Annotated in this window: 57 protein-coding genes and 1 pseudogene (2 of these 58 only partly in view); 15 read left to right on the plus strand and 43 right to left on the minus strand. The window is 59.1% G+C overall.

The window, feature by feature from the left end; all coding sequences use genetic code 11:
• Positions 1-298, minus strand: the beginning of a protein-coding gene (locus tag FMA36_RS03450) for a hypothetical protein (protein ID WP_159260850.1). 305 nt of this gene lie to the left of the window's left edge; 298 of the gene's 603 nt are visible here — the first part of the coding sequence; it begins with the start codon at positions 296-298; its stop codon lies beyond the left edge, outside the window.
• A 490-nt stretch (positions 299-788) separates the two neighbouring features.
• On the opposite strand from FMA36_RS03450, the gene FMA36_RS03455 reads away from it, so the two are divergent.
• Positions 789-2,147 (plus strand): hypothetical protein, encoded by a 1,359-nt coding sequence (locus FMA36_RS03455; RefSeq protein WP_159260852.1) that lies wholly within the window; start codon positions 789-791, stop codon positions 2,145-2,147.
• A gap of 52 nt (positions 2,148-2,199) precedes the next feature.
• Here the strand turns inward: FMA36_RS03455 and FMA36_RS03460 are convergent.
• From FMA36_RS03460 to FMA36_RS03470, 3 genes are all read right to left on the minus strand, one after another.
• Positions 2,200-3,148, minus strand: a protein-coding gene (locus FMA36_RS03460; protein WP_159260215.1) for an IS630 family transposase whose coding sequence is annotated in 2 segments (ribosomal slippage) — positions 2,200-2,784 and positions 2,786-3,148 — 948 coding nt in all. Because the reading frame shifts where the segments join, the coding sequence is not laid out codon by codon here.
• Positions 3,149-3,579: 431 nt separating this feature from the next.
• Positions 3,580-4,470, minus strand: coding sequence for a hypothetical protein (locus FMA36_RS03465; RefSeq protein ID WP_159260854.1), 891 nt, complete (start codon positions 4,468-4,470; stop codon positions 3,580-3,582).
• A complete protein-coding gene (locus tag FMA36_RS03470; protein ID WP_206065172.1) occupies positions 4,467-5,126 on the minus strand; it encodes a glycosyltransferase family protein in 660 nt (219 codons plus the stop codon). The genes FMA36_RS03465 and FMA36_RS03470 overlap by 4 nt, the downstream gene beginning before the upstream one ends.
• Here FMA36_RS03470 and FMA36_RS03475 point away from each other — a divergent pair.
• Positions 5,125-6,204, plus strand: a complete 1,080-nt coding sequence (locus FMA36_RS03475; RefSeq protein WP_010516652.1) for an IS5 family transposase — start codon at positions 5,125-5,127, stop codon at positions 6,202-6,204. The genes FMA36_RS03470 and FMA36_RS03475 overlap by 2 nt on opposite strands.
• A 91-nt stretch (positions 6,205-6,295) precedes the next feature.
• Here FMA36_RS03475 and FMA36_RS03480 read toward each other — a convergent pair whose 3' ends face one another.
• A complete protein-coding gene (locus FMA36_RS03480; protein ID WP_159260855.1) occupies positions 6,296-6,775 on the minus strand; it encodes a glycosyltransferase family 2 protein in 480 nt (159 codons plus the stop codon).
• A gap of 599 nt (positions 6,776-7,374) precedes the next feature.
• Here FMA36_RS03480 and FMA36_RS03485 point away from each other — a divergent pair.
• Positions 7,375-7,887 carry a hypothetical protein gene (locus FMA36_RS03485; protein ID WP_159260857.1) on the plus strand — a complete coding sequence of 171 codons (513 nt, stop codon included), beginning with the start codon at positions 7,375-7,377 and terminating at the stop codon, positions 7,885-7,887.
• Positions 7,888-7,954: 67 nt separating this feature from the next.
• On the opposite strand, the gene FMA36_RS03490 is transcribed toward FMA36_RS03485, so the two are convergent.
• The 21 genes and pseudogenes from FMA36_RS03490 to FMA36_RS03585 all read right to left on the minus strand — a co-directional run bounded on the left by FMA36_RS03490 (position 7,955) and on the right by FMA36_RS03585 (position 33,819).
• Complete coding sequence (locus FMA36_RS03490) at positions 7,955-8,227, minus strand: hypothetical protein (protein WP_159260859.1); 273 nt, start codon at positions 8,225-8,227, stop codon at positions 7,955-7,957.
• Between the two features lie 54 nt (positions 8,228-8,281).
• On the minus strand, positions 8,282-12,076 hold the full coding sequence (locus tag FMA36_RS03495) for a cellulose synthase subunit BcsC-related outer membrane protein (RefSeq protein WP_159260860.1): 3,795 nt from the start codon (positions 12,074-12,076) through the stop codon (positions 8,282-8,284).
• 2 nt (positions 12,077-12,078) lie between these two features.
• Positions 12,079-16,536: a UDP-forming cellulose synthase catalytic subunit gene (gene bcsA, locus FMA36_RS03500; protein ID WP_159260862.1), complete on the minus strand. Its 4,458-nt coding sequence runs from the start codon at positions 16,534-16,536 to the stop codon at positions 12,079-12,081.
• Between the two features lie 579 nt (positions 16,537-17,115).
• Entirely contained in the window at positions 17,116-17,259 is a 144-nt protein-coding gene (locus FMA36_RS19420; RefSeq protein WP_167517987.1) for a hypothetical protein, read from the minus strand.
• Positions 17,239-17,963: pseudogene (locus tag FMA36_RS19425) on the minus strand (IS5 family transposase); the annotation flags it as partial. The gene FMA36_RS19420 and the pseudogene FMA36_RS19425, both read right to left, overlap by 21 nt.
• A gap of 515 nt (positions 17,964-18,478) precedes the next feature.
• Positions 18,479-19,510, minus strand: a complete 1,032-nt coding sequence (locus tag FMA36_RS03510) for an RES family NAD+ phosphorylase (RefSeq protein ID WP_159260864.1) — start codon at positions 19,508-19,510, stop codon at positions 18,479-18,481.
• A gap of 7 nt (positions 19,511-19,517) precedes the next feature.
• Complete coding sequence (locus FMA36_RS03515; protein ID WP_159260866.1) at positions 19,518-20,453, minus strand: sce7725 family protein; 936 nt, start codon at positions 20,451-20,453, stop codon at positions 19,518-19,520.
• A gap of 7 nt (positions 20,454-20,460) precedes the next feature.
• Positions 20,461-21,210 (minus strand): sce7726 family protein, encoded by a 750-nt coding sequence (locus FMA36_RS03520; RefSeq protein WP_240906465.1) that lies wholly within the window; start codon positions 21,208-21,210, stop codon positions 20,461-20,463.
• Positions 21,211-21,519: 309 nt separating this feature from the next.
• Positions 21,520-21,741 (minus strand): DUF2274 domain-containing protein, encoded by a 222-nt coding sequence (locus tag FMA36_RS03525; RefSeq protein ID WP_159260868.1) that lies wholly within the window; start codon positions 21,739-21,741, stop codon positions 21,520-21,522.
• Complete coding sequence (locus tag FMA36_RS03530; protein WP_159260870.1) at positions 21,738-22,931, minus strand: TraB/TrbI/VirB10 family type IV secretion system protein; 1,194 nt, start codon at positions 22,929-22,931, stop codon at positions 21,738-21,740. Before FMA36_RS03530 ends, FMA36_RS03525 begins: the two co-directional genes overlap by 4 nt.
• On the minus strand, positions 22,928-23,929 hold the full coding sequence (trbG, locus tag FMA36_RS03535) for a P-type conjugative transfer protein TrbG (protein WP_159260872.1): 1,002 nt from the start codon (positions 23,927-23,929) through the stop codon (positions 22,928-22,930). Before trbG ends, FMA36_RS03530 begins: the two co-directional genes overlap by 4 nt.
• A complete protein-coding gene (gene trbF / locus FMA36_RS03540) occupies positions 23,926-24,609 on the minus strand; it encodes a conjugal transfer protein TrbF (RefSeq protein WP_159260874.1) in 684 nt (227 codons plus the stop codon). Before trbF ends, trbG begins: the two co-directional genes overlap by 4 nt.
• 5 nt (positions 24,610-24,614) lie before the next feature.
• Positions 24,615-26,018: a P-type conjugative transfer protein TrbL gene (gene trbL, locus FMA36_RS03545; RefSeq protein ID WP_159260876.1), complete on the minus strand. Its 1,404-nt coding sequence runs from the start codon at positions 26,016-26,018 to the stop codon at positions 24,615-24,617.
• Between the two features lie 5 nt (positions 26,019-26,023).
• Positions 26,024-26,761 (minus strand): P-type conjugative transfer protein TrbJ, encoded by a 738-nt coding sequence (trbJ, locus tag FMA36_RS03550; protein WP_159260878.1) that lies wholly within the window; start codon positions 26,759-26,761, stop codon positions 26,024-26,026.
• Positions 26,758-29,199: a conjugal transfer protein TrbE gene (trbE, locus tag FMA36_RS03555; RefSeq protein WP_159260880.1), complete on the minus strand. Its 2,442-nt coding sequence runs from the start codon at positions 29,197-29,199 to the stop codon at positions 26,758-26,760. Before trbE ends, trbJ begins: the two co-directional genes overlap by 4 nt.
• Before the next feature lie 13 nt (positions 29,200-29,212).
• Positions 29,213-29,491: a VirB3 family type IV secretion system protein gene (locus FMA36_RS03560; RefSeq protein ID WP_063905681.1), complete on the minus strand. Its 279-nt coding sequence runs from the start codon at positions 29,489-29,491 to the stop codon at positions 29,213-29,215.
• Complete coding sequence (locus FMA36_RS03565) at positions 29,491-29,823, minus strand: TrbC/VirB2 family type IV secretion system protein (protein ID WP_159260882.1); 333 nt, start codon at positions 29,821-29,823, stop codon at positions 29,491-29,493. Before FMA36_RS03565 ends, FMA36_RS03560 begins: the two co-directional genes overlap by 1 nt.
• Positions 29,820-30,797, minus strand: coding sequence for a P-type conjugative transfer ATPase TrbB (gene trbB, locus FMA36_RS03570; protein WP_159260884.1), 978 nt, complete (start codon positions 30,795-30,797; stop codon positions 29,820-29,822). Before trbB ends, FMA36_RS03565 begins: the two co-directional genes overlap by 4 nt.
• A gap of 172 nt (positions 30,798-30,969) precedes the next feature.
• Positions 30,970-31,413, minus strand: coding sequence for a ribbon-helix-helix protein, CopG family (locus FMA36_RS03575; RefSeq protein WP_475704528.1), 444 nt, complete (start codon positions 31,411-31,413; stop codon positions 30,970-30,972).
• 2 nt (positions 31,414-31,415) lie between these two features.
• On the minus strand, positions 31,416-33,404 hold the full coding sequence (locus tag FMA36_RS03580; protein WP_159260888.1) for a conjugal transfer protein TraG: 1,989 nt from the start codon (positions 33,402-33,404) through the stop codon (positions 31,416-31,418).
• 118 nt (positions 33,405-33,522) lie between these two features.
• Positions 33,523-33,819, minus strand: coding sequence for a DUF2285 domain-containing protein (locus FMA36_RS03585; RefSeq protein ID WP_159260890.1), 297 nt, complete (start codon positions 33,817-33,819; stop codon positions 33,523-33,525).
• Between the two features lie 105 nt (positions 33,820-33,924).
• Here FMA36_RS03585 and FMA36_RS03590 point away from each other — a divergent pair, with 105 nt between their 5' ends.
• Together FMA36_RS03590 and FMA36_RS03595 are read left to right on the plus strand one after the other, a co-directional pair.
• Positions 33,925-34,209 (plus strand): helix-turn-helix domain-containing protein, encoded by a 285-nt coding sequence (locus FMA36_RS03590; RefSeq protein ID WP_159260892.1) that lies wholly within the window; start codon positions 33,925-33,927, stop codon positions 34,207-34,209.
• Between the two features lie 49 nt (positions 34,210-34,258).
• Complete coding sequence (locus FMA36_RS03595) at positions 34,259-34,483, plus strand: helix-turn-helix domain-containing protein (protein ID WP_159260894.1); 225 nt, start codon at positions 34,259-34,261, stop codon at positions 34,481-34,483.
• Positions 34,484-34,506: 23 nt separating this feature from the next.
• On the opposite strand, the gene FMA36_RS03600 is transcribed toward FMA36_RS03595, so the two are convergent.
• Entirely contained in the window at positions 34,507-35,109 is a 603-nt protein-coding gene (locus FMA36_RS03600; RefSeq protein WP_159260897.1) for a cysteine hydrolase family protein, read from the minus strand.
• Positions 35,110-35,396: 287 nt separating this feature from the next.
• Complete coding sequence (locus FMA36_RS03605) at positions 35,397-36,155, minus strand: SDR family NAD(P)-dependent oxidoreductase (RefSeq protein ID WP_159260899.1); 759 nt, start codon at positions 36,153-36,155, stop codon at positions 35,397-35,399.
• A gap of 80 nt (positions 36,156-36,235) precedes the next feature.
• On the opposite strand from FMA36_RS03605, the gene FMA36_RS03610 reads away from it, so the two are divergent.
• The gene (locus FMA36_RS03610; RefSeq protein WP_206065176.1) at positions 36,236-36,805 is read left to right on the plus strand and encodes a TetR/AcrR family transcriptional regulator; all 570 of its coding nucleotides are present in this window, start codon (positions 36,236-36,238) and stop codon (positions 36,803-36,805) included.
• A 107-nt stretch (positions 36,806-36,912) separates the two neighbouring features.
• Here FMA36_RS03610 and FMA36_RS03615 read toward each other — a convergent pair whose 3' ends face one another.
• From FMA36_RS03615 to FMA36_RS03625, 3 genes are all read right to left on the minus strand, one after another.
• Positions 36,913-37,257: a VirB8/TrbF family protein gene (locus FMA36_RS03615; protein ID WP_475704529.1), complete on the minus strand. Its 345-nt coding sequence runs from the start codon at positions 37,255-37,257 to the stop codon at positions 36,913-36,915.
• Between the two features lie 167 nt (positions 37,258-37,424).
• The gene (locus tag FMA36_RS03620; protein ID WP_167518005.1) at positions 37,425-38,297 is read right to left on the minus strand and encodes a LysR family transcriptional regulator; all 873 of its coding nucleotides are present in this window, start codon (positions 38,295-38,297) and stop codon (positions 37,425-37,427) included.
• Positions 38,298-38,511: 214 nt separating this feature from the next.
• Positions 38,512-39,273 (minus strand): SDR family NAD(P)-dependent oxidoreductase, encoded by a 762-nt coding sequence (locus FMA36_RS03625; protein WP_159260901.1) that lies wholly within the window; start codon positions 39,271-39,273, stop codon positions 38,512-38,514.
• Positions 39,274-39,373: 100 nt separating this feature from the next.
• Between FMA36_RS03625 and FMA36_RS03630 the strand changes: the two genes are divergently transcribed.
• A complete protein-coding gene (locus FMA36_RS03630) occupies positions 39,374-40,264 on the plus strand; it encodes a LysR family transcriptional regulator (protein ID WP_159260903.1) in 891 nt (296 codons plus the stop codon).
• Here the strand turns inward: FMA36_RS03630 and FMA36_RS19835 are convergent.
• From FMA36_RS19835 to FMA36_RS03665, 7 genes are all read right to left on the minus strand, one after another.
• The gene (locus tag FMA36_RS19835; RefSeq protein ID WP_346766524.1) at positions 40,261-42,471 is read right to left on the minus strand and encodes a relaxase/mobilization nuclease domain-containing protein; all 2,211 of its coding nucleotides are present in this window, start codon (positions 42,469-42,471) and stop codon (positions 40,261-40,263) included. The genes FMA36_RS03630 and FMA36_RS19835 overlap by 4 nt on opposite strands.
• 79 nt (positions 42,472-42,550) lie before the next feature.
• Entirely contained in the window at positions 42,551-43,204 is a 654-nt protein-coding gene (locus FMA36_RS03640; protein WP_159260906.1) for a lytic transglycosylase domain-containing protein, read from the minus strand.
• 4 nt (positions 43,205-43,208) lie between these two features.
• A complete protein-coding gene (locus FMA36_RS03645; protein ID WP_159260908.1) occupies positions 43,209-43,544 on the minus strand; it encodes a DUF736 domain-containing protein in 336 nt (111 codons plus the stop codon).
• Complete coding sequence (locus FMA36_RS03650; protein WP_159260910.1) at positions 43,528-44,133, minus strand: S26 family signal peptidase; 606 nt, start codon at positions 44,131-44,133, stop codon at positions 43,528-43,530. Before FMA36_RS03650 ends, FMA36_RS03645 begins: the two co-directional genes overlap by 17 nt.
• Entirely contained in the window at positions 44,130-44,645 is a 516-nt protein-coding gene (locus FMA36_RS03655; protein WP_159260912.1) for a DUF2840 domain-containing protein, read from the minus strand. Before FMA36_RS03655 ends, FMA36_RS03650 begins: the two co-directional genes overlap by 4 nt.
• Positions 44,642-45,760, minus strand: a complete 1,119-nt coding sequence (locus tag FMA36_RS03660) for a replication initiator protein A (protein WP_159260914.1) — start codon at positions 45,758-45,760, stop codon at positions 44,642-44,644. The genes FMA36_RS03655 and FMA36_RS03660 overlap by 4 nt, the downstream gene beginning before the upstream one ends.
• Positions 45,761-46,030 carry a helix-turn-helix transcriptional regulator gene (locus tag FMA36_RS03665; protein WP_159260915.1) on the minus strand — a complete coding sequence of 90 codons (270 nt, stop codon included), beginning with the start codon at positions 46,028-46,030 and terminating at the stop codon, positions 45,761-45,763.
• A gap of 341 nt (positions 46,031-46,371) precedes the next feature.
• On the opposite strand from FMA36_RS03665, the gene FMA36_RS03670 reads away from it, so the two are divergent.
• The 3 genes from FMA36_RS03670 to FMA36_RS03680 are packed head-to-tail and all read left to right on the plus strand — an operon-like array spanning position 46,372 to position 49,369.
• Positions 46,372-47,625 (plus strand): hypothetical protein, encoded by a 1,254-nt coding sequence (locus FMA36_RS03670; protein ID WP_159260917.1) that lies wholly within the window; start codon positions 46,372-46,374, stop codon positions 47,623-47,625.
• Positions 47,622-48,800, plus strand: a complete 1,179-nt coding sequence (locus tag FMA36_RS03675; protein WP_159260919.1) for a hypothetical protein — start codon at positions 47,622-47,624, stop codon at positions 48,798-48,800. The genes FMA36_RS03670 and FMA36_RS03675 overlap by 4 nt, the downstream gene beginning before the upstream one ends.
• Before the next feature lie 41 nt (positions 48,801-48,841).
• Positions 48,842-49,369, plus strand: coding sequence for a hypothetical protein (locus tag FMA36_RS03680; protein ID WP_159260921.1), 528 nt, complete (start codon positions 48,842-48,844; stop codon positions 49,367-49,369).
• 46 nt (positions 49,370-49,415) lie between these two features.
• Here the strand turns inward: FMA36_RS03680 and FMA36_RS03685 are convergent, their stop codons facing one another.
• The 4 genes from FMA36_RS03685 to FMA36_RS03695 all read right to left on the minus strand — a co-directional run bounded on the left by FMA36_RS03685 (position 49,416) and on the right by FMA36_RS03695 (position 52,450).
• Entirely contained in the window at positions 49,416-49,949 is a 534-nt protein-coding gene (locus tag FMA36_RS03685; protein ID WP_159260923.1) for a DUF2285 domain-containing protein, read from the minus strand.
• Between the two features lies 1 nt (position 49,950).
• On the minus strand, positions 49,951-50,205 hold the full coding sequence (locus FMA36_RS19870) for a transcriptional regulator domain-containing protein (protein ID WP_167518006.1): 255 nt from the start codon (positions 50,203-50,205) through the stop codon (positions 49,951-49,953).
• 304 nt (positions 50,206-50,509) lie between these two features.
• Positions 50,510-51,190 carry a DNA methyltransferase gene (locus FMA36_RS03690; RefSeq protein ID WP_159260925.1) on the minus strand — a complete coding sequence of 227 codons (681 nt, stop codon included), beginning with the start codon at positions 51,188-51,190 and terminating at the stop codon, positions 50,510-50,512.
• A gap of 345 nt (positions 51,191-51,535) precedes the next feature.
• Positions 51,536-52,450, minus strand: a complete 915-nt coding sequence (locus FMA36_RS03695) for a LysR family transcriptional regulator (RefSeq protein ID WP_159260927.1) — start codon at positions 52,448-52,450, stop codon at positions 51,536-51,538.
• A gap of 101 nt (positions 52,451-52,551) precedes the next feature.
• Between FMA36_RS03695 and FMA36_RS03700 the strand changes: the two genes are divergently transcribed.
• Complete coding sequence (locus FMA36_RS03700) at positions 52,552-53,346, plus strand: NAD(P)H-dependent oxidoreductase (RefSeq protein WP_159260929.1); 795 nt, start codon at positions 52,552-52,554, stop codon at positions 53,344-53,346.
• 99 nt (positions 53,347-53,445) lie between these two features.
• On the opposite strand, the gene FMA36_RS03705 is transcribed toward FMA36_RS03700, so the two are convergent.
• Positions 53,446-54,171 carry a DUF2726 domain-containing protein gene (locus tag FMA36_RS03705; protein WP_159260930.1) on the minus strand — a complete coding sequence of 242 codons (726 nt, stop codon included), beginning with the start codon at positions 54,169-54,171 and terminating at the stop codon, positions 53,446-53,448.
• 107 nt (positions 54,172-54,278) lie between these two features.
• On the opposite strand from FMA36_RS03705, the gene FMA36_RS03710 reads away from it, so the two are divergent.
• The 4 genes from FMA36_RS03710 to FMA36_RS03725 all read left to right on the plus strand — a co-directional run.
• Positions 54,279-54,509, plus strand: coding sequence for a hypothetical protein (locus FMA36_RS03710; protein WP_206065178.1), 231 nt, complete (start codon positions 54,279-54,281; stop codon positions 54,507-54,509).
• Positions 54,510-54,610: 101 nt separating this feature from the next.
• Positions 54,611-54,934 carry a type II toxin-antitoxin system HigB family toxin gene (locus tag FMA36_RS03715; protein ID WP_075631518.1) on the plus strand — a complete coding sequence of 108 codons (324 nt, stop codon included), beginning with the start codon at positions 54,611-54,613 and terminating at the stop codon, positions 54,932-54,934.
• On the plus strand, positions 54,924-55,304 hold the full coding sequence (locus FMA36_RS03720; protein WP_159260934.1) for a helix-turn-helix domain-containing protein: 381 nt from the start codon (positions 54,924-54,926) through the stop codon (positions 55,302-55,304). The genes FMA36_RS03715 and FMA36_RS03720 overlap by 11 nt, the downstream gene beginning before the upstream one ends.
• A 27-nt stretch (positions 55,305-55,331) precedes the next feature.
• Positions 55,332-56,462: the 5' portion of a recombinase family protein gene (locus tag FMA36_RS03725; protein WP_159263573.1), read on the plus strand. It continues 567 nt past the right edge of the window; only the first 1,131 of its 1,698 coding nucleotides appear in the window; the start codon lies at positions 55,332-55,334; its stop codon lies beyond the right edge, outside the window.

The following is a 56,462-nucleotide window of genomic DNA, read 5'->3' on the forward strand; positions in this document are numbered from 1 at the left end:
CGCCACAGGCACCAGCCATGCCGGCCGGGCGGACGGTGCGCGACATGATCCGCACGGCGCCAACACCGGGCGGCAGCATGAAGACCGCATAGCGATTGGCATCGCGCATCTTGCGCAGGGTAATACCCTCATCGGTCATGAGGTGCAGATCGGCATCATGCGTTGTGCCGGGGGATGCAGCTTCCGCCCTCTCCGGCGTGGGTTTCGCGCCTGGCATGGCGCCATTGGGGGGCATGCCGCCCCCGTCATACCTGCCCCTGTTGGAACGGTTCATACCCGTGGTTAGGCCACCAGACATTTTCTTCCCCCATGGCATAAATTCCAGTTCCAGCAAGGCAACAGCACCAAAACTGACATGGAGGAAAAATATCGGCGTAAAGAATTAAAAATACTCTAACAGCCTGTCCGGCCGGGCATTTCAGGGAGGGTCATGATGCCGAGGCCGGCATGGCTTTTGCCGCCAGCGCCGTACCGTTCTTTTGCCGTTACAAACGCGTGCAGCAAAGATCCATCCGGTCGTGACTTCTGCAAGACCACACAGGCGGCAGAAGAGTGGGACCGAGATCGGTCACACGGTATATCGCACCACTTTACAGCCTCGCCGCATCAGCGGGCGCTCCAGCCCGACAGGCGTGCCAGACGCCGGGCCCGTACAACAACGTCTTCAGAAACATGGGGCAATTCACATCGATCAATAATGGTTCATCCGCTGAACTTCAAAGTCCAGCATATGTTGCACCTGTTCAGGGCGCCTTATAAGATGCAGAAAATTTATAGAGAATGGAAACATGAATTATAAAAACAATTATATAATGCCATCATGTTTTTCATTCTTTATGGCCATGATTTCAAGCTGCGTGTTCTTCCCCGGGTTCATGAGCTTTGATTCCTTTTATCAGTATGGGCAGGCTCTTGGGCTGGAACCCCTTACCGATGTCCATCCACCCATCATGTCCTATATCTGGCGGGCACTCTGTGTGGTGACAAAATCACCCGGAACATTGTTGTTCTTTGATCAGATCATTTACTGGCTGGCCATTCTTCTCTTTGCCTGCGCGGTGTCCAGACGGTCCTGGCGTCGTGTCATCATGATCGGGTGTCTCGGCTTCTGGCCACCGCTTTACATCACCTCGCTCCATTTATGGGCCGATGCAGGCATGATGGCCTTTCTGGCGCTTACTGTCGCCTGCCTGGCAGTCCAGATTACTGACGAGAGAAAACGCTGGCTTGTCATGGCAGGCGTGGCCCTGTTTGTTGCCGCTTCCTTGCGGCATAATGCCATAACCGGCGTCATTCCACTGATGTGTTACATTGCATGGCGTTTTGCCAGGAATTTTCCTGCGCCGGTTCCAGCCTGCATGAAAATTCTTGCTTCTTTATTCCTGGTTCTGGTGCTTGGCCAGAAAGCCTTGTCCATTGGCGTCGAACACGTGCCACAACTTGGCACAGTTCTTGTATGGGACCTGACAGCAATCAGCGTGGCCGAAAATAAAGATGTCATTCCTGATTATGTTCCAAAAACACCCGGCCCGGATTTTGTCGGGCGCTTACGCTCTCATTGGGACGCCAACACAAGGGTGCCCAGCGCCGCTGAATCTTCTCCAGACCTGACGCCAGCGGAGGTAAGGCAACAGTGGACGCCGGTGCAGGAAAAGCGACTGATCAAGGACTGGCTAAAAGCAATCATTCATGATCCTGGCGCATATGCCGCACATCGCATGCACGTGGCCAAAACGCTCCTCGGCCTTACGCATGAAGTTTATTTACCGTATTTCTATATCGGCATAGATACGCCCAACGCATATGGCATTGATTTTAAATTTCATAAACTTGTTTATAAAATAATGCATTCAGTATTTGATAAAGAAAAAAAATGGATAATCTATAAAGTATGGATTTACGCTTTGATTGAATTGTATTTGTTGTCTTTCTATCTATATCGATCACTCGTTCTCCATAAAACGGGTTATTTTGGTGCATTGCCTGCCATAACCGTATTAAGTGGCATCATGATAGAACTGCCCCTCTTCATTCTTGCCCCGGCGGCTCATTTCCGATATTCGGTCTGGCTTGTTTTCAGCACTCTTCTTGCGCTTATCCTGACAGTTTCTGAAAGGTATATGCGAAAAACCTCTGACGCTGCCTGACGTGCCTCCAAAAATATAACCCGTTTCAGGAAGCGTTTAGAGCATTCTGTGATTAGATTGATGCGTATCCTGAGTTCTTGAGATAATTGGCGCATTCCCGTGGAGAGAAGCATTTGATGAGTTCGCCGATGCGTTTCCATGTTGTCTCAACGGATCTCTCTGCGGCTTTTCGCAGCAAAGTCTTGAGTTTGGCGAAGGCCTGTTCGATCGGATTGAGATCGGGACTGTAGGGCGGCAGGAAGATCATCCTCGCCCCGACAGCCCGAATGGCCTTGCGAACCGCATCGCCCTTGTGACTGCCGAGATTGTCGAGCACGACGATATCGCCCGGCTTGAGTGTTGGAACCAGAAACTGCTCGACATAGGCCAAAAAACTGCGCCCGTTGATCGGTCCGTCGAGAACGCAGGGTGCGGTGATCCGGTCATGACGCAAGGCAGCCAGAAAGGTCAGTGTCTTCCAGTGGCCATGAGGGACTCTGGCTCTCAGTCTCTCACCTTTGCGGCAACGGCCGTGCGTGCGCGTCATGTTGGTCTTGGCCCAGGTTTCGTCGATAAAGACCAGATGCGTGGGATCTATATCGGCCTGATAGCGCTTCCAGAATTTACGCTTGCGCGCGACGTCAGGCCGATCCTGCTCGCAGGGCAGCACGCTTTTTTTTGAAGCTGATCCCTTCGGATTGGAAAAAGCGCGAGAGCATGCCTGTGTCGGCCTGAACGCCACGCTCCTCGCGCAGTCGGATCGACAGCGCCGCAAGGGTGATATCAGGTTCGGCATCAATGATGGCCAGCAGCCAGGCCCGTTCAGGTCTGGTTTTCGAGGGACGATGCCCGCCCGTGCCGGCGCAGCACCGATCTCCGATGCGTCTTGCGCGCTGCACCCATTTGATCGCTGAAGAATCACTCACGCCGAAACGCCGCGCCGCTGCCCGGCAACTCATGCCGTCTTTCTCCACCGCATCAATCACGCGGTCTCGTAAATCCTGCGAGTAAGCTTTTGGCATGAAGGCTGGCCTCCTTCACCAGTCTTCATCTTGAATCACATCAGACGCCCTTTTGGAATCCTATGATTCAATCTATTCGCAGCGTGCTCTAGTCGAGCAGGAACCGGAAGCCGGACTGAAGGTCTCCAACCTTTGCAGCAGCCACGGGACCAGTGACACGACGCTCTATACCGTTATGTCGGACTCAAGGTTTCCGCACCGAAACGCCTGACAGCACTGGAAGGCAAAAGCAGCCACCTGAAACGTCTTCTTGCAGATACCATACTGGCACAACGCGACACTGTTCACGCCCCTGACGCATGCCCGCCAGGTTCTGCTCAGACCGCCATACAAGGATGCAAGAGCGGCACGTCAGTCGGGTAGCGCTTATCGCGCCGCCTGAACATCGGGGACGACTTCTGTAACCTTCCAGCAGATCAGGGCAGGATTTCTTATTTGTTCAACGATATGGAAGACGGACGGGGCATTAAGAAAGCACTTACAAAAAACAGTAAGTCACCCATAACTGTGACCATCCGCCCTAAAAAAACGGCCATCAGCAGATCGGCTTCCACCACAATACCTTTGAGAAAAAAGAGCAGAATCATTTCACGAATGCCTACACCGGCAGGCGCGCCTGGTGTGACCATGCCAATGAGCCAGGCAATAATATAAGAACCACCAATGAAAATCCATTGTTGAATGGTAATATTACTTTCCCCAGATATTATTCTCAGAACAAGAGAAAAAACCGAGCTTGAGATAAAAAGAAAAATCATCTGCCAAAAGAATGCCCATGCCAGATGCTTGCCTGCAAATTTCCACAAGAAACCAATTATGGCGATGGAAACCGATATCAGTAATATAACACCAAAAAATGGCGTAAAGGAAGGAAACGCGTACGATGATATAACGCAGACAAACAACGATCCGGTTATGAACTGGAGCCCGTGTTCCCAGATCATTGATTTGGTCAGTATTCCTGCAGGTATTCCTTCTGCCATGCCCCTGATCTGCCGACTGGCTAGATGGAAAATATTGCCAGGTACATATTTGGCAAGCTGGGACAGACCGTAAATCCTGATTGCATTAAGTCTTTTTATAGGCACATCAAAATATTTTATTATATACCACCATGACAGACCAAGTAAATGACTTGCAGTTCCATAAATAACAATGAGAAGGCAGATCAAACACCATGAAAGAGGCGTAACAACTGATATGTTTATTTTTGACCAGTATGAATACAGTTTAATCGCAACAAAAATAATACCGGATAAAGCTAATCCGCTCCCACCCCAATGCAGAATACGTTGAAAAGTGGGAGATATTTTTGATGTCATGAAGATTTATCCGTATCCTGCCTGAACGTATTGTTCTGTCTGCCTGTATCTGTCTCAGACAATTCAAAAACCGTATCGGGTGTCAGATTGGATGCCTTGAAACGGATATCTTCCAGCAATTTGCGGTTCGCTGCGAGAAGGTCAGCGAGGAACGCCACCAGAAATGTCTGAAAGCCCATCCCCAAGGCGACCGACGCCAGGATCAGGGACTGGATATGTCCATTTCCTGATCCCGTAAAATAATACCACATGAAGCGCAGACCGATCAAAAAACCGATACTGAAGGTGATCGCCCCAATTGTTCCAAAAAATCGGAAAGGACTATAAATTATAAAAATACGTACAATGGTTACAATGCTACGTTTTATATAAGATGGAATGCTTTTCAACAATCTCGAGGGTCGAAGATCATCGTTTACATGCACTGGAACCGAGACAATGGTCATGTTGTTTTGACCTGCCTGAATAATTGTTTCCAGCGTGTAAGTATAATCATTGAAAACGATCAGTCTTTGTGCCGCAGCACGACTGATGGCCCGGAAGCCGCTAGGCGCATCGGGAATATTCGTGCGACTGGGAGGGTTCGAAAAACCCCTTGGCTCTGAATTGGTGGCTGTGATTCCATACCTTGTGTGATGATTGGGGGGATGGCTCATGAAGCAGCCGGGTTTCTTTGATGTTGACGAGCGGCTTGCCCGGTTAAGCGGGCTTGGCGATCAGTTGGAGGCATTTTCCCGGACTGTGGATTTTGAGGCGTTCCGCCCTGATCTGGAGAAGGCTCTGGCCTATTCAGACAGGAGCAAAGGCGGCCGTCCCCCGTTCGATCCGGTGCTGATGTTCAAGATCCTGGTCATCCAGACGCTGAACAATCTCTCCGACGAGCGAACGGAATATCTGATCAACGACCGCCTGTCCTTCATGCGTTTCCTCGGTCTGGGACTGTCGGACCGGGTGCCCGATGCCAAAACGGTCTGGCTGTTTCGCGAGCGTCTGACCGAGGCAGGCGCCATCCAGAAGCTGTTCGAGCGCTTTGACGCCACCCTGCGTAACGCTGGGTATCTGCCGATGTCCGGCCAGATCCTGGATGCCACGCTGGTGGCAGCGCCAAAGCAGCGCAATACCAAAGGGGAGAAAGCGGATCTCCGGGCGGGACGTATTCCAGAAGACTGGCAGGACAAGCCCGCAAAGATGTCGCACAAGGATCGTCATGCACGATGGACACTTAAGTTCACGAAGGCGAAGCGGCAGGACGATGGAACCATACCGTCGAGCGATCTCGCCATCCCGTTCTTTGGCTACAAATCCCACATCTCCATCGACCGGAAGTTTCGGTTCATCCGAAAATGGAAGACGACGGATGCCGCCGCCAGTGATGGTGCGCGATTGAGAGAGGGGCTGTTAGATAAAACCAATACGGCCTCAAGCGTTTGGGCTGATACAGCTTATCGCTCGAAAGCGAATGAGGACTTCATGGACAAAGAGGGTTTTGTCTCAAAGGTTCACAGAAAAAAGCCGCATCTCAAGCCTATGCCCCGACATATCCAGAAATCGAATGCTGGAAAGTCCGTGATCCGATCACGCGTCGAGCACGTCTTTGCCGACCAGAAATCACAGACGGGATTGTTCATCCGAACTGTCGGTATCACCCGGGCCACCATGAGGATCGGGCTGGCCAATATCGTCTACAACATGCGCCGCTTCCTCTTCCTCGAAAGGTTGAACGCGAGCGCGTAGTCATCCAGCGGGAGGGCAGTCCCCGATCTGCTCAAAACGCAGATCAAAAGCTACCCCAAAAACCGTAAATCAAATCGCCAAAACCCTGAAATCACGAGCCAGGCGCATCAACCAACGGTTCTTCGATCCCTCCACTGGCCATTCGCACGACCCCGCTGCCTAATTTCTGCAGGGATTTCTTTACAAGCGAGAAATGTTCAATGGTGGATATGGGGCGAGCCCCTATCACAATCTCAGCCTGGTTTTGTGTAACGGGCAGAGTAAGCTTTGGAATGTCATCGGCGCTGTACTGATTATCGGCATCGGTATTGACGATGACATCCGCACCAAGCCGCAGGCCTGTCTCCAGTCCCGTCATAAAAGCGCGGGCAAGACCCTTGTTGCTTATATGCCTGACAACATGATCGACACCATTCGCCCTGGCAACCTCCGCAGTGTTATCCTGGCTGCCGTCATCAATAACGAGCCACTCTACAGTATCAAATCCAGGCACTTGCCGTGGCAGGGCTGCAAGTGCGATTGCAAGTGTTTCAGATTCATTAAAACATGGAATTTGTATGATAAGTTTCATAATCTATACCTCGGACAGTTTATTCGGGTTGAATAATTCGTGCCCGATTAATGTTACACCATCGTATTGAGAGTGTTACCGCTCGTCAGATGACCCAGAGCCAACCCTCACCAGGTGACGTTTGCGAGGTATGATGTGCCTCATCGGACGGACGCCCACCGCATTAGCCAATGCGATCTGTTGGCGGTGCAACAGGTGAGCCGATATCCCTGCCCCGCACGGCGCTTTAATCCGGTCTTGAACGCACGAAGGTCGTGTCGAACCCGCGCGGCTGCGGATTGGGTCAGAAGGAGGCGATACATCAACGCAGCATATCATAATGACCGCTTTCGATCAACCATGGGTTGCATGACTATCGGATGCTTCGATCAATCAGGGAATGCCATCCCGTGTGATCCTGTTTCCTGAACTGCCCCGAATTGGGCGGAGCGTAAAATTCCCGGCGGAAAACCGACCCGGGATCGGTCACACGGAATGAAACCGCTGCAGGGAGCGTAACCGGCGCAGATGCAGCCCTGCCGTTCATTTTTATAATCTCCTGCGCAGCACGTTCCTGCGCTATCGTGATAACAGGCATGTGAGGATAAGGGAGAAGCCGCGTGAGTCAGACGTGGGGTGATTTTCAGGCTGTCGTGCAGTTATCGGCGGGCCTGAATGTAGCTATTCTCAGCTTTGTGGATATCAGCCTGCCCGCCATAAAGGAACGTCGGCGCGTTTTTGCCAAGGCCCAGCAGGAACTCGACATGCACCGCTCGGCACCGGGAAAGGTGACCTCCGCCGCCCAGCTTGAGCATGACTGCCAGGTCGATGAAATGAACCAGAAGCTTTACCTGCTGTGGAAAGAATCCTCATCGTTCAGTAACGAGGAAGATTCCCTTATCCATTCCACCGGCATTCTGGGCTTTATTGGCGCAGCACTCAGTCTTTTCCTGCTGTGGTATTCAGCGGAATATTATGATGCCAGCATCAGCGTGACCGGAAAATTCGTCATCGGCCTGTCATTCTGTTCGTTGATCGGGGCCTTCATCATCAATTTCATGACCGCATCGCAGGCCAGCGTCTTTACCAAACAGTGCAACCAGATCCGCGAGCAAATGCGGCAGAAGCTCTAGATCCGGCCGTAACGGCACCCGCCCCATGCCAACAGGGCGGATGAAGATATTATCCCGTTACAAAAGCCTAATGGCCTGCAACACCAGATGACATGACATCCTTCCTGAGATGACTGTCACACTCCATCATGGCGGCATTCTGATCAAAAGCACCACTGGCGGGTGCCGGCGCATTTCCCACGCATTCCGGGAGGATACGCATGGCCTGAACCTGCTGCGGGCAGGGCAGGTCCGCAACCGGCGGCACGGAAGGTACCCCCCCATAAGGGCCGGTCAGTTGCGTGTAAGCGGCTCTGGCATCAGGGCACAGATCAGCAGCCTGCGCGGTGCCAGAAATCATCAAAAGTCCAGCCGCAAGTATCAGGCTGCATGGACTCCATGCATGCAATATTCATCACCCCGGTGCGTAATGCAGCATGAGCATGCCATGCACTTCATCCCAGCTACCTGAACGCGAATAGCCCCCTTCCGCCCCCAGCCGCAGGGAAGGTGTCAGTTGATAGACCGCCCGCGCCAGCACGTTACCTGCCAGCCCGCCAGTGGACTGACCCGCATACTGCTCGCGCGCCGCCATCCCGCCTTCCCCCATGGGGAACATGGCCGTGGCATGCTCGGTATAGTGCTGGTAGCCCGCCTCACCCTTGAACAGCCAGGTCCACCTTCCCGCATGCCCGTCATAGGTTACCGGCACCAGGGCGGCCATGAAGGCATGCGGCGAGAAGTATCCCCCCTGCCCCCAGGTGAAGAAATACGTGTTGCGCTTATACCCGAAATACACAAGATCCAGCCCCAGCCGCACGTGATGCGCATCATGGCGGTGCCAGACAAGGGCGGCCCCTCCAGCACCAGCCTCGCTCTCGTGGTTGGCTACTGTATGGGTGCCCTGCATCACTGCATAACCACCGCCAGCATACAGGTTATAGCCCGGCTGCGCCCATTCCAGCTGTCCATGCCCGCGGTTGCGCGTTACCCCGCCCCAGACCTGCCCCGTGCCGGGATCACGTGCGCCGGAATAGGCCAGAAGGCTGTCGGTCACCGCACGGCGCTCGCCTGTCAGGCGCAGGGTCAGGTTTTGGGTCAGGTGCGGTGTCAGTTCGATGCCACCCAGCACATTGGTCGTGGTGAAGCCCAGCGGCGTCGAGCCGACATCGGCCGCAAGCCACCGCCACTGGTAATGCGCTGACAGCGCCACCCCCGCCACGGCGGCCGGCACATGAAAGCCCGGTCGCACGCCATTGGTCGCCACACTGCCATATTGCTGCGCCGTGGTGCCTGAGGCCAGCGGATCGCCCGACATGAGCACGCTGGGCATGACCGAAAAGGCAAACTGGTGCTGCGTGGACGAGAACGACATGATGGCGGTCATGGGAATATTGACCACCGTCATGTGGCCCAGCCCCGGCTGGCCCGAACGGTCGCGGATTTCGAGGTTGCCATCCGCCTGCGGCCCCAGCGTGCGCGACAGGTAATCGGCCTGCCGGTCCAGCGCCTGCACGGGGGTCAGATGTGGATCATAATGATAGATCTCCGGCATGCCAGCGCCCATGCCGGGCACGAAATTCGTGCTGATATCGGGCCATTCATCCGTCGCCTGCACGCGCTGTGGCATGCAGCCTGCGTCAATGCGCGTGCCGTGGCCGGTAGTGTCATCCTCATCAGGCCGGGGCGTGCAGTCGAGCACGCGGGCGCGCTGCACGTCATGCAGGCGGCGGCGGTCGTGGCCGGTCAGGCCATCAATCTCGGCCTGGATCTCCCACGTATCGCCCCAGTGCGGGTGAGTGGCCTGCAAGGTGCGGGCCATGTCACGTGCCGCGCGTTCATCACCGCTGGCCAGGCTGTCACGCGCAAGGGCGGCCTGGCCCATCCTGTCATCGGGGCGCTGGGCCAGCGCCCTTCGGTCATATGTCACGGCACTGCCGGGTAGCCTGCGGGCGGCATCGACACGGCCACGCGCCAGCAGCAGACCGGCATCGTTGGGGTTCTGCGCCACAAGGGGGTCGAGCAGGCGGCGGGCGGCATCGGGGTGGCCGTCCAGATCATCTCGGTCCGCCTGCGCGATTGTGAGACTGCGCTGCATGTCGCTCAGATCACGGGCCTGCCTGGGCGTAAGAGGCCTGCCCTGAATGATGGTGGGCAGGCCGTCGAGCACATGCTGCGCCGCTACGGGGTCGTCTATCTGCATGAACAGTCCGGCATAGGACAGACTCTGGTTCACGCTCACATGCCCCGCGCTGCCCGCAAGGGCGCGTTGCAGCACGCCTTGCGCCACTGCCACGGGCGCATGGCGCCTGAGCAGCGCATCCACTACCAGCCGCGCCTGCGTGCCTTCGGGGTCGGGCAAGACAGGCATGGCTGCAAGCAGCGGGATGGCCTGTGCGTCATCGGCGGGCAGCATGCGGATCTGGTGCCACAGCCTGACCTGCGCCACGCCATCGGCCATAGCAGTGGTAATGTCCGCGCGCGGCAGGCGGGCAAGCAGCGCATCGGCGCGCGGCATGTCCTGATCCAGCAGGGCGAAGCTGAAGCAGGCCTGCAGGTTCTCATCGGTTGCGGGCACAGGATTGCACGGGGGCGTCATCAGTGCCCGGGCGCGCGTGGCCTGCCCCTGCGCCAGCCACAGCTGGGCCAGATGCAGGCGCAGCCAGCCATTGCGGGGGGCATCACGCACTGCCTGCTCAAGCAGCACGGCCCGCTTGCCGGGATCTGGCTCGGTCTCGGCCATGGCGCCGAGCAGGCCTGCTTCAAGGATGGTCACGTCGGGGTAATGCGCCGCCCTGAGGCGCGCGACCCAGCCTTTGGCCTCGTGAAGCCTGCCTTCCTCGATCAGCACATCGGACAGGGCGGCAATGGCGGCCATGTCACCGGGCGCCATCCGCAGCACAGCCCGCCATCCTGCCTCGGCCTGTGCAAGCCGGTGGCGCGACTGTTCAATAATGGCGCGTACCCGCACTGTATCGACAATCTGGCCATGGTTTTTCTCCACGGCGGCCAGCATGGCCCAGGCTTCCTCATACTGGTGGCGGCCTACCAGCGCCCACAGTTGCGCAAGCTGTGGGTCGCCCCCCGGCGCATCCAGCCCCGCGAGGGCGGTGCGGATGCCCTCGTCAGTAGGAGTGAGGGCGCGCGCCTGCTCCAGAAAGGCGCGCGCGGCCTTTACATCGCCCCGGCGCTGCGCCACGAGGCCCAGCCCCTCCAGCGCCTCGGGGCGGGGGGGCATACCCTGCATGGAGGTCTGGAAATCACTTTCCGCCTGATCCAGATCCCCTTTCGCCAGCGCATGGTAGCCCGTACCCACCAGCGCCAGATGTTCGGCCAGCGCACGGTTGGCCTCCTGCACCTTGAGGCGGCTGGCCATGTCCGTATCATCAGGGTGGAGCGTCAGCCACTCGCGGTAATAGGGGGCGGCCTGCGGGTCGGTGCCCATCCATTCCAGCGTTTTGCGCCATGACTGCGTCGCCTCGTCACGAATGAAATCCGGCGTGGCGGGAGACGTGGCGAGTGTGCGCATGTCCTCGATCGCATCCGCGCGGGTGCCCGGACGGTAGCTCAGGGCCTGCGCCAGCGCCATGCGGATTTCAAGATCATGCGGCAGCAGGCTGCCCAGCGCGTGCAGGCGCTGCGTAGCCTCCCCCCAGCCCAGTATCGAGCCGGACAGCACACGGTCATATTCGAGCTCCGCTTCCGGTAACGGGTGGCCGCCATGATAAATGCCACGATAGGCCAGCGTGGCCTGCAAATGCTTGCCCGCATCCGCCAGGGCGCGTGCTCGCGACAGCGCCACCGGGTCAACCACCCCCTGCCCGATCCAGCCCTGCAGGGCGTCAACCTGTGCCTGCGCTCCGCCCTGCGCCTGCAGGGCCTGCAAGGTGGCGCGCGCGCCCGCAAGGTCATTGGCATGCACCTGCACGGCACCCAGCATCAGGCGGGCTTCCAGATTGTCCGGCTCGATGCGTAGCGCGCGCTCAAGCGCGTGCCGGGCATGGGTGTCATCGCCGTGATGGATCCAGAACGCGCCTTCTTCTATCTGCGCGTTGAGAATGCCCTCGGCATAGCGCACGGGCGCCTGCGCCCAGGCAGGCGCGCACAGGCTGAACAGCCCGGCCAGGACAAGGCCGCCCCATGCCCCTGCCCCCGCACCGCGACAGGCCGGAAGCTGGATGCGACAGGGCGCGAAAAGCCGATCATGCATGGTCACAGGTCGCCCGTCAGATCATTGTTGAGAATGCGCCGCCTGCTGCGCGCGCCGAGCACCGCCATGGCCCATGAGGTGCCGCACAGCGCGGCCAGAACTCCCAGCCCGCAAAGCAGCAGCGGGTGGCCGCCCAGATACCAGTCCGGCAGCATCCAAGCGGGCATGTTGCCTACGGTATAGAGTCCGCCCGTGCGATAATTATCCAGCCGCGCCCCGTGGCGGATCACCATATCGCCCTGAAAGCGCTGCATCAGGGCCGGGTCGCGCAGGTCACGCACCATGGCGGGCAATGCAGCAGGCGCGCCGCCGAGCACGGCCACGACGGAACGGTGCGCAACAAAGGGCGACTGCGCCGCCACCACCGCCCCTTCGGTCAGGTTATATGTCGGTGCAGGCGCGCCGGGGTGCATCATCCGCATGCGCAGGCGTTGCAACAGCGAGGGCCCGCGCACGTAACCGGCCCGCGCCAGCGCCGCCTGTCCGTTGCCCAGCCCGTCAAGCGTGGAAAAAATCAGGATATCGCCAGTAATCGTATCATCAACCGGCATGTCGGTGGTCCGCACGCTCACGCCGGTGGCGGGATAGCGGTTGATGGCACCTGCAAGGCCCATCATGTCCACAAAGGCAGCGACCGTGTCGGGAGCGGGATGGGGCGGCAGCAGTACGGTCGTTTCCGACAGGTCGGCCATGCGCGAAAACGGAAAGGCTGAAGAGGCAAACAGCGCCACATCAGGCAGCACCGCGAAATGCCGCGACTTGGAAAAATCAATGGTGGAGGACGGGTCGAGTTCAACCACATCGGGCGAGGCTGCAGCCTCGGCCTGCGTCATGTGCCGGGGATACACATTAAAATACAACCGCAGTTCGTTCTGCTGCCCCATTCTCCATACCGGCAGTTCCAGGTCATGTTCCACCGGCGCGCCCGCCACACGGAACGGGTTGAGCGACCACGGCACCAGCGGATAGACATGCAGGAATGTGTCGTTCAGCATAACGCTGACATGGGATTTCTTCCGCTCCAGCACACCGCCTTCCGGCGCGATGAGCCGCAGCCGCGCCATGAACGGCCGCGAGCGCCATGAACGCAGGTCTGGCGGCAGCGACAGCTTCACCCTGAGCATGCCCGATGTCAGGCCATGTGTGCGCAGGTCCGCCGTCGAGACCAGTTCGCGCAGGGGCACGGGCTGGTCGGTGCGCACAAGACCCGGTGCATCATAGGGCTGGCGGGCAGGAGGGTGCACGACGGGTGCCGCCGCAAAAGACCCCGCTGCATCATGTTCCGCGCCCAGCACCAGAGCCCTTGCTGCTGTTGTGACATCGGCCATGCTGCGCCCGGTCACGACGAGGATCGTGCCGAAACCATCCTGCGGGTTGGGCATGACCGCGAGTTCCGGCCCCGGCGGCACGGCACCCCACGGCCCCGGCTGGTTGGGCGCGATGAGCACCGCATTGCCCTGCGCGGGCAGGACGGGCGTCACGTTGAAACTGATCCTGCGATCCTGTCCGTCTGCCCCGAACCATGAGGCCACCATGCCCGCAGCCGCCAGCACGCCGGGGTCCGACACATCAGGCAGGGCAAAGGTGACCACCGGCATTTGTGCCGCATCAGGGTCCAGCACCGGATAGGGCAGCGCCGAGAGCAGCCGATGGGGCATGAGGCTGACCGTGGTCAGCGCAAGAGTGGAGTGCGGGGTAATCGTGATCGAGGCATCCGCGGCACTCACCCGCGCTGTATCGGGCGCGGGGGCACGGGCACCCGGCCCGCAGGCCGCAACACCGGCAGTGCCGGTGGCCGGGCGCATGAACAGGCGGAAATTGATCCTGTTGCGCGTGTCAAAAAACAACGGACTGACCGGCAGGCTGACGGGACCGAACGCGCCATCAGCCGCCGGGCAGATGACGCCGATATCCTGATTGTTGACGCTGACGGCCACCGCAACCGGCCCCGCCACATGCCCCATATGTGCGGTGCCCGAAAGAGTCAGCGTGCCGCCTGTAATGATGACATCGCGCCCGACCCTGACGCCAAGCCCATGCAGCGGCGCATCGGCACGCAGCACCATGTCGTCTTCCTGCCCGAGCTCAGCAAGGCTGCGCGTGTACGTGTGCGGCTGGTGCGAGACCCGGTCCACATCAACCATGGTCATGCGCGCATCATCCACCGCGGCAACGGACTCGCCCGCGGCCTCCACCGGCGCCATGTCAGACAGTGCATCGGGCGTAGCCCGCGCGCTACCAGCCAGGCCGCACAGTAACAGGGCCGCCATTGCCAGCGGCAGGCCGGATGCACCAGCACCTGACCTGTGCGGCGGCAAAATAACCAGCTGCCGGGCAGGCAGCTTTTCGTCCGGTTCGGCATCAGGCGGTGCGGCGGGCGAGGGAGATGCCTGCATCTGCGCGCGCGGATAGGGCCGGAACAGCCCGCAGATGCTGACCAGCAGCAGGTAAAGACTGTGCAGGGGCCGGTCAGGCGGGAAATCGGACCACTGCGCCCAGGCATCATCACGACCGAACACAAGCCCTACAACCTGCTTTTCGGTTGCAAGGTCCGGAATGACCCACGCAACATGCGCACGCCCCTCGTGCCGGGCAATGCAGATGGCGCGCAGCGTAAGCGGGCCAGCAGCAAGGGTACCGTGCAGGCGCAACTCATCGCCCACGGCAAGGGGCAGTGTGGGCGGCAGGTCAAGCAGACACCCGCCCATCGACACATCTACCGTGCGGCACGCAACACCCTGCGCGCCACCTGCTGCCACGGTAAAGGGAATGCTGGCCGCAATGCGGTGGTTGCGGCGGCGCTGGCGGGTTTCACGCGCGGCCGCGACACCCCCAAGCACGATGATCAGGCTGAACAGCACCCAGACCGAATTGACGGCCATTGCGCGGAACACCACCGTTTCATGATAATGGGCGATCGCGGCCCAGATGCCGCTTACCAGTCCCACTGCCAGTATCACGGCCATGATCACGCCAGGATAGGAGGCCCGCCAGTCAAAGCGCTCGCGGTCGAGCAGGCCGCCCTTGTCAGTTACGTTGAACTTACCCTTGTGCGGCGCCACCACGGTCACGAACGTCATGCGCACCAGAAAGGGTGCCAGCATGGATTCGTAGATCTCGCTCCAGAACGAATAGCGCCACCGCCCCTGCAGCCGCGACATGGTCATGGTGGTATGAAACAGATGCGGCAGGGCATAGACCGCGAGTTCATAGGGCGAGGCCGCGATCATGGTCACGCCCAGGAACAGATAGGCCAGCGGGGCCATCAGGAACATGATCCGTGGTATGGCGAAGAAGTAATTCGTTGCCGCCGCCATGTAGCAGATGCGCTGCGTCAGGCGCAGGCCAGGGCCGCGCATGGGATTGTCGATCCGCAGCATCTGGATCATGCCGCGCGCCCAGCGCACGCGCTGCCCGACCTGCAGCAGGAGGGTTTCCGTCTCGAGGCCTGCTGCAAGCGGCTCGCGCAGATAGGCCGTGCCCCACCCCTTGCGCTGCATGCGCAGGGCAGTGTGGGCATCTTCCGTTACGGTTTCAGTGGCGAAGCCGTCGATGGAGGTGATGGCCTTGCGCCTCAGCAGGGCGCATGACCCGCAGAAGAAAGTGGCATTCCAGAAATCATTGCCATCCTGCAAAAGGCCATAGAACAGGTTGCTCTCGGGAGGCACCTGCATGCCCCGGCTCATGTTGCGGCGGAACGGATCGGGGGAGTAGAAGTGATGCGGTGTCTGCAGCAGCGCGAGGTTGGGGTCGGCGACCATCCACCCCACGGTCTTCTTGAGGAAGCTGCGCACGGGCACATGGTCGCAGTCAAAGATCGCGATAATGTCGCCCGTTGTCACCTTGATGGCATGGTTGAGGTTGCCAGCTTTGGCGTGGGCATTTTCTGCGCGGTTGATGTAGCCTGCCCCGACCTGCTCGGCAAAATCACGGAACGACCGCCGCCGCCCGTCATCAAGAATATAAACGTTCAGCTTGTCTGCCGGCCAGTCCATGGACAGGCAGCCCAGCACCGTGGTGCGGACGATCGACATATCCTCGTTATAGGTCGGCACATAGACATCAATGACCGGCCAGGTGCTTTCATCCTCCGGCAGCGGGTGAATCTGCCGTCGCAGGGGCCAGGCGAGCTGAAAATACGTAAAGCCCACCCGACAGGTGGTATAGATTTCACCAATTGCCAGTGCCAGCACCAGGATTGTCTGCAACACGCCATCCAGATCAAGCGTGGAAGTAAAGCGCCACACCAGATAGCGCCCGGATACCACAATGGACAGCACCATCAGGAAACAGCGCGACCGGCGTTCATCATGTCGGCGAACAAGGAAGAACAGGAGCGCGCCTCCTACCGCCACGAAAAACTGGTGGTCGGGGGAGAGATAGGTCAGGCAGACCACCGCAAGGAGTATGGCGAATAACGGGCCAGAGACGAGAGGAGATTTTAAAACGCGCCAGATCATAGAAACTCGTAACTGTACCGTGCTGGCCTTGAGCAGGCTATTTAAAAGGGTGGATCAGGACCGTATTGGGGGATGGTCCTTACGGTTTTACGTCCATGACTGTCTGTTCAGGCAAGCAGGTTTCCTGCCATTACATGATGATTATTCATTAGAAATTTTTCTTTCCTGCAATGAAATCAACAGGTTATGAATATGTATTTTTTATACCAATTTGCCCTCCCGTTATATTGAAAATATAACCCTGTCAACGCCTGCCCCCATGGAATCAACATGACATCCCCGAAGCCCTAGGCATACAGGTCAAGGCTCACACGCCACCAGAAGAATACAAGGACCGTGCCCTGCGCCTGTCGCCACACCTGAGAAGGTACAAACGGTTCAGCAAGCAGTGCAATCAGCGCCTATATCTGAACGAATGTTTGAAGATGACCAAGACGGGCATTGTCAGGAGCTGCGGGACGAACAGCATGGCATGCGAGTAAGGACGCCATGCATGCACTGGGTTCATCAATCTGGAGCCTTGCTTATGGTGCCTCCACCAGAGCAGGGCTTTTTCATTGATGCTTTTTTATCCACGTCTCAATTTTCATCATGAAAATCAGTCTTGACCCTGGCGTTCATTAAAATATCAAACACCAGCCTTTTATGCTCGACCGATGGCATCCAGTCATCGAGACTGACGTGAGAAGCATTCCTGCCGACAAGGATGGATTTCACCACCATATCCGCGACAGCCCGCCACTCCTTGAGCCTTGCCCACAGGTTTTCGACCAGATGCCAGTGTCTGTAAGCCCATTTGGGACAGGCGACTTCTGGATCATTCTTCCTTGGCGGGATGACAGGGCGAGATCCACGGTTCCAAAGATCTTCACGAAATTTATGTGAGGCATACCCACGATCGCAGACGACATAGATTGGTGGGTATGGCAGAGCGTCAAGCAGGGCGTAGGCACACGGTAATTCATGTGCCTGTCCGGGTGCCAGCGTGAAGGACAGTGCCCTGCCATGACTGTCCGCAGCTACGCAGACCTTGGTGCCAAATCCTCCACGTGAGCGGCCAAGAGCCTCACGATCCTTTCGGCGTTCTCTGTGCCCCCTTTTTTAGCCGCTCCGGCCGCCTTATGATGGGCACGGATTGTCGTGCCATCAAGAAAGACCATGCCGAGGTCTTGATCCCTGTCTTTGACCTTTTCAAAGAGGCGCTGCCACACACCGAGCTTCGACCATCGAATGAACAACTGTGCTGCAATCCACCAGGGACCAAACTCTGATGGCAAGGCACGCCACTTCGCGCCGTTCTGATGGCGCCAGAAAATCGCGGATATCGTCCGTCGAAGGTTCTTTGGTGGGGTCTTGCCCTTCGGACGGACTTCCTCGATCAAAGGCTCCCAGACGGACCATGCGGTATCGGAAAAGACAGACTGCATCATGCTCATCATAAACAGCTATGCAATCCGTTCCGTCATTCAAGACCTAACAGGCCCTAATCACCCGTTCCCTCTGCTGATGGAATATTCAGCGATGCCATGCCAGAGATAGTTATCTGGCGATGTTTCTGGAATTGTCTTCATCATACAAAACACAGAGGCCTATGTCGCTTTCCAGTTTTTCCAGTAAAATTAATTCCAATTATTATTTTATTCTGCATATTATTCTTCTTTCTGTCTTCTGAGACTTCATGATGGACACGTTCCGCATTGAGACAGAAATACCGATGCATTCGAAGAACTCACGTGCCAACGTGGATTTCCCGTTACCCACAGGACCAATGAGTAGGCTTTTGAACGCAAAAACCCCGCCATTGGGGGCGGGTTTTTGTATTTTATTAGGTGATGTAAGTCTGGTTGCGGGGACACGCAGCCCCCGATACCGACAGTCTTTGATTTTTTCTATATAAATCAAAAATAAAATTCATACAGTCTTTCGATAGATGACAAATACGCTAATCCTCTTTGACCGGTTTTACATCAACGGCCACTTTAGAAACATTGTAGCGTGCAACCGAACCACAAGAAGCCTTCTCGGGATCGAAAAGCGCCAGATTGAATCCGTCACTCACAGAACTACGATAAATGACCCCATCAAAGCCGCTTTTCTTAATGAACTCACATAAGTATTGACTAGGAATATAATCAATAGCGGCACCGTGAGGTAGCACCGGTCGGGTCAGTTCATCGCCAAGGCGCTCTAGAAACGGGAGAGCAGCTCGTAACCGGCCGATATCAGTAGTGTCGGTCAAAATAAATGGCGAAACAAGCTTACGTGGATTACGCAAATCGACAGCTTTAATACTTGGAATGTCAAACTGAGCCACACAAGCATTTTCGCCGGTATGTGGTCGGACTTCTGCCACTGCAGTGCCTGGTTGCGATCCAAGATAAAGATATGGGATACCCGCAGGATTGGCACGACCGTGCGAGGCCCTACGACGTGGCGGCGCGCCCATCTGGTCGATCGGATAATCTTCGTCGTCGACACAGATACGGGAGCGAAACCAGCGGTGCGGCAAGTTCGACGCAATCAGCAACGCCAAATGTCCTCGCAACTGATCAAGGTCGATCTCCACGTCGAGAAACCAACGATTCCTATACATCATTTCATCACGAAGTTTTTCCCACTGCTCTAAACCCTTGCTAATGTAACTCTCGGAAGGAGCAAAATATTGACGGACTATTTCGCCATCATCCAGAATTTCACTGAGCAATTCTTTAGCATGTGCCACGTCCATTGCTGGATGGTCAAAGAGATTCCAATCATCCTTCAACCACTCAACCAAAAGCTTGCCATCATCATTACGTTCATAGATGTTAATGAGCGCCCCAAAAACATCCGCAAGCTGCGATGGCTCGACTAAAGGTACATTTAGCGTGCCACAAAAACTACATGTACCCTGCTTAGATTTGAGTGACGGTATTATGTTGCCACGAAGCCCAACGTCACCAAAACACTCAGGGCAACAGTATCTTTTAGCCATACGCGCCTCAACCGAGATAGGCTGCTAAGGTCTCGATATGATGTTTCATTGAGAGTTTTTTTACATAACCCAGCCCTGGAAAATGACCTTTCGCATGTAGTTCTCGAAACTCCTTAATCGCACTAGTTTCGAGTAGCTTTGATCTCTTCGTATTAAGTTTCTTGATTAGCTTATCAAGTGCTTGCCCGAATTTTCCGGCAGGATCTGTTGGAGTATCTTTAGTATCTGACACAAAATGATAAATATACATCATATCATCTTGGTCAGGATCTATAAAAGTCAAATGGAGAGCAACAGCATACGCAGGGCCTCCGCTTTCACTATAACTATCACCAACCGTCAAAAAATCTCCGAAGCCAGACATACCAAGATCTGAATATGTCACATGCAAATCAGAAAATTCCTCAATTTCTGGGTAATCAGCATTCCTCTGACGATTAAAACCATCCTGCACAAGAACGCGATCACTTGAAACAAAATGCTTTCGATAAAGAAGTTTAGCATGATCTTCAATGAAGACATTCTTGATATTCTTCATTTCACTTGCCAGATCCGCAACCAGCAATTTAGGTGCACTAAAGCCAGCATGAATAAATACTGGATGATGATCAGCGTGAGATGAATAACACGTAAGGACATCTTCTACATTCATGTCACTACGCAACAGGATTCCTGCAACGATAGATTCATGACAGGAATAACCATCTTTGAGCAATTGACTAATATTAGCACCATCTTCTTGATGGTCACCGTGATGAGGATTTACAATAACGATTGCACGACCACCGGCAGAGCAAATTGCTTTGAGGGTTTTTTCAAGTCCCCCTAACGCCTCTCTAACGGGTTCAATGATCGGAGTGAAATTGTTATCAGCCATTAAAGTGGCCATTTCACGAATAGTAATCAGTTCGAATTGTTTTCCACGAAAATAAGGATAATACATGCGGTCTTCAGCTCCATGCCATTGCCGCATCCAGCGGACTTCTGACGGCCTCTACCAACCGATCATGATCGGTCCGGCGAACGGGAATTGATAGGGCAGCAGCTTGCAACGATTGCGGCAACTGCTCGACAAGTTCACTCAGTGGCGCAAGATTACGGGTCCGCTTGAGAACACGTACCATTTCGGCATGCACACTCACTGGATCGAGATCAATGAAAAGCTCTCGTAAAACAGCATGACGTCGAGTGTTAGGAACATCTGGCACAGTACGTCCTAACGCTTTAATAATCGAAGTCGCTTCAGCAGCCCGAAGTGACTCGAATACAGATGCAGGGCAAACCCGTTCAGGGCTATCCAGAGCTTCCCGCACCGTTGATATCTGGTAGCGTTTGGATAAGCACATAACACCAACGTCTGACGGAACAGTAGATAAGACGCCGTTTACATGACTTTCACTCGCGATAACGTTAACTTTCGCGAATACACGTTTATAATTTTCGACTTGGTTAGCAAGACGGACCAAACTATCCCGTTCGGATTTTATCTCATAAACGGTCGCTGTACCGTTCAAAACAACAAGGTCAGCTTTGCATGATCCCGCCCTGAATTCATTGAGCATCGATGCAGTACGCAGTGAGTGGGTGCCCATCAGTATCTTGTGACTGATTGCCGTCCGATAGACATACTCGTCACGCTTCCCCGCGACTTTAAGTGTGTCAAAAGCCGCATCGAAAACGTCACCAATGCTTGCCTGCAAGCCACAACGAGCCTCAAGATCAGTTTGATCTACGAGCCGACGGAATAGACCGGACCGCCCCTTCTTCGCCAGTTCCCGGAAAACAGCGGCGGAGAATAGGCGTGTAAACGCAGACAGTTGTACTGAGCTGTAGATGGCCGTTCCTCCCGTCCATTGAGCAGTTCACTTTATGACCTTACGATTCGAGTATTTTTACCAAAAAACTCTTACCAAGGAATCCAGAAAATTGGCGGGGCAGACCAGACAAACACTCCGATGACACCAGATCACACTCTTCACCTTGATTGTAACCAATCAGCGTCCCTTGCGCTAGAGCTTCGCTCTTCGCGCCTTGGCGAAACCCCGATCGGTAGCGATAAACCGGGTCAGCATGGGCGCGATGAGACGCACGGGATCGATGGGCACCAGCCCGGTTCCACGACCCAAAATTTCAGCATAGGCGACAAGATCACGATGCAGGGTGGCCGGCAACTCCAGCGTGACTTTCACGGGCTTGTCATCCTCGATCGGACCGAGCTTCAGCTTCGTCATGGGTGGATTTCCTCCTGTGTCCAAGGCTTTAGAACCAGATCGCGGTTCAGAATGAGCGTGAACGGCAGGCCGGGCCTGTCGGTCAGCGTCGGCTGAATATCCAGACTGCGGTCGATCAGACGGTTACCGACCATGGAGAAACCATTGCTGGCCCCTGAACGGATGGCCTGCATCAGGTTGTTCTCGTTCCATGACGTGCCGGCTTCGGAACCCACGCTGAGAAGAGTCGTCACGAGGGCAGCCTTGAAAAGCTGGCCCCAATGATTGTTCACCTCATCGGATAGACCGGACTGCCCGATGGCGTCGCCACCGAGCAGCTTTTCCAGCACCAGGCTCTCCCCGTTCGGGTAGATCAGCCGGGTCCAGATGATCTGGGTCCGCTGCTGTCCGAAGGAAACACTGCTGTTATAGGCCCCGAACAGGGTGCTGCCCTGCGGGACCAGCAGATAACGACCGGTCGGGCTGTCATAGACGTTCTGGGTGACATGACCGACGATCTGGCCGGGCAGATCGGAGCTGATTTTCGTATTCAATGCTCCGGCGATGACGGTCCCTGCCTGAAGGATATAAGGGGACGCGGGCGGCATAATCCGGTCCGGGCTGACCGTCGCACGGTCCGGCTTCCCCGCCAGAAAGGTACGATTGACAGCCTGCTGGTCGGTTCCTGCCGATGATGCCCGCACTCCAGGAGCGGCCGCCATCACCGGCACCGCCTGGGCGCTCTGACCCTCTCGTACCTCGACCTGCGCGAAGAGCCTGCTGGTGCGCGCGGCTTCGATCTCCTGGTCGCCGCGACGATTCCCCATGCCGGGAACCGGCCCCGCACGTCCCTGCCGCTGCGCATTGAGGATCGGCCCGCCCAGATCACCGGGCAGAGGCTGCCCCAGCTTCGGTACATTGGTATAGTCGCTGGGCAAAGCCGACAGCCCGTCGGCCGAGGCCCGCGCGTCGGTATCCTGTGCTGCCTGAACCGGCCCTTTTGGCGTGTTGCCTTGCAGCGCGTAACCCAGCGCGAGACCGATGGCGAGCATCCCAGCCGCCCCCAGGGTCCAGATGACGGGGCGCGACAGCTTTACGACCGGCGGACGCTGTGCGCGCAGCCGCAGATCGGGTGACGGTGCTGGTCCCGCTGCGCTCCCGTTGCCGGTAGCGCCCCCGTCCTCATCCGGGCGTTCTTCCGCGCTGCTCATGACTTTCTGCCGTCCGTGCGCACGATCCGCACACGCTGCTCGGAATGCTTATCACCCAGGCGTAATTCGGCAGCGGCGAACAGGCGATCGACGATCATCCAGTTCTGTCGCACCCGGTAATTGACCAGTTCCGGCCCTCCATCGGCCCCAAGCACAAAAAGCGGCGGCAGTTCCCCTTGCCCTATGCCAGCCGGAAAGGCGATATAGACCTTCCGCCCGTCATCAAAAGCCCGGCTGGGAAGCCAGGGTGATGTCTCGCCTTTCACCGGCTGGATGGCATAGCGGAAATTCAGGGCGTCGAGTTTCAAGCCCGTATCTACTGATGCCGCCTCGTCGGCATCGCTGTCCTGCCGGTGCAGGGCAATCAGATCATCCTCAGGGTAGTCCCAGGACACCGAGGCCATGTAGGTGGCTGGTGTGGAGCGCAGTTCGGCCAGATACGTCCGCCGATCCGTATTGACGATCAGGTTGGTAGTCAGATCCGGCCGCGTCGGCTTGACCAGGATATGGATGCGTTTGGTCGCCCCTGCCCCGCTTTCGGTGTCGCCAATGATCCAGCGCACCGTATCACCGGCAGCAACCGGCCCGGTGCCGACCAGCTTTTCGCCCTGCTGGAGCATGATGTCAGTGATTTCGCCGGGCGAGGTATAGACCTGATAGAGGGCACCGGGAGAATAAGGATAGACCTGCACCGCATTGATGAAGCCAGCACGCGTAGGTTGAATTCGGGCCGCCAGATTGGCCTGTGTCACGCGCGCTGCGGGGTCGGCGACTTCGGGAGCCGTATGGACCGCGCGTCGTGACGGCAGCGGCTTGAGCTGGCCCGGCAGGGGAAGTGGCTGCGGGACTTCGACGATCTGTACCGGTTTCGGTGGGTCCGGCAGGCGCATGGCCTGAACAGCGTCATCGTACCGGATGACAGGCGGATGGTAATGCTGCGCGCATCCGGCCAGGGGCAGGACAAGCAACGGGAGAAAACGAAGAGCGCGACGGATCATTGGCCAAGCTCCTTCGACCAGTTGATGGCGGAGACGTATATGCCGAGGGGATTTTTCCGCAGATGATCCGCATCGCGGGGCGTCCGCAGCACGATGGACACGATGGCGGTCCAGCGTTCGGTGCCGGTAAACGCTCCATCGCGGTAATGACGCTCGGTCCAGGCGACACGGAAACTGCCAGACGAGGCGCGGATGACCGAGGCAATGTCCACCTCGACCTGCTCCCGTCCGATCCGCGAAAACGGATCGTTGAGGCGGGCATAATCATTAAGCGCCTGCGCGCCCGACGTGGTGGTGAAATCATAGGCGCGCAGCCAGTTATGCCGGACCACCACCGCATCTGATGACAGACCACGGACATCGCCGATAAACTGCGCCAGATACCAGGCAATCTGCGGATCGGTCGGTGTGTAACCCGCTGTCGCAGGCATCACGACCTGCGCCTGCCCCAGTCGATCGACCTGCACCACCCATGGCACGACGGTGCCATGCGCGGACTGCCAGACCAACCCGGCACCAAGGCCGGCGGACAGAAACAGTGACCCGAACGCCATCAGACGCCAATTGCGGGCCTGCACACGGGCGGAGCCGATGCGCTCGTCCCAGATCTGCGCTGCTTTCTGGTATGGGGTTACGGGCTCGGGCGTGGTCCCGTAACGGCTGGTGGAGCGACGGAACATCGTCCTCATTCCTTTTCCGAGAGATCAATGCTGGAACTTCCGCCGCCGCCATCGGCTGAGCGGATGACATGCGCCACTTCGGCGGCATGGGTGGCTGCATTGCGGCGTTTCATGCTCCGCGCCCAGCGGGGTGGCGTGCCTTCGGGGCCAGAGCCGCCACCGGCAACACCACCTCCGCCACCGCCATTACCTGACGGGCCGCCGGACGCCCCGGCACCCGCATCGGACCCTCCCGTGAAGCGTCCGCCTGTCGCAGTGGAAGCGCCTCGCGCGCCCTCGCCGTAGCTCTGCTTCATGGCGTTCGCCGCAAACGACATTTTGCTCTTCACGGCATTCGCGGCAGCACTGCCCGGCGCCCGGGCAACACCGCCCAGCCCGGCTGCCATGCGGGCACCGGCACTTTCGCCAGCGGCATTCATGGCGCCCACCGAATAAGCCGTATTGGCCGCACCCGCGATCGCAGCCCCTCCCCGCGCGGCAGCAGCGGTGGCACCCACGGCCGCAGCCCCGCCAGAGGCAACCGCTCCAACGCCAGCCACGGCCGTTGCCCCCATCGCGCCAACCGCCATGCCGGTGCCGACAGCGGCGCCCGCGCCAAGCTGGGGCGCGCCTGAGATCAGCCCGTTGGCAATGCTGCCGCCATAAATGGACAGACCGACGATAGCGAGTGACGCCAGTACCACCGACGTTGCCTGTCCGACGGTGGGCACGGCATCGCCATAAGAAGTCGTAAACTGCCGGAATAATACAGACGCGATGCCGGAGATCACCGCCAGCACCATCACCTTCACACCCGATGACACGACATTGCCCAGTACCTTCTCCGCCAGGAAGGCCGTCCGGTTGAACAGCGCGAACGGGATCAGCACAAACCCTGCCAGCGTGGTCAGCTTGAATTCGATCAGGGCCACGAAAAGCTGAACGGCGAGAATGAAGAATGCCGCCAGCACAATCAGCCAGGACAGGCACAGCACAAAGATCTGGATGAAGTTTTTGAAGAAGGCCACCGGACCCAGAAGGTTGTGGACAGAGTCCAGCAGAGGCTGGGCCGCATCGAATCCGGTCGAGGCCAGTCGGCCGGGACGGAGGAAATCCGACAATGTCAGATTGCCACCCCCGGCCCTGAGACCCATGGCGGCGAAACTATCGAAAACCACCTTCGCAAGATGGTCAAAATTGTTGATCAGGAAAGCGAAGAACCCGATATACAGTGTCTTCTTCACCAGACGCTGGATGATGTCCTCATCCGCCGCCCACGCCCAGAACAGCCCGGCCAGTACCATATCCAGCACGGACAACGATCCGGCCAGAGAAACGACGTTTCCTTTCAGCAGACCAAAGCCGCTGTCGATCGTAGTCGTGAAGGTATTGAGGAAAGTGTCGATAACACCGACATCGTTCGTGGGCATGACCGTCAGTTTCCATTGCTGCCGAACATGGACACCGTGCTCGGCACATAGGCGTCATGCTGCGAGAAATGCTGATACTGCGCGTCACTTTCCGCTTCCGTCGCGGCATCACGTGCCTGTTGCAGGGCCGTGGCGCGACCGTTGGCGGCCAGTTCGGCCTGAATATCGGACAATTGGCGGGACTGTAGCGCCAGAAGCTGGTTTCCCGCCTGCGCCGCCTGCAACGCCCCGGTGGAGGTCTGGCTGGCCGAAGCCAGTTGTGTCATGGCAGAACTGTCGCTCGGGATGTTCCCCACTACCCGCGCCTGCAATTTCAGCGCATCCTCGAACCCACCGACGGAATTCTTCCACCGTGTCTGCGCCTGGCTGAACAGGGCACTGTCGGACATGCCCGAGGAGACGGACGTGTATGCCTGCTGGTATTGCTGCTCGACGGACTGGACGCTGTAGGCGATGTTCTGCGCCTGAGCGAGGAGTGCCGTCGTCTGGGAAATCGTTGACTGCAACGTCGATAATGTCGAAATCGGCAGGCTCGCCAGATTACGCCCCTGATTGACCAGCATCTGCGCCTGGTTGGCGAGTGACGTGATCTGGTTGCCGATCTGCTGGAGCGTTCGGGCCGCGATCAGCACGTTCTCAACATGGTTCGCGCCGTCATACACCGCCCATTGCGCGTGGGCAGGTGGAGAAGATGAAACCGTAAAAGCAATGACCACTACGGCAGGAATCAGACGATATCTCACGACACGTCTCCTTGCCGCAGAAGGTCCGCCGCCCACGTGACACCACGCGCCTCAAACCATGCGGGCAGGAAACCATCCCGCCCGTGCTTGGTCAGCACGCTATCGATCAGTCGATGATCGTCCTTGCCGGACGCGGCACACAACGCCAGCGCCACCGGGCCGAGGCCCAGTTCGAACAGGCGGTTGCCACCTTGCGTCTGACAGTAATACTCCCGCTTGGACGCGGCGCGGGCGATGATGGCGATCTGCCGGTCATTCAGCCCGAAATCCCGATAGAGCGCCATGATCTGCGGCTCGATGGCCCGCTCATTGGGCAGGAATATCCGCGTGGGACAGCTTTCCACTACAGCCGGAGCAATGGGGGAATTGGCAATATCGGACAGGGACTGAGTAGCAAAAATCACCGATGCGTTCTTCTTGCGCAGGGTTTTCAGCCATTCCCGGAGTTGTCCGGCGAAATCACCGTCATCCAGAACCAACCAGCCCTCATCAATGACCAGCAGGGTCGGGCGGCCATCCAGACGGCCCTCAATGCGGTGGAACAGATAGGACAGCACGGAAGAGGCTGCGTCAGAACCGATCAGCCCCTCGGTTTCAAACACCACGACATCGGCATCGCCCAGCCGCTCGGCGTCCGCATCCAGCAACCGGCCATAAGGACCACCGAGGCAGTATGGGGCCAGAGCCTGCTTCAGGACGTTGGACTGGAGGAGCGCCACCAGACCGGAGATCGTGCGTTCATGGTCGGGCGATGACGCGAGGGAATTCAGGGCCGACCAGAGATGGGACTTCACCTCGGGGTTAAGCGTTATCCCCTCACCCACGAGGATCTGCCCCAGCCACTCACTGGCCCATTTGCGCTCGTCGGGATCGTAAATCTGTGCCAGCGGCTGGAGCGATACACTGCCACCCTGTTCTTCCGATGGATCATCATCGGTCAAACCGCCGCCGAGATCATGCCAATCGCCTCCCATTGCCATCGTCGCCGCACGCATGGAGCCACCAAAATCGAAGGCAAAAATCTGCGAACCCGCATAGCGCCGGAACTGGAGCGCCATCAATGCCAGCAGCACGGATTTGCCCGCGCCTGTCGGTCCCGCGATCAGCGTGTGACCGACATCCCCGACATGCAGTGAAAACCGGAATGGTGTTGCTCCCGCCGTTTTTCCGTAGAACAGCGGTGCTGCCTTGAAATGCCCGTCCTGCTCCGGCCCGGCCCACACGGCGGAAAGCGGGATCATATGCGCCAGATTCAGGGTCGAGACCGGGGGCTGGCGCACATTGGCGTAGACATGGCCCGGCAGACTCCCGAGCCATGCCTCCACCGCATTGAGGCTTTCCGCCATGTAGGTGAAGTCCCGCCCCTGAATGATCTTTTCCACGAGGCGAAGTTTTTCCGCCGCGATACTGGCGCTGCCATCCCAGACCGTGACGGTCGCAGTGATATAGGCTTGACCGACATCGTCGGCACCAAGGGATTGCAGCGCCAGATCAGCATCGGCGGCCTTGTTGGCGGCATCGTTGTCCTCCAGCACCGACGCCTCGTTGGTCATGACTTCCCGCACAATGGCTGCGATGCTCTTGCGCTTTGCGAACCACTGCCGACGGATCTTCGTCAGCACCTTCGTGGCATCGGTCTTGTCAAGCAGGATAGCGCGGGTGGACCAGCGATACGGCATGGCCAGCCGGTTCAGATCGTCGAGAATTCCAGGGAAGGTCCGGCTGGGGAAACCCGTGATGGTCAGGGTTTTCAGATAGGCGTCACCAAGTTTCGGCTCCAGGCCACCCGAGAGCGGCTGGTCCACCAGCAGAGCATCGAGGTGCATCGGGATTTCCGGCACCCGGACCCGCTGGTTCCGCGTCGAGATGGTGGAATGCAGGTACGTGAGCGTCTCGCCGTCATTCAGCCACACCGCTTCGGGCATGAACCCGTCCAGCAGGGCCAGCATCCGATCCGTGCGGTCCACGAACGCATGGAGCATGCCATACCGATCGGGACCATCGCGTTCCCTGCCTTCATAGAGAAAACGCTCGGCACGCCCAGAAGATTCCGCCGGTGGCAGCCAGACCAGGGTGAGAAAATACCGGCTCTCGAAATGCGCCCCCTCGTCCTCGAACTGCTCCCGGCGTTCCAGATCGACCATCTGACTGGCGGCATCCGGGAAATCGCTCTCGGGATACACTGTTGCCGGGACGCGCTGGGCTTCCACGAACACCGCCCAGCCGGAGCCCAGGCGCCGCAGGGCATTATTCAGCCGCCCGGTCACGCCAACCAGTTCGGCGGGCGTCGCACTATCCAGATCGGGACCACGGATGCGTGCGGTACGCTGGAAGGAACCGTCCTTGTTCAGCACGACACCTTTTGCGACCTGAGCGGCCCAGGGCAGGAAATCAGCCAAGAGGGCAGCACGGTTGCGATATTCGCCAAGGGACATCATCGCCCTGCCCTCCCTATGCCCGGAGCCAGGCGGGATAGCGGAGATGCCGCCGGCCCACCTCGACGAACAGCGGATCGCGCTTCGCTCCCCAGACCGCGAGGCTATGCCCCACGATCCAGAATACCGCCCCAACCAGCCAGAGCCGCAGCCCCAGCGAGATGGCTGCGCCCAACGTGCCGTTGGCGATCGCCAGAGTCCTTGGCGCCCCACCCAGCAGGATCGGATCGGTCAGGGAGCGATGCACCGGGACATGGAAGCCCGGCACGGCGTCATCGTCATATCCGGCGGCCATCAGATCAGTGCTCCGCCCGAGAAGGAGAAGAACGACAGAAAGAACGAGCTGGCGGCGAAGGCGATGGACAGGCCGAACACGATCTGGATCAGGCGGCGGAAGCCGCCGGATGTTTCCCCGAACGCCAGCGTCAGGCCGGTCACGGTGATGATGATCACCGACACGATGCGCGCCACCGGTCCCTGCACGGATTCCAGAATCTGGTTGAGCGGTTCCTCCCACGGCATGTCGGAGCCCGAGGCAAGAGCCGAGGAGCACCATGCGATGGACAGCAGCAGCATGGCGGAAAGGACAGGCGCGTGCCGACGCACGCGGAACAGCGTGAGGTTCATAGGGAATCTCCATCGGTATCAATTGAATGAATGCGATAGGCGCCTGTGGTGGGGTCGAGCCCGTCCACGGTGGCGAGTTCGGACAGCCGGCGCTGCGCGCCCCGGCCGGAAAGGACGGCGATTACGTCGATGGTCTCGGCGATCAGCGCGCGCGGCACCGTGACCACAATTTCCTGGATCAGCTGCTCCATACGGTGCAAGGCACCGATGGCGGTGCCGGCATGAAGCGTGCCAATGCCGCCGGGGTGACCGGTGCCCCACGCCTTGAGCAGATCCAGCGCCTCGGGACCGCGCACCTCACCAATCGGGATACGATCAGGCCGCAGGCGCAGGGCCGAGCGTACCAGTTCGGACAGGGTCACGATGCCGTCGCGCGTACGGAGCGAGACAAGGTTGGGCGCAGCACATTGCAGTTCGCGCGTATCTTCGATCAGCACGACCCGGTCGTCGGTTTTTGCGACCTCGGCCAGCAGGGCGTTGACCAGCGTGGTCTTGCCGGTGGATGTCCCGCCCGCGACCAGAATGTTTTTCCGCTCGGCAACGACCTGGCGCAGGAAACTGGCCTGGGCGTTGGTCATGATCCCGGCTTCGACATAGTCATCGAGGGTGAACACGGCGACAGCGGGTTTACGGATTGCGAAACTCGGGGCTGTCACCACGGGCGGGAGCAAACCCTCGAACCGCTCCCCGGTCGGCAGTTCCGCCGACACGCGCGGTGCCTCGTCATGCACCTCCGCCCCGACATGGTGCGCCACAAGGCGGACGATGCGCTCCGCATCGGCGGGGGTGATGATCTCACCCGTGTCGTATAGCCCCTCGGACAGACGATCGATCCACAGCCGCCCGTCCGGATTAAGCATCACCTCTACGACAGCGGGATCGGCAAGGTGCCCCGCGATCGCCGACCCCATCGCTGTGCGCAGCATCGAGATGCCGCGTGCCTGACTTTCCGAATTATAATGCGAAACCGCCATCTGATCCCCGCTCGAACGGGACCGGAACAGATGGTCCCCACACGGGGATGATTAAAAGAGGGCCATTTCGGCTCGATTCAACAACTATTGCGGACCGTGCGGCCATTGCGTGGAAACGGCGGTAATCGGCGGGATTGACGAATCCTTTTGGCTGCCCCACGCAATCTGACGATTACTGGGGGTCTTCACCACGATTGCGCCGCGTGTCGATGTCCCGCGACAGTTCCCTGAGAAAGCGATCTCCCGTCGCCAGTTTTCGCCCGAGCGATTGCAGGAAACCCTCGAACCGCTCGACGCCTTTCGCTCTGGCCGATGCCTGGGCACTGTCAGGCAGCGGTGGAGTGACGGTCAGCCAGAAACGAATGAACAGTGCCAACGTCTCGCCCATAATAGCGAGATCTTCGTCCATCCCGGCAATCTGGCGGTCGATCCTTTCCATACGACGGGCAAACACCGCCTCCAGCCGCTCCGACGCATCGGCCGAAAGGAAGGAGGCGACGGCAGCCTCGATCACCGCCGATTTCGAGACGTTGCGCCGCAACGCCAGCGCTTCGACCTGCTTCAGAAGCTCGGCCTCGAAATACACGTTCATGCGGGTCTTGCTCGGCATGGGCATCCTCACAGATCGAGGCCATCGGCAGGGTCCATCGTCGCCTGCCGCGCAACGGAACGAGCCTGCTGACGTATGGTGCGCGCCCTGACGGCATCGACATCCGGCTCGTCGTCGAGCACATCGAACTCCTGCACGCACGGATGCTCGGGTGGCGCGACATCCTCATGCTCCGGCAATTCCGGTTCGCGGCGAATACCGGCATTGGCCGAATCGCCATCAGCCCCATTACTGCGATCCGGTGCTGGCCCTTCTGATGGAGCGCCTACCTCCAGCGCCGACCAGTCATCGGACGGGAGCGCGGACGGGGGTTTCGTCCCGGCGGACGGGGGCGGCAGGACACGCTCCATGAACCGCGCATCCTCGTAATAGCGCGCCTTCTTCGCGCGGACGGGGGCGACGCCCGCGACCAGCAGCAGTTCATCGGTCGGCGGAAGCTGCATCACCTCGCCGGGCGTGAGCAAAGGTCGTGCCGTTTCCTGCCGCGACACCATGAGATGCCCGAGCCAGGGCGATAGCCGGTGCCCGGCATAATTGGTGGAATCACGCATCTCGGTCGCGGTGCCGAGCGCGTCCGACACCCGCCGGGCGGTGCGCTCGTCGTTGGTAGCAAACGCGACGCGGACATGGCAGTTGTCGAGAATGCTGTTGTTCGCGCCGTAAGCTTTTTCGATCTGGTTGAGGCTCTGCGCGATCAGAAAGGATTTGATCCCATAGCCCGCCATGAAGGCTAGCGCGCTCTCGAAGAAATCGAGACGGCCGAGGGCGGGAAACTCATCGAGCATCAGTAGCAGCCGGTGCCGATGAGTGGACACATACAGATCCTCCGTCAGACGACGGCCGATCTGATTGAGGATCAGACGGATCAGCGGCTTGGTGCGGGCGATGTCGGATGGTGGGACGACGAGATAGAGGCTGGCGGGCTGCTGGCCGGACACCAGATCCGCGATGCGCCAGTCGCACCGTGCCGTCACCTTTGCAACTACGGGGTCGCGATACAGGCCGAGGAACGACATGGCGGTGGACAACACACCTGACCGCTCATTATCGCTCTTGTTCAGCAGCTCGCGCGCCGACGAAGCAATGACGGGATGCACGCCCGCCTTGCCGAGATGCTGCGTGGACATCATGGCACGTAGCGTCGCCTCCACCGGCCGCTTAGGATCGGAGAGAAAATTGGCGACACCGGCCAGCGTCTTGTCCGGTTCGGCATAGAGGACATGCAGGATCGCACCCACCAGCAGGGAGTGCGAGGTCTTTTCCCAATGGTTCCGCCGGTCCAGAGCACCTTCGGGATCGACGAGGATATCGGCGATGTTCTGGACGTCCCGCACCTCCTTATCGCCACGCCGGACCTCCAGCAGCGGGTTGTAGGGCGAGGATGCCGGATCGGTCGGGTCAAACAGCAGCACGCGCCCGTGGCGCGCACGAAATCCGGCGGTCAACCCCCAGTTCTCTCCCTTGATGTCATGGACGATGGCCGAGCCCGGCCATGTCAGCAGCGTCGGCACGACCAGCCCGACACCTTTGCCCGAACGGGTCGGCGCAAAGCACAGGACATGCTCTGGACCATTATGCCGGAGATAGTCCCGATCCCATCGGCCCAGCACCACGCCGTCGGGGTCGAGCAGCCCTGCCTGCTTCACCTCGCCGGCCTCCGCCCAGCGGGCCGAGCCGTATGTGGCGACGTTGCGGGCCTCGCGCGCCCGTAGGATGGACAGGCCGATGGCCACGACGCTGCCGATAATTCCACCGGACGAGGCGATGTATCCGCCCGTCACGAAAATCGACGGCGCGTAGGCATCGTAGAAATACCACCACCAGAAGAAAGCTGGCGGATAGTAGAACGGCCAGCCTGCCACCATGAACCAGGGAGCGCCAAGCTGGGGCTGAAAACCCAGGCGCCAGGCCGTCCATTCCGTGGCACTCCAGATGGCGACGAAGACGATCAGCAGGACGAGGGCGACCGCCCCCCACAGGACACGGCTTCCGGGCATCGGGGCTCCAATCGGCTTGGGGAAATGAAACCGATCAGAGAAGGGGCGACCCAGCGGCAGGCAATATATAATGAGTCGCGATCGTACCACCGGATACCATGGCGAAGAAAAAGGACGGTCAGTGCCGGGTTGCACGGGCGTCGATCACGGCCCGTTCGAGAATCTTCCGATAACCGATTTTCGTCATCCATCGCGCACGGGCGAGATGGCTTTCCCAGCAGATGCGCGTGCGCTCTCCGTCCGCCGGATCGCGATGCAGCACGATCCGCGCCACCTCCGCCCAGTCGGCCCGATCCGCCTCGGCATCAAGTAGGCGGAGATAGGTGATGAAATGCACTTCGTCATAGGTCGTGATCTCCGGCACGGTCGGCGTCAGATCATCGACATCGGGGTCCAGTTCGGGTCTTGCTGTCATCCGACAGCCCTCCAGCAGGATCGCAGTCAACCATATCCTAAAATGGGATAATCCCAAATCAGGATTATCGGAACGGCTCCCCTCCCCGTCGGAGAGCCGTTCCGCATGAAGAAATCCCTGCGCACACCCCGGCAGCTTTTGCTGCAATCGCTTCTTACAGAAGCGCGCAAAACCGGGGGTATGACGCAGGCGGAACTGGCCGCCGCACTCGGCAAGCCACAATCCTTCGTCGCCAAATATGAGAATGGCGAGCGACGAATCGATGTCATCGAGTTTGCTGACATAACAGCCGCCCTCGGCGTTTCCGGCGCTGATCTTCTCGTTCGTCTTGCACCTGGCGCAGAAAAGCCCCCGCCAGAGGGCGAGAATACCACGGGCCGGGACGAATAGGAACGATCATTCCTGGAACGATCGTTCCGACACGGGTCTCGATGATGGCATGGACCTCAAAGAGGTCATGGCGGTCAACCTGCGTCGGATGCGTCATGACAGGGATATGACGCAAGAGGAGCTGGCCGATCGCGCTGGCCTGAGCACCCGCTATGTCGGGGCGATCGAACGCGCGGACGTGTCGGCAAGCGTTACGATCCTGGGAAAGATTGCCGAGGCGCTGGGCGTGGAACCGGGTGTGTTATTGAAAACTGTCCCGGCCAGCCCGCGCTGATCGGCTGAGGGTACAAGACGCCCTCAGTTCTTCCACGCGGTGCTATCCTTGACAACGACGGCGAACATATCCGCCAGTTCGGCCAGCGCAACGCGGCGCACGGTTTCGGCCGCGATCGTTCCGCCCAGCGGATCGGTAACATCGCGTGCGGCAATGGCGTCCGCCACCAGGGTCACGCGCAGGCCGTACTCCTCCGCTGCCGCGCGGGCGGTGGTGGACACACAGACACCCACCGTATCACCGGCGATGATGACCTCGTTCCGACCCGTCTCCTTGATCCGGTCCGCGAGCCCGGTGCCGATAAACGCATTAGCGTGAGTCTTGAACAGAACCGTCTCCCCTTCTTGAGGCGCGACCTGGGGCAGGAAATCGCGATACGGTCCATCGCTGGCGAAGGCAGGAGCGCCGGGTCCGGCGTCATGGGCGATATGGATGACCGGCATGCCCTTGCGACGCGCAAGGGCAAGAAGCCGCCCGGCCTCATCCGCCGCCGCATCGACATTGGCGAGCGGCACCCGCCCGTCGCGATATTCCCGCTGGATGTCGATCAGGATCAGCACCGACCGATCAAGCGGGGACGGACTGTCGTCGAGACCGTAGATCTGACGGAAGGTTTCAAGGGTCATTGAGGTTTTCCTCCTGGTGACAAGGAGTTCTAACGAATTGGGCATTTCATAAACATGCGCCGCACGTTTCGTGACGTCCCGGTATCTTGACTGGAAACGATGATGGCATGGTTTGACCCTGCATGGTCAGACCGCTTATGCACTACGCCCGAACGCAGGTCGCGAAGCCGGTGGATGATCCCGATCGTGCTCCGGCGGCAAACAGCCAAAGCCTTATCCCGCTGACTTCGCGGGATAAGGACAATGCACCTGCGGCATAGGCTGACCGCGATTTCTCGCGGCAGGCGTCAAACGGCGACGAAGCCGCCATCGACCAGAAGCTCTTCGCCGCCGACAAAGCTGCTGTCCTGTGACGCAAGGAAAAGCACGGCCTTGGCGATCTCGTCGGTTTGGGCGAGCCGACCGAAAGGAATGGCCTGCTGCATCCAGGCTTCGGCACCTTCGTTATTGCCGAAATAGGTCTCCATCGCCGGTGTCAGCACCATGCCGGGCGACACCACATTGACGCGAATGCCCCGGCCCTTCAGATCAACTGTCCAACCGCGCGCAAGAGAACGGATCGCCGCTTTCGTCGCACTATAGATAGAGAGGTTCGGGAAACCTTTTACTGCCGCGCCGGAGCCCGCCAGAACGATGGCCCCGCCATCAGACATCAGCGGCAGCGCCTTTTGCACGGTGAAGACCATGCCTTTCACATTGATGTTAAAAAGGCGGTCGAAATGGGCCTCATCGATCTCGCCCAGAGCGGCCTGTTCGGAAATTCCGGCATTCGCAAAAACTACGTCGACCCGACCGTGATCACGGTTGATCTGCGCATAAAGCCGGTCAAGGTCTGCGGGATTAGACACATCACCCTGCACACCCGTTACGTTCCCGCCGGTTACTTCCTTGCCGATCTCGGTTACGGCAGCGTCAAGGCGGCTCTGGCTGCGCCCAATGATATAGACTTGGGCTCCTTCCTCGACGAAGGTCTTGGCTGTGGTAAGGCCGATACCGTCTGTACCACCTGTTACCACTACGACTCTGTCCGTGAATCGTTGCGACATCTTTACGTCCTCACATAAGTGGAGTGTTGTTCCACTTATGGATATGGATTACCGCTCCACTTATCAAGCGGGAAAGAGATATGCCGTTGACCGATGAAACGCCCTTGCGCGCGGACGCACAGCAAAACAGAGACAAGATCCTTGCTGCTGCCGAGGAGATTTTCCTCGAGAGGGGTGCGACCGTTTCGATGAACGAGGTCGCGAGGCACGCGGGCGTTGGTATAGGCACGCTTTACCGGCGTTTTGCGACACGGGAAGATCTGCTTGCTGCTGCCTACAGCGCACGTTTCGTCGCCTTTGCCGAGGAAATGCAGGCGCACGCAGAAAGGGCCGATTGTGTTTTGGCGCTGCGTGACTACCTTGAGCGACTTGTGCGCCACACGATCATCTATCGGGGTTTTGCGTCCTCGCTTGGCATCGTGTTGAAAACCGGCACGCCGGGATGTCTTGCCACCAGCAAAGTAGGCCAGCAGCTCTTACAGTCTGCACAAGATAGCGGTCGAGTGCGTTTGGACGTATCTTTCGAGGATGTGGTGTGCATTGCTACGGCGATCTCGCTTTGCGTGGAGCAGAATGGAAATTCACAATCGCGCATCGCAAATCTTGTCGGCGTGTTCACGGGCGGTATCTTGACTGGCTTGCCAGAGTGAACCGGTCTTTTTTCTATAAAGCGTCATCCAATTCACGAACTTTCCATCGCCCGCCGCGCCTTGGCGAAGCCGCGATCCGTGGTCCATTCATCGGCACGGTGCCAGTTCTAACGGACGACGATGGCATCGGCCGGGATCGCGCGCAGCCGTTCTATGAATCGGCCCAGATGGAACGCGATTTGCGGATCAGTCGGCCGATAGTCGGCAACGGTCGCCGCGACGGTCTGCGCGTGGCCGAGCTTATCGACCTGCACCACCCACGGCACGACGGTCCCGCGCGCAGATTGCCAGACAAGGGCGGTGGCGATCCGGCCGATAGGATAGGGAGCCGAAGGCCATATATCGCCAGTTCTTCGCCGGAACGCCACCCATTGCGCCGCCGCCCAGGTCCTGATCAGAACGATGATGAAGACGACAGTGATCTGACCCCAGAGTATTCGAATTCCACGCATACAGGCTCCAATTGGCAAAAGAGACGGAGCCGATCAGAAAATAGGCAATTTCGGGTCTGCATTAGTAAAGGCATTGCCGGAGAGCTGTAGGATACGATCGGCGGCAAATAGGACAGTGTGTCGCGGCACTATTCCGGCACTGAGGTGGTGGATTGGCTGCGATTCGCTCAGTGCATGTTCGTCGCGAGCGCGAGCAACTTGAGAAGTGCGGGCGCGCGATTGGACGGCGACCAGACAGCCGAAAATGGGATGGTTTCAGCCTCGTCCTGGATCGGGCGGAAAGCGACATTCGCCGTGCTGTCAGCTGCGCCTTCCTCGACGGAAAGCGAGATGCCGTGTCCGATCGCTACCATGGACAGCAGGGTGCTGCGCTCAACATCAAAACGCAGGATTGTTGGCGTCAGCCATTTTCCGGCCGCCCGCGCCACGATCATGTCGTCAACCTGCGGGCCAGTGCCGCTATGGCGGACGAGGAAAGTTTCGTCCGCAAGGTGACGCCATTCCACACCCGATCGTGCCGCCAAAGGATGTTTGACCGGCAGCGCAACCATAAGGCGGTCGCGCCATATCACGCGGGAATTAAGGTCGGGGGTCTGATGGGTGCAGGCCATGAAGGCGACATCGAGCCTGCCTTCGCGGATCATGAATTGGGCGTCTCTCGCCGTTCCCTCGGTAACTTGTAGCCGGACTCCGGGATGGTCGATGTGGAACCGCTCCAATAGCCGGTCGAGAAAGCAGCCAGGGGTGAGCGCATGCACGCCGACGCGAAGTTCTCCGGCCTCGCCGCGCGCCTGCATCCCGGCGATCTTGATGGCGCGGTCGAGGATACCCATGCCCTCACCGACCTGATCGACGAAGCGGCGTCCGGCTTCAGTCAGGCGGACGCCGCGCGTGTTGCGGTCGAAGAGAACGATGCCAAGGTCTTCCTCCAACGCTTTTATCCGAGCGCTGACGCTCGATTGACTTGTGCCGAGCGCCAGCGCGGCACGATTGAAGCTGAGATACTCCGCAACGGCGAGCGCCTGGATCAGGGCGATCATAGGGACGCGGCTTCGGAGGATCGAAAAAGGAGATCCTATTTCGGGTTCTTTTCTCTGTCTCCTTCGCATGTCGTTCACCGCCAAGTTGTAACGTCACGCTTCATCAGCGGTGGCGTAGCTCTTTAAAAAAGAGAGGCTGTAGCAACTACGAATGCAACGACATCCAGCCGTCTCTCGACGCAGGCCAGGTCGTTACCGAAAAATGGGGAACCCATCAGATTCGCATTCCGCCCGAAACCTCGATCCGCTGTGCATTTACCCAGCGGTTATCCTCCGACAGAAGCGAGGCGATCATCGGCCCTATGTCGTCAGGTTGCCCTGGGCGACCGAGAGCGGTCATGCCGGCAATAGCCTTGGCGACGTCGGGATTGTCGCGCACCACACCGCCGCTGAAATCGGTCGCAATGGCGCCGGGTGCGACACAGTTCACGGCGATACGCCGTGCGCCCAGTTCGAACGCCATATATTTGGTCATCGTTTCGACGGCAGCCTTCATCGTGGCGTAGGCGGCGCGATTCGCCATGATGATCCGCGTCAGGCCCGATGAGATATTCACGATGCGACCACCATCCCTGATCAAGGGCGCAAGCTTCTGAGTGAGGAAGAAAACGCCCTTCACATGGATCCGATAGAGCGTATCGAATTCCTCTTCCTGCGCATTCAGGAAAGCCATGCCGCTGGAATTGCCGGCATTGTTGACGAGGTAGTCGAATCTCTCGGCACCGAGGACTTGGAGTATCTGCTGGACACTGATGACGAATGCGTCGAAGCTGCTGGTATCACCCGTGTCCAGATGAAGCGCCACAGCCTTGCCGCCAGCCTTCTCGATCAGGCTGACGACCTTATCAGCCTCCGTCTTGTTGGTGTTGTAGGTGAAGATCGAAGTAACGCCGCGACGGGCGAGCGCTTCGGCCGTGGAACGGCCCAGACCGCGGCTGCCGCCGGTAACCAGAGCGATGGGAACGTGATTTGTCATAAGGATCTCCTGAGATGATGATCCCGATATAGCTTGCACGGTCCCAACGGATTAGATCGCGATTGCCGCCCATACTGTTTTGCCATACAGAATAATCCTCATGGATAGATTGTCCTCTATGGAATTATTCGTGCGGATCGTGGAGCGCGCCAGCTTCAGCGCGGCGGCCGCTGATATCGGTGTTTCACGCCCCGTCGCGACAGCAACCATCAAGGGGTTGGAGCGCCGGCTTGGCACACGCCTACTCCAGCGCACCACACGGCATGTCCAGCCGACTGTCGAGGGAGAAATATACTATCGCCGTTGCATGGCCATTCTCGCTGACATCGAAGATGCCGACAGAAGTGCGAGCGGCGCCGTGACTGGCCTGCTGCGGGTTGACGTGGCCGGCAACCTTGCGCGGACGATGCTGTTGCCGTCGCTGCCTGCTTTTTTAGCCCAGCATCCTTTACTCACGGTCCATCTCCGAGAAAGCGAGCGCTATGTCGATCTGGTGCGTGAAGGTGTCGATTGCGTCGTCCGCAGTGGGCAGCTCTCCGACAGCGACATGATCGCACGACCTATAGGCGCCATGCGGGAAATCACCTGCGCGAGTCCGGAATATCTGGCAAGGCATGGCATTCCGTTGTCGCCCGACGCCCTCGATGGTCACACGATGATCGGCTTCGTGTCATCGCGCACCGACCGCGTTATGCCGCTGGAGTTCACGATGGACGGAAAGACCGTCGAGGTCGCGCTGCCTTCGCGCGTTCTGGTTTCCGGTGCGGACATGAATGCAGAGGCAGCACGCCTCGGACTTGGCTTGGCACAAGCACCGCGAAGTCGGTTCAAAGATGATCTTGCCTCAGGCGCTCTTGTAGAAGTTCTATCCGAGTTTACACCGCCAGAAACGCCTATTTCCGTGCTGTATCCCAGCAATCGTTATCTTTCTCAGCGGGTACGCGTGTTTGTCGATTGGCTTGTCGCCACGCTTAAACCTGAGTTCTCCTAAATACTTAGCCCTCTCTGCTTTCCCAACTGCCACGACACCGAGCCGCCCTGCACGACGCCCGTGACCTCGCGGCCGAGTTGGCGGTCGATGACCGGCCGCCACGGGACAAGGGTGAACTCGTGACTCTGTTCGGCAATGGCGAACTTGCCGCTCGATAGCTGCACGGTGCCGGTGAACGTGCCGCTGATCTTCTCGCCATCCGTCGCCGCCCGAAATGGCAGCGCTTTGCTCTCGGCCATCTCCGCGCCGACGCGCGCGACTTCGCGCTCTCGCAGTGTGGCGAGAAGGCTGCGCCGATAGAAGATGCGGCCATCCCGTGCTCGGGTGGCGTCACCCTGTTCGATATGGTGTTCGCGCCGCTGGTCCATCGCCTCGCGCACCTGCTGACCGAAACCGGCCGGAGCGAGATCCGATGCGTCAGGCGTCACCAGCCTCCGATCGAGCCAGGTCGCGCCGTCCGAACCGATCTGGCTTTCCAGACTGAAGGTCGAAATGACGCGGATGCTGGCCTGCCGGTTCCGGCCTGCATCATAGGCGGCAGCACGGCTGGCGAAATCCTGGGGAATACGCCACAGGTCGTCGTCGATCCGCTCGACGATACCGGCCCGGCGCAGGGCCTCCAGCCGCCGGACATGGGAGGCGACGAAACCGTCATAATCGCCGCCCGGCACCCGCCCCTCGAACCGGGCCTGTTCCAGATGACGGCTCGGCCGATAGATACCTCCCTCGACCATGCCGGCAATCGCGCGATCGGAGGGGCGCACGGCGCTATCAGGCGGGCCAATTTCGACGATACTGCCGATCCGTGCCTCCGCGACGCGGACCGGGTCGATGCCGGCGACATGATGCGTGCGGCCGTCAATGCCATCGACCACCAGCGTCAGTTCCTCACCCAGCTCGTCGGACAGATGCTTGTCGATGACGCGGCCGACAAATGGCGTCACGGGTGCTGCATCATGGATCGAAAAACTCATAGGGTCGCGCTCGGCGCCCTCCGCCCGGAGTGCCTTCTGCATCGTACGGATGATGTCGCCGCGCTCGCCCATCTCGCGCAGCGTCGGCTCCAGTTGCTCGCTCAGTTCCCACACGCCCGGCGCGTGTTCCGTGGCAAGGCCCATATCGCCCAGCTTGCCAAGACGACGCAGGCGGAGCGTCCGGTCCGCCTGGCCGCGCGTATCATCAGGTTCATGCCGCAAATCGAGAAACCGGCCCTCGGCCTCCGTGAGCATCGCCCGATCGAGACGGGTAAAACGATCCTGGTCGATTTCGGCGACCAGCTTGCGGCGCTGCTCGATCTCGGTGACAGGTCCAAGTTCCAAGGTCACCAGTTCGCTCGCCCGTTCGCGGATGCCGTTGGCAAGATAATCGCCATTGATGACCAGATCCTCGCCCAGGTCGTCACGGCCGTTTACGACGACATGCACATGCGGATGGCCGGTATTATGATGGTTGACCGCGACCCAATCGAGCTTCGTGCCGAGATCGGCTTCGACCTGCGCCATCAGGTCTCGGGTATACTCCGTCAGGTCGGCAAGATTTCCGGCATCCTCTGGTGAGACGATGAAGCGGAACTGATGGCGGTCGTCACGGCCACGATCGAGAAAGGCGTCACCATCGGCGCGGTCTTCCGTCCCCGAATAGAGCCGTCCCCGCTCGCCATCGCGGTCAGTGCCGTCGCGCTGGATGTAGCGGAGATGGGCAGCGGCCTTGCCATTCCGCCCGGCGGCACGGACGGAGCGGGATTTGACGACGACACGGCGACTGCTTGGTCGCCGATGGCTCCAGCCATTCGAGAGGTTCCGGGCACGCACGAACGTCGCCCCCCTTCCACGCCGCACGCCACGCCCGGACGCGATGCTTCCCTCCCCCTTCGGCGTACGGCTGGGACCACCTCCACGAGGACGTCCGCTCCCGCCGCTCGCCGCCTGCTGCTGGCGCGTAACCGTCCGCACCCTGGTCAGGAAACTCCTGGCACGACCGACCTTCGGCGTGTCGGCGCGGATGCGACCCGGCCTCGGGCGGAACCGGTTGTCGTCACCCGCGCTCATAGCCGCTGATCCGCCCAAAACGGCCAGAAACAGACAAGAGTGCCGCGAAAAACGGGGCGGAAACTGACTTCGCCGCCTGTCGCGGCACCATACCCCCTCAAAGGGGGTGCCACCCAAAACAATGTGCAGACAAGGGCTTGCCCTGCGGATCGGACCCATGGGGTGCCGTCCGCTTTAATCTTGCGCTCCCTCTTCTGCCCTCTTTCCGCCTCTCCATCCCCTGCACCACATCCACTCATCATGGCCGCGATCCCATGCCGCCAGCCACAATGAACAGGCCATCCGATCGCGGCATGATCCCCGACATATCGCGCATAGACGCGACCGCCGTGCTGCGATCAGGTTGCATGATGAAGAGCGGCGCACGGGTCCAGAAAAACCGATCGGCCGCCGCGATCATGACGGGAGCATCGCCGCCACCTCCGATGAGCGGCCCAACGGCAGCGACATAAGCGCGCGTTTCCGATGGGAGCGGACGCCCTGCCAGAGATGCCTCATAGCGTTCGGGACCAGCATTATACGCGGCGAGAAAACCCGGCGAACCGTAGCGGTCATGCAGTTCGCGGAGATACGCCGCGCCCGCCAGAATGTTGTCGCGCGGATCATAAGGATCACGGCCGAGATGATGACGGACGCGCAGTTCCGCCCATGTGCCGGGCATGATCTGCATCAGCCCCATCGCGCCCGCTGATGAAACGGCCCCCGGATCGCCTGCACTCTCGGCCCCCATAACAGCGCTGATCCAGGTCGCCGGAATGTCGAAACGGTGTGCAGCCTCAGCAACCTCGGCAGCATATGGGACGTCGCTTGTCTGCGCCGATACAGCACCCGGCACCACGGACACGAGACATCCCGCCACCAACAGACACGCGATCCGGGTCTGATTGCGCATGGTGTCAGTCCCGCCCGTCGCGCTTCGGCGGCCGGCTCCAGTGCAGCGACCAGAGACCGCCATCACTGCCGTCACGGAACAAATTGGCACGCAGTGGCTGCGGCAGGAGCGGATCGTCGATCAGCAGGGCGACATAATCGCCGGCGCGTTCGCCGGTACGTTTCCAGCCAGCACCGATCTCCGGGCCATCCTCATCATCGCGATGGACGCGATAATCCGGGGCGTTGTCGGAGTCCGATTTCTCGGCCGACACGATGACGATCTCATGGGAACCTAGGAAGGTCTGGATGCGTCCGGCAAAGCCGGTTTTGTCGCGCGTGAAGCTACCGATCTGCGGCATGGGAAGTCTCCATTGCGATATTGGGAAGGAGCGGCATTGGCCTGTCAGCGAACAGGCCGTGCCAGACGAAATGACCGTCGCCGTGCGCGTCGGTGTAGAGCGGCGTCGCCCGGCCGATGACGGTGGCGCGCGGAAGCGGGCCGAAATAGCGGCCGTCCAGACTGTCGCGAATGGACGAGTTCATGAGGAAAATCTGATCCGGCGCGATGCGGCGGCAGCCTTGCCAGATCGGCAGCACACGCCCGCGCCGGTCACGGTCCTGCGCGTCGCCGAGCTTTACTCCATCCACGGTGACGGTACGGCCGACACGGCACACCTGTTGCCCCGGCAGTGCTGCGACAGACTTGAGCAGCGGCACGTTCCGCCCGATATAACCGCGCCCGACCATGAAATCGGCCAATGGTTTCGGCGGCCTGACGGCGACAAGATCGCCGGCCGTCAGCCCGTTCTGCGCTCTAAGGTCGTAGAGGCCGAGGGGCGTACTGGCGGAGGCGTTCCAGAGCAGCTTCACCGGCACGTGAACGATGGACGCAACGGCCACGCCCATCGCAGCAAAATACGTCGCCATGACATAACCGAAGCGGGTCATGGCCTGATCTCCCGCCGTCTGAGCCACGCTCGATGACGTGCCATCGTGTAGACGCGCGGTTTCTCACCCGCGTTCAGCCGGTTGCCGACATGCCGCCAGTGATCGGGCGCGACCGCGCAGGCGTCGATGTCGGCCTCTTCCAACGCATCGATATGACGGAGCACCTGCTCGACCTTCAGCCAACCCGCGACCCGCAGCAGGATTTCGGCTCCGGGACGGACGAACGGCACGGTCTGGCAGGGTTCGCCCGGTGCCACGGCGCGCAGGATGTCGATGCGCGACGCGACCGTGCCGAAATCGTTGGCCGCCCAGCGCACAAAAGCGAAAACGCTGCCAGGCCGGAAGGAGAAGATACGACGGCGTCGGTCGAGGATCTGTTCCTGAGCCTCATGGCCGAACCTGATCCAGTTCTCGACGCGCTTGTCGATGTGGGTCAGTTCGACATGGGTCAATGCGTCGCGTGCGAACGGGAGGGCATTGACCCGCGCACGGACCGTTGTGGCGCTGCTCATGGCCCGTCTCCCGGCATGGGAGAAAGACCACACGCATGAGGATCATGCGGCCTGTCAGCGGCACCGGCACCACGGTCGGTATCCGGCCGCCCCAACATCAAAAAGTTAGAGTCTAAGTTAGACTCTAAGTTAGGAGCGCGATTCCGCGTTTCAGGCCAAAGACTTAACTGGGGTTCGTGCGCCTGAAATCCCGATAGTGATGCGCCCGAAGTCCCGATAGTCCCTGCGCCCGAAATCCCGTGTCCATCCACACCGTCATCCACAGGCACTGTGGATAAGGTGACGGGACGAATATGCAGCAGTTTCCGCCGCCCTTCGCGCCGGATCGCGAGGCGATAGCCAGGGAGCGACTGGCGGGCGGCGATGCGCCGCAGATCGAACGCGAAATCGGAGACACGCGCCAGACTGCCTGATTTCTCATGGAGATGCGCGATCTCGAACAGCCAGCCCTGCGGTTGATGCCCGGCATGTTTGCGGGCGACGCGGTAGAGCCAGCGTTCGATGCCGCCCGTCAGGCGGAAATAGGCCGGGTCGATGGTGAGGACCAGCGAGCGGTCGATCACGCCACGATAGAACCAGTCGGGCAGGACGCACTCCATGCCCTCGACACGGCCGTCGCGGGTGGTCCGTTCCTCCCATTCATTGATCCAGGAGAACTGGTGTCGGCGCCAATGCTCGCCATTGCGGATCGTGGTGCGGATCACGGTCGATTGTAGCCGGGCGAACGCGGCCTTGAGCAGGCGATAATCCCGTGCGCCCGTAGCGCGACCGACGGCCGTCAGAAGCCGGTATGGGGTGAAGCGCAGAAAGCGGGACGTCCTGAGGCCGCCATTCTCGGCCTCGACGATCTGCGAAGCGGCCCAGATCAGCACATCGGCATCCCAGATCGTCGCCATGCCATGCTCGGCCAGGCCGTGAATCTCGACCCGCTGACCGCCGGCCTCGTAGAGGATCGGGGTGACCCGCTTTATCTTGGAGAGCGAGAAGAACGGCCGCTCCATCAGGTCGCGCTGATCGCGGGGGCTGGCATCGCCACCTGCGATGACGAAGGGATCGAGGCGAAGCCTCTCGCTCTCCCGCCCCTGCTGGCCGCGCTGCGGCATGACGCCGGCCATTCAGAGGGTCGCCTTCTCGGCCGGGGTCAGCGGACGGGCCGGGAATACGCGGCAGGGTGTCTCGTCCGAGGTAGATTTGCGGACACCATTCTCGACCCATCCCTGAAGATCTGGGAGGGAATAGACGATACGGCCACCAATCTTGCGATAGATCGGGCCGGTGCCATAGGTGCGGTGCTTTTCCAGCGTACGGATGGAAATGCCGAGGAAGCGCGCCGCATCGGGCGTGCGCATGAAACGGGGCGGCAACCCCGTCTTGGGATCGAGCATGATCGGGCCTCCGGTTGGGTTCGGCGGCTGTCGGTCACGACAGCGGGCCATGGCGAACCGTGGCGAAGGATCGGCGGTCTGGAGAGTGCCGGAATTAGGGAGGGTTGATTCCGGCACTCCGATTGGGACTACTTATCGAGAAGAGCCAATGTGCGGACTAAATGACCCATCGGCTTTGGAGCGCTGGAATAGTTGCGGTTTCCAACTGTACCGCCTCCTTGGGAGATTGAAAAACGGGTGTCGGCACACTCCATGCCGTCGCTCCGCAAGCTGACTGATCATGCATTCCCTTTATGCTGGTAATCCTGTAATATTTAACCCTTACAGGTAGAGGGCGTGGGGTGGAAAAACAGACTACTGGCGCTTGGGTTGTTCATCACGGCCGTAAAGTCGCTGCGGACATGCGAGGGGCTGCCGAATTCAGCGCAATCGACTTGGCCGCTAAATCAGCGGGGCTTCTTGCCCGTCTTGGGGAAAGTGACGAAGCCACTTTGACTCCAGAGCAGGTTATCGCGGCTGCGAAAGTTGGTAATCTCAACCCCAAAACTGAGCTTTCAGCCTGCTTGGAACACCTTCAAAAGCGCAAGCTCATTGACCGTTCCTCTACTGGCGCCGTGTCCGTATTAGGCGTGAGCGGTTCCTCCGCGCTAATGCACGCTGCTGATCTTTTTGAAGACAACGAACCTGACAGCACCGAACGGGCTGCCATCACTTTAGCAGAACTATCCTCGCAGGCTCCGATCACCGCAATTGGTGCGATTGAGTTTCTTGGCGACACCCATAAACTCACCAAGGCAGATGCTACTGATTTCGTCCAGCAGGCATCACAGATCGGGTTTGTGGACGCGGAAGGTGAAGGTACGGACAGACTTCTGTTCAATGGCAACCTTTTCCGCCGTGATACAGCTGCCAAGGCAAAAAGAGTCATCGACTCCCTTAGTTCCGCTGAACAGAATAAAATCGTTGTATTCGATGCTGAATTGAAAGCGGCAGGCGCTGTAACAGCGGCGAATGCAATAAAAATACTCGGAGAGCCGTTATTTGCAAAAGTAAGGGCTGCAGCTCTTTACGACATGAATATCGTATCTAATGAGGCGGGTGACCATGTTTTCATAACGTCTCCAGGATCATTCCATAAATTCAGCAATCCGCTTACAGAAGACGCTTTTGACCATGCAAAGGCTCTTGTAGCAGCTTTGACCTATGGCATGACGCACAGTTCTGCCGCTCGGGGCCAGATTTGGGGAATTAACCTTCTTCTAGGAAAACTTATCCGAGGCGGTACTGTGGGGCCAGCCACTGCTATTGGCAACGATTATCGCGCACTTGAAATTGAACGTGTTGTCCAGACCGAACGCTCGGGCTATGGATTCAAGATGCGATTACTCAAACGCGAAGTGGGAGTCATTGCCTTAGAGGTATTGAAAGGCAGAAACGCGGCAGCGGCGGCATTAGAAACATTACCGAGCGCTGGGATGCGAAGTTATACCGCTCCAGAGGCAGCACGCGTCCGCTTGCGCAAAGGACAGTCACCCACGAGCCGAGCGCAAACCAGATCTCTTTTGAGTGCAGTCCGTGGCGGAGGCGGCCTATGAGCAGCAAACCAGCCAACGTATCCAAGAAAACTGGAAAAAAAGGCTTCGAGACCGAAGAAATCGTCCGTTCATATTTTTTGGGCGCTGGATTTTTCGTTGTGCGTGGCGTGAAGTTACGACATGGCGGCGACGAACTGACGGATATTGATCTCTGGCTTTATGAACGATCAGCAACGCTTGCTCGTCGCCGGATCATTATCGATATCAAGGATAATGCCCAGCCTAAAGCCGCCGAACGCCTGTTTTTTGTGAAAGGGCTGGCCGAGTTAATTCAGGTCGAAGCGACCGGCATTGCCACAAGCGACACACGCCGCTCGCTAAGAGAATTGGCGCGAAAACACAATGTATTGTGGATCGACAATGCTGATTTGCAAAGGCTGAAATCAAGCCAAAGGCTGACCGTTTCATCTCGCTTGTCAGATGAAGATCTCGGGGAATTAATTGCTAAAGTCGATACATCGCGATCTTCAAAAAATGTCCGTGATAACTTCGCATCTGTAAAATCCGCAGTTGCTGATCGTTTCGGACCATCCTGTGCGAATACAGCTATTGACGGGGCACAATACTTTGCCAAAATGTGTGTCGAAGCGCATCCTGGTTCGTTGCCCGCACAGGTCTTCACTCGGCTCACATATTTCAGTGCTGCCATCGCGGCCGCAGCACTTGATTTCACTTCTGGGGAAACGGCCTTGCGTCCCCATCATGACCGACTGGCCAACTTAACAGATGCAATCCGTTTTGGGGATGATCCGAAAGGCACCGTAGAAAAGCTGCGCTGGGCAGAAGCTGCTATTAGAGATTATGCCCCCAACGGTGCTGGTCTCGCTGAGATTATTCACAATCGGTTCAATGACGCGCTTAAATCCGTGCCCGCAGAAAGTCTAGCAGAGATTGTCGTGAAGATGACAAACTCTGAGCGTCTTTTCAATGCTGCACGAGATCTCGAGCAAGCGGCATTCTTGACCGATTGCCCGTCATTCGACGACCTTCCAATCGATGCCAAATCCTTCTTGGGTGCCGTACTAGATTTTATCGCTATCAATCGTGTTGTTTTCTCTCAGAGCTGGAAACTGGACAATCCTATTCCTGCCGCCAAGGAAGACGCTGATTCCGATTCTACATCGCCCTCATCGGAGGTAGTTGTACCTCCAATCGATGATGGCAAACTTTTATAAAGATGTCAGAAAAACCAAGAACTCAGGATACAGAACGCACAATGAAAGACGAAATCAAAAATAAGCTCGACGCGCTGTTCGTCGACGATACTAACCGCAAGATAAAATCCGAACAAAAGCGAAATATTGAAGCCGAGCAGCAAGCAGCATTTATTGAGCAATTCCGCGCGAAAACCGATGAGGTGATTGCACCTGCGTTTGAAGATTTTATCTTGTATCTTCGTCCAAACGGCTGGAATGGTTCGGTCCAACGTAAATCTGAAACGCCGACGGGCAATAACTATGGACGTGGCGTTACCTCTACGTCCAGTTCATTGGAACGTGTCTCTTTGGCGTTTACTCATGCCTCGCGTAACATTAAGGGCATTCATAATACTAACGAACCTCACTTCACGGTGATATGCGAAAAGGCCAAGCGTCTCGTAACCTTTCACGAGGCGACGCCTAGCCAGGCAGGCGGTGCGGGTTCTGCCAAACTAGACGACATCACGGCCGATTATCTCCATGAGAAGCTCGTTACCTATTTTAAGAAATTAATGCATGATGCCCGGCCTTATGATGAACGTTAAAGATACAAGACCAGAAAACGGAAGCGATCCCTTTCTTTATCTGACCTCAGCGCTCAGATAGCCGGATCGGATAGCGCAACAGGTCACGGTAGCCACCTCGAACATAATACCGCCCATCAGCAACAAGGCGACGAATCTGGTTTTTACGAGGATCATTTTCCCAATCGGCCTTCCTGCCTTCGAACCGGAGCAGAACCTCGGCGAGCTTGCGATAGCTCGCGCCAGCCGTCCGACCATCAAACGCCCTGAGCATCAGGATATGCCGGTCCCGTGTCTGCTGCGGAAAATCATGCGCCCGCCTGCCCTCAGATCGGCCGGCCAGCGCGCGCCATAAACGCAGCACGGCTTCCGCCCGAAGCTCCAGCAGCTTATCAAGCGGCAGGATCACGACATACGTGGCCTGCGCATCCGCTGCACGTGTCGGGAGCCAGAACTGATGCGTCGATCTGCCAAGCTGCCAGAAACCATGCCACGCATCATCGTCATCCAGCCGCGCAACGAGATCAGGTAATTCCGTCAGGTTGATCGGCATGACGGCCGGATCATCCGCATCTGCGAGAACCGTGCGCAGTTCGATCACGTCAGGCGAAAGTTCCGGTATCCAGAAGACAGGCGTGCGTCCGGCAGGCTGCGCCGGATCGACAGGGAAATCGCAAACCCCATCGTTCGGAAAAGGCTTTGCTACCCCTTGGCTTCGGAGCCGGAAGCATTTTCATTCGCTGAAACGCGCGACGGTAATCGTCATCACGTCGAAGATATTCCCAGGCCATGCCGGCGGCAGCAATGTCTTGTGCGTGTTCGTAAGCGGCCGGCGACTGCCAATCTGACATCGGCATCGCATTACCCTTCCTCTTGCGCCTGCTTGTGGCAGCAGGAACATCAGGATGCGCAATGGGAAGATTTTGTGCAGACTGTGTTTGGAGATATGTTGATCTCGTAACGTGATCGCACGATCGCTATATCGTTCTTCGCGTCTGCCAGAATAGTCCGCGAGCCGGGCACTCGCCCGGCGAGCGCCGCTTATTTTCCATCTTCCCGTCGCCGATCCGACTTCGCGGATCGGCGCAAATTTATGCGGACAGACAGGCCAAGAAAGGGGGCACCGCAGAACCGAATTGTCGGCCCTGCGACGTTCACTCCCTATGCTGCTATTTTCGTCGCCGCGTGCCAGGCCAAGCGCCGGGTCGCCGTTGCCGCGTGGTCTGCGTCCAGTTCCATACCCAGCCACTCGCGGCCGAGATGCTGCGCCGCCATCAGCGACGAACCCGAACCGCAAAACGGGTCCAGAACCAACCCACCAGCCGGACAGAACGCATCAACCAAGGGCAGCAGCGCCGCCACGGGCTTTTGCGTCGGGTGCAATTTATTCCCGGAATACGGCATGTCGATCACGTCCGGGATGGGCTTTGCGGGCGGTGTCACGTTGCCCTTTGCGAGTAAATACGCGCTTTCGTGTTCATACCGGAGGAAGCGGGAAGAGGACGAATAAGACTTGCGAAAGACGATATGCCCGACCATGCGGAAGCCGGCCACCTTCCAGGCATCCGCGAATAAGTCTATCCGGTTCCATCCGTAGAAGCTGACGGCAAACCCGCCCCATTTCAGGACACGGTGCATCTGGTTGAAGGCGGGCCGGAGCCAGCGCGCATTGTCGTCATTGCGAACCTTCCGCCCGTCCCTGCCCTGATAGTTCACCAGATAAGGCGGGTCGGTCAGAATGAAATCCACGGAATTGCGCGGCATTGCCCGCATCAGTTGCACGCTGTCGCCGTTGAGGATGGTATTGCGGAAATCGGTCGCCGTGGTGGTGTTGCCGGTCATCGTCTTTGCCCTTTGTTCCGCGAGGAACAGCCCCCGCTGTTCCTCTGCCTAGCGGCGAGCAGCGGGGTAGCAACGACAAGGGCGACCGATGGGGAGGGGTATCGCCCGGTCTGCACGGAGCGCAGCGCAGGAAGATCGGGGACACCCCATCGGGGCGGCGTCAGCCCGCTGACGCGCACCCTTGCCGGCGCGAGGGCGGAGCCCTTAGCCTGTTCCTGTCTTTTCGCCCCTCCTCACAGCCTCGGAAATGGCACTCCTGCGTTGCGACCGAACCATTTTTTCAGAAAGTCTGAAGAACAGAATAGCCTGTTTTGCGATACGTGAGATTTCACGGCCATCCGGTCATCAACGAATACCCGGAATTTCTCTGGCGCCTGACGTGAGGAATTCTATGCAGAGCCGAACCCGCGTCAAATTCGTCCGCTCCGGCGCAATCAGCATGCTCAGCGGCACGGACGGCAAGGTGTAGTCAGGTAGCACGGGCACGAGAGGACCATCCCGCAGGCAATCCTCCACCAGCCAGCGATGGGCCGGCCCGTAACCTCGCCCGGCCAGAAACGCGTCGCGCGCGGCCAGACCATGATCGACGACCAGACGGCCATGAAACGGCACGACATGGTTTCTACCTTCCGCGCTCCGCAGAACGAGTTGCTCCGAGCCCTGCACGCGTGACATCCGCACGCCCTCCCGGTTGCGCAGATCCTCCGGCCTCCGCACCGGGCCGTGACGGCGCAGCCATTCGGGCGACGCGACCAGAAGGCGCTCGCTCTCGCCCAGAGACCGCAGTTTCATCGCGCAATCGGTCAGGGGGCCGAGGCGGATAGCGATATCGACCCCCTCGCGCACCAGATCGACGCGCTCGTCCGTCAGCCCGAACTCGACCCGTATGCCGGGGTTCCGATCCTGAAACGCATAGATGAGGCGGCCGACATGCAGCACGCCCAGCGCGCCGGTGCAGGAGATGCGCACCGTCCCGGCCGTCGCCTGCCGCGTATCGCGCATTTCCTGGCTTGCCTGCTCGACGAGGGAGAGGATCTGCACGCAATGGGCGTAATAGCGGGTTCCTTCATCGGTCAGCGCGGTGCGGCGCGTTGTCCGCGTCAGCAGCGACACGCCCAGAGCCTCTTCAAGTTCGCGCAAATGCCGCGTGATGGTGGACGACCCCGCACCGGTTTCCCGCGCGACGGCTGCCAGATTGCCGCGTTCAGCAACACGCACGAAGGTCCGCATACGCTCCAGCGAGATCAGTGATTGTTCCATTTTTCGGCATTATGCCTTTCGTTCTCACCGTATGGGAGAACAGTAGCCTATCGACTAGCCTGGGCCGAACACGAAATTTCTTTCCATGGAAAGACACACTCATGAATATCCTGATCGTCTTCGCCCATCCCGAACGGCACTCTCTCAGCGGTGCCCTGCTCGATGTCGCCATCAGCGCGTTGCAGGCACAGGGCCATGAGGTCAGGGTATCCGACCTCTACGCCATGCGCTGGAAAGCGACGGTTGACCACTCCGACTTCCCGGACATTCCTGCGGACGAGCGCCTGAAAGTGGCTTCCGCGTCCTCGCGCGAATTCGCCGAAGGTGGCCTGACGGATGACGTGAAAGCCGAGCAGGACAAGCTGCGCTGGGCCGACACGGTGATTCTCCAGTTCCCGCTCTGGTGGTTTGCCATGCCCGCGATCCTCAAGGGCTGGGTGGATCGCGTCTATGCCTGCGGGTTCGCCTATGGTGTCGGCGAACACAGCGACCGCCGCTGGGGCGACCGCTACGGCGAGGGAACGATGGCGGGCAAGCGCGCCATGCTGATCATCACGGCTGGAGGCTGGCCGGAACATTATTCCGCGCGCGGGATCAACGGTCCGATCGACGATCTGCTGTTTCCCATCAATCACGGCATCCTGTTCTATCCGGGTTTCACCGTCCTGCCGCCGTTCGTGGCCTATAAAGTGGATCGACTGGATGACACGGGTTTCGACATTCTGGCGGAGCAGCTCCGCGAACGGATGCGGACACTGACAACAACGGCACCGATCCCGTACCGGCAACAGAATGGTGGCGATTATCAGATTCCCACCATGGAGCTGAAGGCCGGTCTGGAAGCACCCGGTACCGTCGGCTTTGCCCTGCATGCGGCGGTGACGACGCAGAAATAATCGCATGAGAGCCTATGATGCTTTGCGTAGCCATAACCATGACTATGGTCATAGGGGCGGTCCGGGCCGAAGTCTTCTGATACGCGTCCTGGCACTCCCTTAGCCTGTTTTTACCTTGAGAGCCGCCCCGGCGGCCTCGGAAATGGCAGCCATAATTTGCACCCTGGCCATCTTTTCGGGAATTTCGAGCAAAGGAATACCCGCCTTCTGCAAGGCCAGACGCTTCACCGCCATGCGGTCATCAGCATCGCCGGACAGGTCGTGGCCTGTGCCATGATATTCGATCACCAGAACTGGCAGTCCATAGCGATCAATCAGCAGGAAATCGACACGCTTGCCGCTATAGGAGCTGAAAGCCTGCTTCTGGCGCGGATCTTCCGGGTCGTAAGTCGTTCTGATGAACCCACCCATCGAGACCTCGAAAGCGAAACGCCAGTCGGTCTGATACGTCCTGATCCATTCGTCGAGCGCGTAGAGCACCTGCACAGCCTCCTTATTGACGGGACGGACGGCCCGCAGACTGCACTGACTGATGAAGTGTAACTGGTTTTTCGTGTTGGAGAGGTCGTTGTCCTGAAAATATTGCCGCCGACGCTCTGCGTCCTTCTTCTGATCGGCAGCCTGTGCTTCCAGCGTAGAAATTCGGCGACGCAAAGACGAAAGCTCTGTATCGCGCCCCGCGATCTGACGATCCAGACTCTGAAGTCGCGTGTTCCTCTCGGCTATCTGCTGCCCTGCCTGCGCCAGATCGGCCGTTGCGCGTCGCCCCCGGACGTAGAATCCGATAGCATATCCAATCGCCAGAAGAATGATCACCTTTTCCACGACCGATAAGTCTCCCTTTTCTGCGCGATCACCGCCGATTACCGCATGGACCGGCGCATGGTCTTCTCAAATCCCCTTGTCCTGTCCTTCATCGTTCCTGTCGCCCCATGACCGGGAAGGTGGACAGGATGGCACGCAAACCCGACAGAATCAGGATCGAGGTGTTCGGCCCCGCCAGTGAGGCGGAAACGGCCAAGGAGGCGTTCCGCCCCTCCAATGAGGCCATCCTTTCCCTCGCTCGCCTGATCGGCCGGCAGATGGCACGCGAACAGTTCGAGCGTGCCCGTGCATTGGAGAGGAAACAGGCCCGGCAGAACCGATCCGGTCCTGTGCGGTAGCCTCCCCTTCCCTGCTGCGTTTTCCCCGGCGAACGACCCCTCGCCGGGCAGTCGTGCATTTTTCTTGTGACCATTATGGTCTCGTGATATAAGGTCAGTCAATGAGGATCATCGCCCGACGCACGCTGAGAGAGTTCGTCGACAGTCTGGCGGGCCAGAAGGACCAGCCGGCCGTCAAGGCGGCGCTGGACGCCTGGTTCGCCGAAGTCGGCAGGGCCGCCTGGACAAGCACCGCCGATGTGAAGCGGCTCTACGCCACGGCCAGCATCGTCAGTGCCGAGCGGATCGTCTTCAACATCAAGGGCAATGCCTATCGCCTGATCGTGGCGGTCGATTTCGAGAAAAGCATCGTCTGGATCAAATGGATCGGCACGCACAAGGCGTATGACAGGATCGACGTGACGGAGGTGGAACATGACGGCTGATCTGAAGCCCATCCGCAACGAGGCGGATTACGACGCGGCACTCGACGAGGTCGGCCGGCTGTGGAGAGCGAAGAGCGGCACGCCCGATGGCGACCGTCTCGACGTTCTTGCGACGCTGATCGACGCCTATGAGGCCAAGCACCATCCGATCGACCCACCTGATCCGGTCGAGGCGATCCGCTTCCGCATGGAACAGCAGGGCCTCACCCGCAAGGATCTGGAGCCGATGATCGGACCGCGCAACCGGGTGGCGGACGTGCTGAACCGCAAGCGCGGCCTGTCGATCGACATGATCCGCCAGTTGCATGACGGCCTCGGCATCTCGGCCGAGGTGCTGATCCGGCCCAGCCGGATGGACAAGGTCGCCTGATAGGAAACACCACCCAAGGAACATCCCATGACCCGCGTCGCCCTGTATGCCCGCTACTCGTCCGACAACCAGCGCGACGCCTCGATCGAGGACCAGTTCCGCATCTGCCTCGAACACGCCAGGCGCGAGAAATGGAAGGTCGTCGGCGCCTATAAGGACGCGGGCATCTCCGGCGCGTCGATGATTCTGCGCCCCGGTATCCAGACCCTGTTGCAGGATGCCCAGGCCGGACGGTTCGACATCGTGCTGGCCGAGGCGCTGGACCGCATCTCCCGCGATCAGGCCGATGTCGCCACCCTGTTCAAGCACCTGAAATTCGCCGGCGTGCCGATCGTCACCCTCGCCGAAGGGGAGATCAGCGAACTGCATGTCGGCCTCAAGGGCACGATGAACGCCCTGTTCCTGAAAGACCTCGCCGCCAAGACCCATCGCGGCCTACGCGGCCGGGTCGAGGACGGCAAATCCGGCGGCGGGCTGTGCTACGGCTATCGCGTGGTCCGCCAGTTCGACGCCAAAGGCGAACAGATCCGGGGGGACCGCGAGATCGACGCGCATCAGGCGGAGATCATCCGCCGCATCTTCCGTGACTTCGCCGCCGGCATTGGGCCACGCGCCATTGCCAAAGCCCTCAACGACCAGGGCATCGCCGGCCCCGAGGGCAAACTGTGGAGTGACACCACCATCCGGGGCCATGTGAAGCGCGGCACCGGCATCATCAACAACGAACTCTATATCGGTCGCCTGGTCTGGAACCGCCAGCGCTATGTCAAAGACCCATCCACGGGCAAGCGCGTCTCACGCCTGAACCCGGAATCAGAATGGGTCATCACAGACGTGCCCGACCTGCGGATCGTCGACGACGCATTGTGGCAGGCGACAAAAGCCCGACAGAGCATCATCGCCGAGAAATACGTCAACGTCACCGAGGCCGTGCGGGCGCATCACAAGCGGAACCGGCTCAACGGCACCCGTCGCCCGAAATCCCTGCTCTCGGGTCTGCTGTTCTGCGGCCTGTGCGGCGGCCCCTACGCTCTGCGGGGTTCCGACCGTTTCGCCTGCTCGTCCCATGTCACCAATGGTTCCTGCACCAACAGCCGGACGATCCCCCGCCCTGATCTGGAGCGCCGCGTGCTCTCCGGCCTCAGGGACCGGATGATG

This window comes from Komagataeibacter xylinus, from assembly GCF_009834365.1.
GTDB classification, from domain to species: Bacteria; Pseudomonadota; Alphaproteobacteria; order Acetobacterales; family Acetobacteraceae; genus Komagataeibacter; species Komagataeibacter xylinus_D.

Bases quoted from the DNA above. Each gene is read 5' to 3' on its own strand.
- FMA36_RS03515 (WP_159260866.1), bottom strand. From the start codon at position 20,453: ATGTATTATCCTTATTTTCGTGGAAAACAATTCGAACTGATTACTATT.
- trbE (WP_159260880.1), bottom strand. From the start codon at position 29,199: ATGATGTCCCTTGGCGAATATCGCAACCGTGCTGCCCTCTTGGCTGAT.
- FMA36_RS03660 (WP_159260914.1), bottom strand. From the start codon at position 45,760: ATGGCCGGCGTCATGCCGCAGCGCGGCCAGCAGGGGCGGGAGAGCGAG.
- FMA36_RS03495 (WP_159260860.1), bottom strand. From the start codon at position 12,076: ATGCATGATCGGCTTTTCGCGCCCTGTCGCATCCAGCTTCCGGCCTGT.
- trbG (WP_159260872.1), bottom strand. From the start codon at position 23,929: ATGATCCGTCGCGCTCTTCGTTTTCTCCCGTTGCTTGTCCTGCCCCTG.
- FMA36_RS03525 (WP_159260868.1), bottom strand. From the start codon at position 21,741: ATGACGAAGCTGAAGCTCGGTCCGATCGAGGATGACAAGCCCGTGAAA.
- FMA36_RS19420 (WP_167517987.1), bottom strand. From the start codon at position 17,259: ATGGTGGTGAAATCCATCCTTGTCGGCAGGAATGCTTCTCACGTCAGT.
- FMA36_RS03475 (WP_010516652.1), top strand. From the start codon at position 5,125: ATGAAGCAGCCGGGTTTCTTTGATGTTGACGAGCGGCTTGCCCGGTTA.
- FMA36_RS03565 (WP_159260882.1), bottom strand. From the start codon at position 29,823: ATGAACCTCACGCTGTTCCGCGTGCGTCGGCACGCGCCTGTCCTTTCC.
- FMA36_RS03650 (WP_159260910.1), bottom strand. From the start codon at position 44,133: ATGACCCGCTTCGGTTATGTCATGGCGACGTATTTTGCTGCGATGGGC.
- FMA36_RS03530 (WP_159260870.1), bottom strand. From the start codon at position 22,931: ATGAGCAGCGCGGAAGAACGCCCGGATGAGGACGGGGGCGCTACCGGC.
- FMA36_RS03690 (WP_159260925.1), bottom strand. From the start codon at position 51,190: ATGACCGGCAACACCACCACGGCGACCGATTTCCGCAATACCATCCTC.
- FMA36_RS03695 (WP_159260927.1), bottom strand. From the start codon at position 52,450: ATGGAACAATCACTGATCTCGCTGGAGCGTATGCGGACCTTCGTGCGT.
- FMA36_RS03595 (WP_159260894.1), top strand. From the start codon at position 34,259: ATGGACCTCAAAGAGGTCATGGCGGTCAACCTGCGTCGGATGCGTCAT.
- FMA36_RS19870 (WP_167518006.1), bottom strand. From the start codon at position 50,205: ATGCCGATGTCAGATTGGCAGTCGCCGGCCGCTTACGAACACGCACAA.
- FMA36_RS03675 (WP_159260919.1), top strand. From the start codon at position 47,622: ATGAGCAGCAAACCAGCCAACGTATCCAAGAAAACTGGAAAAAAAGGC.
- FMA36_RS03600 (WP_159260897.1), bottom strand. From the start codon at position 35,109: ATGACCCTTGAAACCTTCCGTCAGATCTACGGTCTCGACGACAGTCCG.
- FMA36_RS03580 (WP_159260888.1), bottom strand. From the start codon at position 33,404: ATGCCCGGAAGCCGTGTCCTGTGGGGGGCGGTCGCCCTCGTCCTGCTG.
- FMA36_RS03615 (WP_475704529.1), bottom strand. From the start codon at position 37,257: ATGCGTGGAATTCGAATACTCTGGGGTCAGATCACTGTCGTCTTCATC.
- FMA36_RS03465 (WP_159260854.1), bottom strand. From the start codon at position 4,470: ATGACATCAAAAATATCTCCCACTTTTCAACGTATTCTGCATTGGGGT.
- FMA36_RS03490 (WP_159260859.1), bottom strand. From the start codon at position 8,227: ATGATTTCTGGCACCGCGCAGGCTGCTGATCTGTGCCCTGATGCCAGA.
- FMA36_RS03610 (WP_206065176.1), top strand. From the start codon at position 36,236: ATGCCGTTGACCGATGAAACGCCCTTGCGCGCGGACGCACAGCAAAAC.
- FMA36_RS03630 (WP_159260903.1), top strand. From the start codon at position 39,374: ATGGATAGATTGTCCTCTATGGAATTATTCGTGCGGATCGTGGAGCGC.
- FMA36_RS03605 (WP_159260899.1), bottom strand. From the start codon at position 36,155: ATGTCGCAACGATTCACGGACAGAGTCGTAGTGGTAACAGGTGGTACA.
- trbB (WP_159260884.1), bottom strand. From the start codon at position 30,797: ATGGCGGTTTCGCATTATAATTCGGAAAGTCAGGCACGCGGCATCTCG.
- FMA36_RS03680 (WP_159260921.1), top strand. From the start codon at position 48,842: ATGAAAGACGAAATCAAAAATAAGCTCGACGCGCTGTTCGTCGACGAT.
- bcsA (WP_159260862.1), bottom strand. From the start codon at position 16,536: ATGATCTGGCGCGTTTTAAAATCTCCTCTCGTCTCTGGCCCGTTATTC.
- trbL (WP_159260876.1), bottom strand. From the start codon at position 26,018: ATGCCCACGAACGATGTCGGTGTTATCGACACTTTCCTCAATACCTTC.
- FMA36_RS03480 (WP_159260855.1), bottom strand. From the start codon at position 6,775: ATGAAACTTATCATACAAATTCCATGTTTTAATGAATCTGAAACACTT.
- FMA36_RS03700 (WP_159260929.1), top strand. From the start codon at position 52,552: ATGAATATCCTGATCGTCTTCGCCCATCCCGAACGGCACTCTCTCAGC.
- FMA36_RS03640 (WP_159260906.1), bottom strand. From the start codon at position 43,204: ATGCGCAATCAGACCCGGATCGCGTGTCTGTTGGTGGCGGGATGTCTC.
- FMA36_RS03560 (WP_063905681.1), bottom strand. From the start codon at position 29,491: ATGGCCGCCGGATATGACGATGACGCCGTGCCGGGCTTCCATGTCCCG.
- FMA36_RS03575 (WP_475704528.1), bottom strand. From the start codon at position 31,413: ATGCCCATGCCGAGCAAGACCCGCATGAACGTGTATTTCGAGGCCGAG.
- FMA36_RS03455 (WP_159260852.1), top strand. From the start codon at position 789: ATGAATTATAAAAACAATTATATAATGCCATCATGTTTTTCATTCTTT.
- FMA36_RS03510 (WP_159260864.1), bottom strand. From the start codon at position 19,510: ATGGCTAAAAGATACTGTTGCCCTGAGTGTTTTGGTGACGTTGGGCTT.
- FMA36_RS03715 (WP_075631518.1), top strand. From the start codon at position 54,611: ATGAGGATCATCGCCCGACGCACGCTGAGAGAGTTCGTCGACAGTCTG.
- FMA36_RS03620 (WP_167518005.1), bottom strand. From the start codon at position 38,297: ATGATCGCCCTGATCCAGGCGCTCGCCGTTGCGGAGTATCTCAGCTTC.
- trbF (WP_159260874.1), bottom strand. From the start codon at position 24,609: ATGTTCCGTCGCTCCACCAGCCGTTACGGGACCACGCCCGAGCCCGTA.
- FMA36_RS03470 (WP_206065172.1), bottom strand. From the start codon at position 5,126: ATGAGCCATCCCCCCAATCATCACACAAGGTATGGAATCACAGCCACC.
- FMA36_RS03625 (WP_159260901.1), bottom strand. From the start codon at position 39,273: ATGACAAATCACGTTCCCATCGCTCTGGTTACCGGCGGCAGCCGCGGT.
- FMA36_RS03645 (WP_159260908.1), bottom strand. From the start codon at position 43,544: ATGCCGCAGATCGGTAGCTTCACGCGCGACAAAACCGGCTTTGCCGGA.
- FMA36_RS03710 (WP_206065178.1), top strand. From the start codon at position 54,279: ATGACCGGGAAGGTGGACAGGATGGCACGCAAACCCGACAGAATCAGG.
- FMA36_RS19835 (WP_346766524.1), bottom strand. From the start codon at position 42,471: ATGGGTCCGATCCGCAGGGCAAGCCCTTGTCTGCACATTGTTTTGGGT.
- FMA36_RS03590 (WP_159260892.1), top strand. From the start codon at position 33,925: ATGAAGAAATCCCTGCGCACACCCCGGCAGCTTTTGCTGCAATCGCTT.
- FMA36_RS03720 (WP_159260934.1), top strand. From the start codon at position 54,924: ATGACGGCTGATCTGAAGCCCATCCGCAACGAGGCGGATTACGACGCG.
- FMA36_RS03655 (WP_159260912.1), bottom strand. From the start codon at position 44,645: ATGAGCAGCGCCACAACGGTCCGTGCGCGGGTCAATGCCCTCCCGTTC.
- FMA36_RS03665 (WP_159260915.1), bottom strand. From the start codon at position 46,030: ATGCTCGATCCCAAGACGGGGTTGCCGCCCCGTTTCATGCGCACGCCC.
- FMA36_RS03585 (WP_159260890.1), bottom strand. From the start codon at position 33,819: ATGACAGCAAGACCCGAACTGGACCCCGATGTCGATGATCTGACGCCG.